Annotated in this window: 48 protein-coding genes and 2 pseudogenes (1 of these 50 running past the window's edge); 28 read left to right on the top strand and 22 right to left on the bottom strand. The window is 60.7% G+C overall.

Translation table 11 applies throughout. The annotated features are described in order from the left end of the window. Positions 1-143: 143 nt before the first annotated feature. Entirely contained in the window at positions 144-1,037 is an 894-nt protein-coding gene (locus BK667_RS29260; RefSeq protein WP_123513886.1) for a PA4780 family RIO1-like protein kinase, read from the bottom strand. A gap of 601 nt (positions 1,038-1,638) precedes the next feature. Here BK667_RS29260 and BK667_RS34100 point away from each other — a divergent pair. Then, positions 1,639-2,571 (top strand): annotated as a pseudogene (locus BK667_RS34100) (cache domain-containing protein); the annotation flags it as partial. A 129-nt stretch (positions 2,572-2,700) separates the two neighbouring features. Then, positions 2,701-3,429, top strand: coding sequence for a methyl-accepting chemotaxis protein (locus BK667_RS34105; RefSeq protein WP_375539191.1), 729 nt, complete (start codon positions 2,701-2,703; stop codon positions 3,427-3,429). Between the two features lie 191 nt (positions 3,430-3,620). Here the strand turns inward: BK667_RS34105 and BK667_RS29270 are convergent, their stop codons facing one another. Together BK667_RS29270 and BK667_RS29275 are read right to left on the bottom strand one after the other, a co-directional pair. Then, entirely contained in the window at positions 3,621-4,412 is a 792-nt protein-coding gene (locus tag BK667_RS29270) for an AraC family transcriptional regulator (protein ID WP_123599654.1), read from the bottom strand. Positions 4,413-4,592: 180 nt separating this feature from the next. Next, positions 4,593-5,870, bottom strand: coding sequence for an acetyl-CoA C-acetyltransferase (locus tag BK667_RS29275; RefSeq protein WP_123513882.1), 1,278 nt, complete (start codon positions 5,868-5,870; stop codon positions 4,593-4,595). A 266-nt stretch (positions 5,871-6,136) separates the two neighbouring features. On the opposite strand from BK667_RS29275, the gene BK667_RS29280 reads away from it, so the two are divergent. From BK667_RS29280 to BK667_RS33350, 3 genes and pseudogenes are all read left to right on the top strand, one after another. Continuing rightward, positions 6,137-7,489 (top strand): 3-oxoacyl-ACP reductase, encoded by a 1,353-nt coding sequence (locus BK667_RS29280; RefSeq protein WP_123599655.1) that lies wholly within the window; start codon positions 6,137-6,139, stop codon positions 7,487-7,489. A gap of 2 nt (positions 7,490-7,491) precedes the next feature. Then, on the top strand, positions 7,492-8,346 hold the full coding sequence (locus tag BK667_RS29285; RefSeq protein ID WP_123599656.1) for a MaoC family dehydratase: 855 nt from the start codon (positions 7,492-7,494) through the stop codon (positions 8,344-8,346). A gap of 491 nt (positions 8,347-8,837) precedes the next feature. Next, positions 8,838-8,999: pseudogene (locus BK667_RS33350) on the top strand (hypothetical protein); the annotation flags it as partial. A 129-nt stretch (positions 9,000-9,128) separates the two neighbouring features. Here BK667_RS33350 and BK667_RS29290 read toward each other — a convergent pair. The 4 genes from BK667_RS29290 to BK667_RS29305 all read right to left on the bottom strand — a co-directional run bounded on the left by BK667_RS29290 (position 9,129) and on the right by BK667_RS29305 (position 12,735). Beyond that, positions 9,129-11,528 (bottom strand): autotransporter family protein, encoded by a 2,400-nt coding sequence (locus tag BK667_RS29290; RefSeq protein WP_123599657.1) that lies wholly within the window; start codon positions 11,526-11,528, stop codon positions 9,129-9,131. Between the two features lie 169 nt (positions 11,529-11,697). Continuing rightward, entirely contained in the window at positions 11,698-12,111 is a 414-nt protein-coding gene (locus BK667_RS29295; protein WP_123599658.1) for a response regulator, read from the bottom strand. A gap of 71 nt (positions 12,112-12,182) precedes the next feature. Next, positions 12,183-12,395 carry a Flp family type IVb pilin gene (locus BK667_RS29300; protein ID WP_123599659.1) on the bottom strand — a complete coding sequence of 71 codons (213 nt, stop codon included), beginning with the start codon at positions 12,393-12,395 and terminating at the stop codon, positions 12,183-12,185. A gap of 130 nt (positions 12,396-12,525) precedes the next feature. Then, on the bottom strand, positions 12,526-12,735 hold the full coding sequence (locus tag BK667_RS29305) for a Flp family type IVb pilin (protein ID WP_123513870.1): 210 nt from the start codon (positions 12,733-12,735) through the stop codon (positions 12,526-12,528). Between the two features lie 332 nt (positions 12,736-13,067). Here BK667_RS29305 and cpaB point away from each other — a divergent pair, with 332 nt between their 5' ends. The 8 genes from cpaB to BK667_RS29345 are packed head-to-tail and all read left to right on the top strand — an operon-like array spanning position 13,068 to position 20,516. Next, positions 13,068-14,009: a Flp pilus assembly protein CpaB gene (cpaB, locus tag BK667_RS29310; RefSeq protein ID WP_123599660.1), complete on the top strand. Its 942-nt coding sequence runs from the start codon at positions 13,068-13,070 to the stop codon at positions 14,007-14,009. Positions 14,010-14,029: 20 nt separating this feature from the next. Next, positions 14,030-15,253 (top strand): type II and III secretion system protein family protein, encoded by a 1,224-nt coding sequence (locus tag BK667_RS29315; RefSeq protein WP_123599661.1) that lies wholly within the window; start codon positions 14,030-14,032, stop codon positions 15,251-15,253. Next, a complete protein-coding gene (locus BK667_RS29320) occupies positions 15,250-16,440 on the top strand; it encodes a CpaE/TadZ family protein (protein ID WP_123599662.1) in 1,191 nt (396 codons plus the stop codon). Before BK667_RS29315 ends, BK667_RS29320 begins: the two co-directional genes overlap by 4 nt. After that, positions 16,437-17,705 (top strand): TadA family conjugal transfer-associated ATPase, encoded by a 1,269-nt coding sequence (locus tag BK667_RS29325; protein ID WP_123599663.1) that lies wholly within the window; start codon positions 16,437-16,439, stop codon positions 17,703-17,705. The genes BK667_RS29320 and BK667_RS29325 overlap by 4 nt, the downstream gene beginning before the upstream one ends. An 18-nt stretch (positions 17,706-17,723) precedes the next feature. After that, complete coding sequence (locus BK667_RS29330; protein ID WP_123599664.1) at positions 17,724-18,608, top strand: type II secretion system F family protein; 885 nt, start codon at positions 17,724-17,726, stop codon at positions 18,606-18,608. Between the two features lies 1 nt (position 18,609). After that, positions 18,610-19,494, top strand: a complete 885-nt coding sequence (locus tag BK667_RS29335; protein WP_123599665.1) for a type II secretion system F family protein — start codon at positions 18,610-18,612, stop codon at positions 19,492-19,494. Positions 19,495-19,520: 26 nt separating this feature from the next. Then, the gene (locus BK667_RS29340; RefSeq protein ID WP_123599666.1) at positions 19,521-20,243 is read left to right on the top strand and encodes a tetratricopeptide repeat protein; all 723 of its coding nucleotides are present in this window, start codon (positions 19,521-19,523) and stop codon (positions 20,241-20,243) included. 9 nt (positions 20,244-20,252) lie between these two features. Then, positions 20,253-20,516, top strand: a complete 264-nt coding sequence (locus tag BK667_RS29345) for a DUF3613 domain-containing protein (protein WP_123599667.1) — start codon at positions 20,253-20,255, stop codon at positions 20,514-20,516. Positions 20,517-21,454: 938 nt separating this feature from the next. On the opposite strand, the gene BK667_RS29355 is transcribed toward BK667_RS29345, so the two are convergent. Both BK667_RS29355 and BK667_RS29360 read right to left on the bottom strand, forming a co-directional pair. Continuing rightward, on the bottom strand, positions 21,455-22,246 hold the full coding sequence (locus tag BK667_RS29355) for a response regulator transcription factor (protein ID WP_123599669.1): 792 nt from the start codon (positions 22,244-22,246) through the stop codon (positions 21,455-21,457). 126 nt (positions 22,247-22,372) lie between these two features. After that, positions 22,373-22,843, bottom strand: a complete 471-nt coding sequence (locus BK667_RS29360; protein ID WP_123599670.1) for an A24 family peptidase — start codon at positions 22,841-22,843, stop codon at positions 22,373-22,375. 75 nt (positions 22,844-22,918) lie between these two features. Here BK667_RS29360 and BK667_RS29365 point away from each other — a divergent pair, with 75 nt between their 5' ends. Beyond that, a complete protein-coding gene (locus tag BK667_RS29365) occupies positions 22,919-23,365 on the top strand; it encodes a TadE/TadG family type IV pilus assembly protein (RefSeq protein WP_123515342.1) in 447 nt (148 codons plus the stop codon). Further along, positions 23,362-26,115, top strand: a complete 2,754-nt coding sequence (locus BK667_RS29370) for a PAS domain-containing sensor histidine kinase (RefSeq protein WP_123599671.1) — start codon at positions 23,362-23,364, stop codon at positions 26,113-26,115. Before BK667_RS29365 ends, BK667_RS29370 begins: the two co-directional genes overlap by 4 nt. Here the strand turns inward: BK667_RS29370 and BK667_RS29375 are convergent. The 5 genes from BK667_RS29375 to BK667_RS29395 all read right to left on the bottom strand — a co-directional run bounded on the left by BK667_RS29375 (position 26,112) and on the right by BK667_RS29395 (position 31,331). Then, positions 26,112-27,944: a pilus assembly protein TadG-related protein gene (locus BK667_RS29375; RefSeq protein ID WP_123599672.1), complete on the bottom strand. Its 1,833-nt coding sequence runs from the start codon at positions 27,942-27,944 to the stop codon at positions 26,112-26,114. The genes BK667_RS29370 and BK667_RS29375 overlap by 4 nt on opposite strands. 1,095 nt (positions 27,945-29,039) lie before the next feature. Further along, positions 29,040-29,594, bottom strand: coding sequence for a DUF4136 domain-containing protein (locus tag BK667_RS29380; RefSeq protein ID WP_123510765.1), 555 nt, complete (start codon positions 29,592-29,594; stop codon positions 29,040-29,042). Between the two features lie 55 nt (positions 29,595-29,649). Next, positions 29,650-30,267, bottom strand: a complete 618-nt coding sequence (locus BK667_RS29385; RefSeq protein WP_123599673.1) for a DUF4136 domain-containing protein — start codon at positions 30,265-30,267, stop codon at positions 29,650-29,652. A 12-nt stretch (positions 30,268-30,279) separates the two neighbouring features. Beyond that, positions 30,280-31,029 (bottom strand): methyltransferase, encoded by a 750-nt coding sequence (locus tag BK667_RS29390; RefSeq protein ID WP_123599674.1) that lies wholly within the window; start codon positions 31,027-31,029, stop codon positions 30,280-30,282. Beyond that, a complete protein-coding gene (locus BK667_RS29395; protein WP_007951009.1) occupies positions 31,029-31,331 on the bottom strand; it encodes a MazG-like family protein in 303 nt (100 codons plus the stop codon). Before BK667_RS29395 ends, BK667_RS29390 begins: the two co-directional genes overlap by 1 nt. 259 nt (positions 31,332-31,590) lie before the next feature. Between BK667_RS29395 and BK667_RS29400 the strand changes: the two genes are divergently transcribed. Further along, the gene (locus BK667_RS29400) at positions 31,591-31,884 is read left to right on the top strand and encodes a hypothetical protein (protein ID WP_123510771.1); all 294 of its coding nucleotides are present in this window, start codon (positions 31,591-31,593) and stop codon (positions 31,882-31,884) included. 161 nt (positions 31,885-32,045) lie between these two features. Further along, positions 32,046-33,395, top strand: coding sequence for an MATE family efflux transporter (locus tag BK667_RS29405; protein ID WP_123599675.1), 1,350 nt, complete (start codon positions 32,046-32,048; stop codon positions 33,393-33,395). On the opposite strand, the gene BK667_RS29410 is transcribed toward BK667_RS29405, so the two are convergent. From BK667_RS29410 to BK667_RS29440, 7 genes are all read right to left on the bottom strand, one after another. Beyond that, entirely contained in the window at positions 33,389-34,264 is an 876-nt protein-coding gene (locus BK667_RS29410; RefSeq protein WP_123599676.1) for an alpha/beta hydrolase, read from the bottom strand. The two genes, BK667_RS29405 and BK667_RS29410, sit on opposite strands and share 7 nt — an antisense overlap. Positions 34,265-34,282: 18 nt before the next feature. Beyond that, positions 34,283-35,080, bottom strand: coding sequence for a DUF4123 domain-containing protein (locus tag BK667_RS29415; RefSeq protein ID WP_123599677.1), 798 nt, complete (start codon positions 35,078-35,080; stop codon positions 34,283-34,285). Continuing rightward, complete coding sequence (locus tag BK667_RS29420) at positions 35,077-36,375, bottom strand: contractile injection system protein, VgrG/Pvc8 family (RefSeq protein ID WP_123510779.1); 1,299 nt, start codon at positions 36,373-36,375, stop codon at positions 35,077-35,079. The genes BK667_RS29415 and BK667_RS29420 overlap by 4 nt, the downstream gene beginning before the upstream one ends. A 233-nt stretch (positions 36,376-36,608) precedes the next feature. After that, positions 36,609-38,522: an arginine decarboxylase gene (gene speA / locus BK667_RS29425; protein WP_123510781.1), complete on the bottom strand. Its 1,914-nt coding sequence runs from the start codon at positions 38,520-38,522 to the stop codon at positions 36,609-36,611. 214 nt (positions 38,523-38,736) lie between these two features. After that, entirely contained in the window at positions 38,737-39,108 is a 372-nt protein-coding gene (locus tag BK667_RS29430; RefSeq protein ID WP_123599678.1) for a translation initiation factor Sui1, read from the bottom strand. A 279-nt stretch (positions 39,109-39,387) separates the two neighbouring features. Next, the gene (locus BK667_RS29435) at positions 39,388-39,945 is read right to left on the bottom strand and encodes an NUDIX hydrolase (RefSeq protein ID WP_123402341.1); all 558 of its coding nucleotides are present in this window, start codon (positions 39,943-39,945) and stop codon (positions 39,388-39,390) included. A 3-nt stretch (positions 39,946-39,948) separates the two neighbouring features. Next, a complete protein-coding gene (locus tag BK667_RS29440; RefSeq protein ID WP_123599679.1) occupies positions 39,949-41,016 on the bottom strand; it encodes a DUF2333 family protein in 1,068 nt (355 codons plus the stop codon). 290 nt (positions 41,017-41,306) lie between these two features. Here BK667_RS29440 and gcbA point away from each other — a divergent pair, with 290 nt between their 5' ends. The 7 genes from gcbA to BK667_RS29475 all read left to right on the top strand — a co-directional run bounded on the left by gcbA (position 41,307) and on the right by BK667_RS29475 (position 50,178). Further along, on the top strand, positions 41,307-42,977 hold the full coding sequence (gene gcbA / locus BK667_RS29445) for a diguanylate cyclase GcbA (RefSeq protein ID WP_123599680.1): 1,671 nt from the start codon (positions 41,307-41,309) through the stop codon (positions 42,975-42,977). A gap of 955 nt (positions 42,978-43,932) precedes the next feature. After that, positions 43,933-44,976 (top strand): methyl-accepting chemotaxis protein, encoded by a 1,044-nt coding sequence (locus BK667_RS34110; RefSeq protein ID WP_375538751.1) that lies wholly within the window; start codon positions 43,933-43,935, stop codon positions 44,974-44,976. Positions 44,977-45,167: 191 nt separating this feature from the next. Continuing rightward, entirely contained in the window at positions 45,168-46,931 is a 1,764-nt protein-coding gene (locus tag BK667_RS29455) for a protein-disulfide reductase DsbD (protein ID WP_123599681.1), read from the top strand. A 131-nt stretch (positions 46,932-47,062) separates the two neighbouring features. Continuing rightward, complete coding sequence (gene aroQ, locus BK667_RS29460) at positions 47,063-47,515, top strand: type II 3-dehydroquinate dehydratase (protein ID WP_123599682.1); 453 nt, start codon at positions 47,063-47,065, stop codon at positions 47,513-47,515. Positions 47,516-47,563: 48 nt separating this feature from the next. Continuing rightward, on the top strand, positions 47,564-48,025 hold the full coding sequence (gene accB / locus BK667_RS29465) for an acetyl-CoA carboxylase biotin carboxyl carrier protein (protein ID WP_123599683.1): 462 nt from the start codon (positions 47,564-47,566) through the stop codon (positions 48,023-48,025). A gap of 17 nt (positions 48,026-48,042) precedes the next feature. Next, positions 48,043-49,398 carry an acetyl-CoA carboxylase biotin carboxylase subunit gene (gene accC / locus BK667_RS29470; protein WP_123599684.1) on the top strand — a complete coding sequence of 452 codons (1,356 nt, stop codon included), beginning with the start codon at positions 48,043-48,045 and terminating at the stop codon, positions 49,396-49,398. Between the two features lie 216 nt (positions 49,399-49,614). Then, on the top strand, positions 49,615-50,178 hold the full coding sequence (locus BK667_RS29475) for a Fic family protein (protein ID WP_259698263.1): 564 nt from the start codon (positions 49,615-49,617) through the stop codon (positions 50,176-50,178). 78 nt (positions 50,179-50,256) lie between these two features. On the opposite strand, the gene BK667_RS29480 is transcribed toward BK667_RS29475, so the two are convergent. Beyond that, complete coding sequence (locus tag BK667_RS29480) at positions 50,257-53,880, bottom strand: hypothetical protein (RefSeq protein ID WP_123599685.1); 3,624 nt, start codon at positions 53,878-53,880, stop codon at positions 50,257-50,259. Between the two features lie 272 nt (positions 53,881-54,152). Between BK667_RS29480 and prmA the strand changes: the two genes are divergently transcribed. The 4 genes from prmA to fis form a co-directional block, all read left to right on the top strand. After that, positions 54,153-55,031 carry a 50S ribosomal protein L11 methyltransferase gene (gene prmA / locus BK667_RS29485; RefSeq protein ID WP_123599686.1) on the top strand — a complete coding sequence of 293 codons (879 nt, stop codon included), beginning with the start codon at positions 54,153-54,155 and terminating at the stop codon, positions 55,029-55,031. Positions 55,032-55,061: 30 nt separating this feature from the next. After that, entirely contained in the window at positions 55,062-56,276 is a 1,215-nt protein-coding gene (locus BK667_RS29490; protein ID WP_123599687.1) for a DUF3426 domain-containing protein, read from the top strand. 185 nt (positions 56,277-56,461) lie between these two features. Continuing rightward, the gene (gene dusB / locus BK667_RS29495) at positions 56,462-57,472 is read left to right on the top strand and encodes a tRNA dihydrouridine synthase DusB (RefSeq protein ID WP_123510800.1); all 1,011 of its coding nucleotides are present in this window, start codon (positions 56,462-56,464) and stop codon (positions 57,470-57,472) included. Continuing rightward, positions 57,469-57,671, top strand: partial view of a DNA-binding transcriptional regulator Fis gene (gene fis, locus BK667_RS29500; protein WP_007907419.1) — the 5' portion only. Its footprint extends 118 nt past the window's final position; only the first 203 of its 321 coding nucleotides appear in the window; the start codon lies at positions 57,469-57,471; its stop codon lies beyond the right edge, outside the window. The genes dusB and fis overlap by 4 nt, the downstream gene beginning before the upstream one ends.

Genomic DNA, 57,671 nt, shown 5'->3' on the forward strand with positions numbered 1-57,671 from the left:
TTGAAAAGCATGAAGATCAGCTCCCTTTCCCCCTCTCCCCTCTGGGGAGAGGGTTGGGGTGAGGGGTCGATCCATCTGACACCACAACGACCAATCAAACACCCACAAAAAACCCGGCCTGCGCCGGGTTTTTTGTTAACCGATCACTGCATCCACGGTGGAGGCGGTTCTTCGGTTTTGCCCGGTGGCGCATCATCAGCCGCGCGCACCGCTTGCTTGCGCTCTTCATCCAGGCGTGCCGCCTCGATTTCGCGGATAACGCCGCCAACGTCTGCCAACTCTTCCGGCTCATCAAACTCGCCGGTCAACACGCTGGCCGGGTGCAAGGTGCCGGCTTCGTACAGGGCCCACATTTCCTTGGCGTACTTGGTCTTCTTCAACTCCGGCGCAAACCGCCCGAAGTAGGAGGCCATGTTGCCCACGTCCCGCTCCAGCATGGTGAACGCGTGGTTGTTGCCCGCCGCATCCACTGCTTGAGGCAGGTCGATGATCACCGGGCCGGTCGGGGTCAACAGTACGTTGAACTCCGACAGGTCACCGTGCACCAGACCGGTACACAACATCAGCACGATCTGGGAAATCAGGAACGCGTGGTATTCACGGGCCTGGTCCGGTTCCAGCACCACGTCGTTCAGACGCGGCGCAGCATCGCCGTATTCATCGGCCACCAACTCCATCAGCAGTACGCCTTCGAGGAAGTCATACGGCTTGGGCACCCGCACACCGGCGCCGGCCAGACGAAACAGGGCCGCCACTTCGGCGTTCTGCCAGGCGTCCTCGGTTTCTTTCTTGCCGAACTTGGAGCCCTTGGCCATCGCCCGAGCCTGTCGGCTGTTGCGTACCTTGCGGCCTTCCTGATACTCGGCCGCCTGGCGGAAACTGCGTTTATTCGCCTCCTTGTAGACCTTCGCGCAACGTAGCTCGTTACCGCAGCGCACCACATAAACAGCTGCTTCTTTACCACTCATGAGTGGGCGCAGCACCTCGTCGACCAGACCGTCCTCGATCAGGGGTTCAATGCGTTTTGGAGTCTTCATCAGCTTTTATTGTGGGTCCTTTATTACCAAACACGCGAAAGTCATTCGTTATACGGCAATCCTCGCGCCTCGGGGAGGGGTTGCCGACCTATGAACATGGCGGATGCACACAATGTGCCGAAATTAACCGGTAAATCCCGCGCCGTTCATCGACCGGTGGAGATCATAGCTGAGCCGCCGACACTTGTTGGCGACGGGATGACAGGGCATTTACGACAGAAGCTGACATCCGGATTCCTCCTATTTGTAGGTTTTTTCTCAACGGGCCTCAATTTCCCATTTTTTCAGCCGAAGTCCTGAGAGAGAAAAGGATTTGTCTGACAATCGTTGCGACTAAAACGACGATGCCGCTTCAAGGAATCGAGGTAATCAATACCGTTTTCGGCTGCCAATAATCCGCGAGTCATCTGCACTGCGTGGGCCTACAAGAAAATCTGGAGCGCGGATGAACATCAAACAGAAGTTGACGTGGGCGTTTGCAATCATCGCCTGCTTGCCGGTGGTGCTGGTCGCCACCCTTGTAGTGCTGAACTTGCGCAGCGATGCCAAGGACGATTTCGTCGACGGCAGTGGTCGCGAGATTCGTCAGGTCGCCAATGCCATGCAGCTATTCTTCGACGGCATCAGCCAGAACGTCGATTACCTGGCGTCCCAGCCGCTGATCAAGAATACCGACGACAGCCTCAAGACCTACATGGCCGCCAACGCCGAGAGCATTCCTCAGGGCGAGATGGACAAAAAGGTCTTCACGCTCCTCCAGGACCTGGGCAACACCCATCCGTCCTACGCCTACGCGATCGTCGGCACCGCAGCCGGCGGTTATGTGTCCTGGCCGGATGACGCGAAACTGAACAACTATGACCCGCGCCAGCGCCCCTGGTACAAAGCCGCACAGGCCAAGCCGGGCAAGCCGTTTCGCACCGAGGCTTATTACTGGGCTCAGGATGACGCGTCCTACGTCAGCACCGTGCGCACCATCGATAACAAGTTGGGCACCAACGGTGGCGTGGTCAGCATCGACGTGACGCTCAAGCAGCTCACCGAAATCGTCAAACAGATCAAGCTCGGCGAAACCGGTTACCTGATGCTGCTGGAAAACAGCGGCACGGTGCTGGTCGATCCGAAGCAACCAGAGCACAACTTCAAGGCCCTGGGCAGCCTCGGCGAAGGCTACGCACAACTGGCCAAGGCTGGCAAAGGCCTGGTGGAAGTCGAGCTGAACGGCGAGCGCTACATGGCCAACGTCTGGCCATCGGAGCAACTGGGCTGGACCTTCATCGGCCTGATCAAGCAAACCGATGTAATGAGCTCGGCCACCCAACTGACCTGGCTGATCGCGGGTATTGCCGCCGTACTGGCCGTGTTCTTCGCCATCGTCGGGGCCAGTTTCGCCCGCGTCATCGTGCGCCCGATCAGCAGCGTGGCCAGCGGCCTGGAAGGCATCGCCCAGGGCGAAGGTGACCTGACCAAGAATCTGGAAATCCGTGGCAGCGACGAAACCGCGCAACTGGCCAGTTGGTTCAACCAGTTCCTGGCGGCGATCCGCAACCTGATCCAGAGCATCGGCGGCGCCGCGAATAAAATCCTCGCCACCTCCCAGAGTTCGACTCGGGTCTCCAGCGACATGGCCGAAGCCGCCGGGCGTCAGCGTGAAGCGGTGGACATGGTGTCCACGGCGTTCCACGAAATGGTCGCCACCGCCAACGAAGTCGCCCGCTCGTGCAGCCAGGCCGCCGAGTCAGCCGACAGTGGTCAGCGCCAGGCGCGCGAAGGTCAGCAGCAGATCGATGCCGCTGTATCCAGCGTCGATCGCTTGAGCCAGGAAATCGAATCCTCAGCGCAGTCGATGCAGCAACTGGAACGCGACAGCAACGACATTCAATCGATTCTCGGGACCATTCGCTCGATTGCCGAGCAGACCAACCTGTTGGCGCTGAACGCCGCGATTGAAGCCGCACGGGCCGGCGAACAGGGTCGTGGGTTTGCGGTGGTGGCGGATGAAGTGCGCGCCCTGGCGAAACGCACAGCCGATTCCACGGCGGAAATCGACGGCTTGCTCGGCACTCTCGCCAAGCGCACCAGCCAGGTGACCCAGCAAATGCACGCGAGCCTGGAAGTGTCGCAGCAGTCGGTCACCCGCATCGGCGAAGCGCGCAACAGCTTCGGGCAGATCCGTGAGTCGGTGGATGTGATTCGCGATATGAACACGCAGATCGCGACGGCGGCGGAAGAACAGCATTCGGTGGCAGAGGAGATCAATCGGCACATCAGCCAGATTCATGGTGATGCGCAGTTGGTGGCGGAGCTGGCGAACTCGGCGCGACTGGATTCCCAGAGTTTGGCCGGGTTGTCGAATGAGTTGGATGGGTTGGTTCGTCGGTTCAGGACTTGAAAATGAGGGTGGTCTTATAGGCCACCCCTCACCCTAACCCTCTCCCCAAGGGGTAGAGGGGACTGACCGAGGTGTTCTTGGAGCTACATCGACCTGAAATATCGAGTCGAACTCAGGTTTTGAAAAATCCCCGATCTGCTCCCTTTCCCCCTCTCCCCTGTGGGGAGAGGGCTGGGGTGAGGGGCTGGCTCTCACTGCCGAAATAATTCCCCCGGGGTAAACCCGAACAACCCCTTGAACGCCGCAATAAACGCTGACGTCGAGTCATACCCGCAAGCCAGCGCCGCATTGGTCACGCTGTCGCCCTCCTCCAGCAAACTCAGCGACGACAGCAGCCGCGCACGCTGACGCCAGCCTCGAAAGCTCAAACCCGTCTCGCGCTGAAACAGGCGCATCAGGGTTTTCTCCGAAGTGCCCAACCGCGCCGCCCACTCCTGCAACGTCGCGTTCTGTTCCGGGTTTTCGATCAGCTCGTTGCACAACCCCAGCAAACGTTCATGCCGGGGCAACGGTAGCGAGAACTCCACCTCCGGCAAACTCGCCAACTGATCCAGCAACACATTCACCAGCCGCGCTTCCTGGCTTTCGCCCTGTGGATACTCCACCGGCAGCAGGCAAAAACTCTTGATCAGCTCCCGGGCCAGCGGCGTCACCTCCAGCACTCGGCAACGTCCGTCTGCCCATTGGCAATCCTCGCGGCGCACATAGAGGCTGCGCATTTCGGCGCGCATCGACGTGACGACTTGATGTTCGAGATCGGCCGGAATCCAGATGCCCCACTGCGGCGGCGCAAAGAAACTGCCCTCGGCGGTATGCACCCCGAGCACGCCGCTGATGGCGTAGGAGAATTGCACCCAGTCGTGGCGATGGGGCGGTGTCCAGGAACCGGCGTTGAGGCTTTCGGCGCGGGCGAACAGTGGGCGCGGTAAGGCGGTTAGCGCCGGGATTGAGCGTTCGAGGGAAAGTTGTCCGTTGGACGTCATTGTTGAGCCTTGTGTCGCAGGACGGCGGATAGCACCGACCTTAGAACAAGTCATCAAGTCTTACAAATATCCCCTGTGGGAGCGGGCTTGCTCGCGAAAGCGGTGTGTCATTCAACAGTGATGTCGACTGATCCACCGCTTTCGCGAGCAAGCTCGCTCCCACAGGGTCTGCGGTTGGTCTTAGCGTTCGATGATGGCCGTTACGCCTTGGCCGCCAGCCGCGCAGATAGAGATCAACCCCCGCCCCTTGCCCGCCGCATCCAGCAACTTCGCCAGGTTGGCGACGATGCGCCCGCCGGTGGCGGCAAACGGATGCCCGGCGGCCAATGAGCTGCCCTTGACGTTGAGGCGGCTGCGATCAATCGAACCCAGCGGCGCGTCGAGGCCGAGGCGGGTTTTGCAGTATTCGGGGTCTTCCCAGGCTTTCAATGTGCACAGCACCTGGGCGGCGAAGGCTTCGTGGATTTCGTAGTAGTCGAAGTCCTGCAAGGTCAAGCCGTTGCGCGCCAGCAAACGCGGCACGGCATACACCGGCGCCATCAGCAGGCCCTCGGCACCGTTGACGAAATCCACCGCCGCCGCTTCGCCATCACGTAAATACGCGAGGATCGGCAAGCCGCGTTCCTTGGCCCATTCCTCACTGCCCAGCAACACCAGCGACGCGCCATCGGTCAACGGCGTGGAGTTGCCTGCGGTCATGGTGCCTTTGGCGCTTTTCTCGAACGCCGGTTTGAGCGAGGCGAGTTTTTCCAGGGTCAGGTCCGGGCGCAGGTTGTTGTCCCGGGTCAGGCCGAGGAACGGTGTCATCAAGTCGTTGTGCCAGCCTTCGGTGTAGGAAGCGGCCAGTTTCTGGTGGCTTTCGAGGGCCAATTGATCCTGCTCGGCGCGGGGGATGTTCCAGGTCTGGGCCATCAGCTCGCAGTGTTGCCCCATGGACAGGCCAGTGCGCGGCTCACCGTTGCGCGGGAATTCAGGGACCAGATGACCAGGGCGCAGTTGCAGGAAAGTTTTCAGCTTGTCGGCGGTGGTCTTGGCGCGGTTGGCTTGCAGGAGGATTCTGCGCAGGCCTTCGTTGATGCCGATCGGCGCGTCGGACGTGGTGTCGACGCCGCCGGCAATGCCGCAATCGATCTGGCCCAACGCAATTTTATTCGCCACCAGCAGCGCGGCTTCCAGGCCGGTGCCGCAGGCTTGCTGGATGTCGTAGGCCGGGGTGGTCGGCGACAGCCGCGAGCCGAGCACGCATTCGCGGGTCAGGTTGAAATCCCGGGAATGCTTGAGCACCGCCCCCGCCGCCACCTCGCCCATGCGCAGACCGTGCAGGTTGAAACGTTCGATCAAGCCTTCGAGCGCTGCGGTGAGCATCGCCTGGTTACTGGCGGTGGCGTACGGCCCGTTGGAACGGGCGAAAGGAATACGGTTACCGCCAATGATCGCGACGCGGCGCAGCTGAGTCATGAAAAGCTCCTTCCGAAATTTAAAAATGTGTACACGGCCCACTGTGGGAGCGAGCCTGCTCGCGAAGAGGCCGGCACATCCAACATTTCTGCTGACTGACACACCGTCTTCGCGAGCAGGCTCGCTCCCACAGGGTTCGGTGTTTTCCTGAAAGTCCTGCTACACATCAATCACCTGTGTTCAAGCGTAGGCCTAATCTCGTGGATCGAACGACTGATCGCCATTCGTGGTCCACACTTTGAACCCCAGCTGCCGGAGTGCGTTCCATGTCAGACCGTTATATCGACTTCGCGAATTCGTCCATCGGCCACCGTCTGGTCGGGGCCTTGGGCCTGCCGTCGCCGGTGCGTCTGGAACGCTGGCAAGCCGGGCGCCTGCGGCCTGTCGAGGGGGCGCTGCTGATTGGCGGCGGGCCACTGGCGGAAAATATCGGCGTGTTCGCTAACCGCCTGACCGATGCGATTTACAGCTACGGCGCCGAACCGTCCCTGGCCACTGCGTGGATTCCCGGCCACGGCCCGAAACTCAAAGCCGTGGTGTTTGATGCCAGTCATTTGGTGCAAACCGATCAGCTCAAGCAACTGCGCGAGTTTTTTCAGCCACTGATGAAAAACCTCGATCACAGCGCCCACGTGGTGATCCTGGGACGGGCACCGGAAGGCCTCAGCGATCCGATTGCCTCCAGTGTCCAGCGTGCCCTCGAAGGTTTCAGCCGTTCCCTCGCCAAAGAACTGCGCAGCGGCGGCACTTTGCAATTGATTTATGTCGGCGACGGAGCCGAGGATCAACTGGAAGGGCCGCTGCGATTTTTCCTCTCGCCCAAAAGTGCTTTCGTGTCCGGGCAAGTGATTCGATTAGTCGCGTGCGATACGCCGGTGCAGGACTGGACGCGTCCGTTATCCGGGCGCAAAGCGCTGGTCACCGGCGCGGCTCGCGGCATCGGCGCCTCGATTGCCGAAACCCTGGCCCGGGACGGCGCCGAAGTGATCCTGCTCGATGTGCCACCGGCCAAGGCTGACCTCGAAGCCCTCGCCGCACGCCTCGGCGGACAGAGCATCACCCTGGACATTTGCGCCGAAGACGCCGCCGCGCAGTTGATCGAACACCTGCCCGACGGCATCGACATCGTGGTCCACAACGCCGGCATCACCCGGGACAAAACCCTGGCCAACATGACTCCGGAATTCTGGGACGCGGTGCTGGCCGTCAATCTCAACGCGCCGCAAGTGCTGACCAAAGCCCTGCTCGACGCCGGCACCCTGCGCGATAACGGGCGGGTGATTCTGTTGGCGTCCATCAGCGGCATCGCGGGCAATCGCGGGCAAACCAACTACGCTGCGAGCAAGGCCGGGCTGATCGGGCTGGCCCAGGCCTGGGCGCCGCTGCTGCATGAGCGCGGCATCAGCATCAATGCGGTGGCGCCGGGGTTTATCGAAACCCAGATGACTGCGCACATTCCATTCGGCCTGCGTGAAGCCGGACGGCGCATGAGTTCCCTGGGCCAGGGCGGCTTGCCCCAGGACGTCGCCGAAGCGGTCGCCTGGCTGGCGCAACCGGGCACCGGTGCGTTTACCGGGCAAGCATTGCGGGTGTGTGGGCAAAGTGTCTTGGGGGCATAGCGATGATCACTGACTGGCACACACTCAACCGCGAACCGAGCCTGCCCGAGTTGTACGTGCGGGCAGCCCTGCGCCGCAAAATCACTGGCACCGCCCTGCCTGATACGGGTTTGCGTTGTTGGCTCGATGTCGATCCGAAACGCCTGGCGGCTTATCGCACGGTCTGCGGTTTTGCTGACAATGGCCTGTTGCCGCCGACTTATCCCCATGTGCTGGCATTTGCCTTGCAGATGCAATTGCTGACGTCCAAGGAGTTTCCATTTCCGTTGCTGGGCCTGATTCACCTGAGCAATCGCATTCGCGTGCTGCGGCCCATGGGCGGAGTGCATCGCGCGCGGGTCAGCGTGCAAGTGCAGAACCTGCAACCCCACGCCAAAGGGGCGACGTTCGATCTGGTCACGACCCTGGATGATCAGTTGGGCACGCTGTGGGAAGCTGAGAGCCAGATGCTGTGTCGCGGGGTGAAACTCGATGGCGAGCCGGTCGAGGATGAGTTGGCACCGACGCTGGCACTGACGCAAGTGGCGCGCTGGAAAGCCCCGGCGGACATTGGTCGGCAATACGCCAAGGTGTCCGGGGATTACAACCCGATTCACCTGAGTGCGGCCAGCGCCAAGCTGTTCGGTTTTCCTACAGCGATTGCCCACGGGTTATGGAACAAGGCCCGGACGTTGGCAGCGCTGGCGGATCATCTGCCGACGGCGAACATTGAAATTGCGGTGCAGTTTCGCAAGCCGGTGCGTTTGCCCAGTGAACTGACGTTGCTCGCCAGTGCGGCGGCGTCCAGTGGGGATTTGCAGTTGGTCGGTGCCGGGGAGCTGGAGCATATGGTCGGGCATTGGCGGCCTGTTGCCTGAGCTGATGATTTTTCCCACCTGTGGCGAGGGGGCTTGCCCCCGTAGGGTTGCGAAGCGACCCTTTTGATCGTTCTCGCGCTCTGCGTGGGAATGCAGCCCGGGACGCTCCGCGTCCCCTCAGAGCCGAACGCGGAGCGTCCGTTGAGGCATTCCCACGCAGAGCGTGGGAACGATCAGGTACCAGGGAACCCCGGTTAATTGTGTATATAACTTAAGTGTTCTCCTGCGCCATTACGCGTCTGCGTCAAAACCCTCCCCATTGATTTACAACGAATTACCCCACGCGCCGCACCCAAGGTATTAGCCCTTAGGCAGCATTCCTGCGCCCTATATGAAGGGGTAATACCAACTTGAGAATGGTACGAAAACGCCCCTGAGTTTGAGATGCGCACAACGGACGAAGGTATTGCCGGCGACAGATCGGCAGGCCATCGAAGACAACGGTCGTTGTAACAGGTGCAAGGAATCACTCTCATGAACACTCAAGTGTGGTGCAAGGCAACAACCTGTCCTCGGCGGCGGTAGGGTTGAGGTTTGGCGATGCGAAGTACTACAACGTCGCGCTGGAAGCGGTCAAGCCGATGTCGGATGAGGCGCTGGATACGTTCAATCGACGGCCGCGGTATAGCGTGAGTTTCAGTTATCAGTTGTAGGACGCCTTCGCGAGCAGGCTCGCTCCCACAGAGGTTCTGCAGTGTTCACAGAATGTGTGTTCACTGAAGACCAAAGGTGGGAGCGAGCCTGCTCGCGAAGGCGATGGGTCAGGTAAATACCCGACTGGATCAGAACGCGTAACGCACCTTCGCCGTAAAGGTATCGGCATTGAAGTCAGTGCTGGTCACGTAGTTGTAGGACCCACCGACACTCCAGGCACCCACGACATAGTTGGCGCCCAGGCCCACTTCATAGCTGTCCCGCACCGGCGTCGTGCCGCGAGTGGTGAACGAGTCGCCGCCCAGCACAAAGGCCGAGGTGGTTGCGGTCTTGTCGCCGATAAAGTCGTGCCACGCCATGACCTTGGCTTCAGGTTCGAAGCTGCCGGTGCCGACATCGAATGCCGCAGCCAGTCGTGCACCGACACCCATTTCGCCCACTTCATAGCGCTGACTGTCGACGTTCAGCGATGCCGAACTGCCCTTCTCGCGGTAAGCGTCCATTTTCACGCTGGCATAACGCGCGCCGATCTGTGGCTCAAGCACGACGCTGCGGTCCAGGCGAAAGCTGTAGCCGGCCAGGGCATTCACGCCGTAGATATCGCTGTCGAAATTGCCTTTGGCCTGGGTGCCGGCGATGTAGCGTTTGGATTCGTTGTCGTTCCAGCCGTACATCAGCGACGTATCCACGAACCAATTGTCGTGGGTCCAGTTGCCATACAGCGTCAGCGCATGGCCGGTTACCTGGGTTTTGTTGCCAGTGTCGGCTTTCACGTCTGTGTCGAGGTAGCTGTAGGCCACGCCCACGGCGGTGTTGGCATTCAACTGGCCATCGGCACCCACGGCAATCCCGTGGCTGTCGGCGTCATAACCCGCCACACCTCGGCGGGCATCCTGATTGGCATCGCTGGTCAACGCTTGCAGCCACACACCTTTTTCCGGCGCGGTGCGATCCGTGCGGGCACGGCTCGAACGCTCGTTGATCGCATTCGCCACCAGGGTCTGGCTGTTGGTGGTGGCGTGCAGCACACCACGGCTGACATCCGGGCCGAGTTTCTCGGCCAGTTTCGCCAGCTCGGCATTGGTGGTGGCATTGGCGAACGCCTGGAACACCGGGTCGCGTTCATCGACCTTGTCCATCAACCCGGTGGAAACCTCGGCCACCGCGTCGGCTGCGTTTTTGCTACCGCCAGCGTCGAGGGTATTTTGCGCAACCACTTCGTCCGGTTTGGTGCTGACCAACGCCTTCACGTCGTTGCCTTCGACGCCGTAGCTTTTCACTTGCAGCAACGCCGAGGTGGATTCCACCGCCAGGTTCTCGCCACCGAGCAGTTGCCCGGAGCGGATCAGCGTATAGCGCGTGCCACCCGACGCAGTCTGGAAATCACTGGAGCGCGCCTGCAACTGCAGGTGGGCGCCGGGAGCGATGTCCGAAGTGCCGGTGACGGTGAGCACCGGCCGATTGACGTCGGTGTCGTTGCCCAGGGACATCACCAGCACTGAGTCGGCCTCTTCCATGTCGAAGTCGCCGTTGATCGTGGTGTGCGGTTTCACCAGGGTCAATTGACCGGCTTCAATCGTGACGTAGCCGGCCTTGATGGTCGAACCGTCAAAATTCGCTTCGCCACGGATCAGCACCCCGGACAGGCCCAGCACGTCACCTTTGATGTCGCCATTGCTCCAGTACAAATAGCTGGCGCCATCATCGACCTGAATCGCTGCCTTGCCGCCTTCGATCAGCCCGGAAAATTGGTTGATGCTCAAGGATTTGCCGACAGCTTGATTGCTCACGTGGATACCGATGCTTTCACCCGAGAGCGTGCCCGAGTTGGCAATGCTGCTGGTGTTCACACCGGCCGGCACGTTGAAGGTCGCACCCTTGAGGGTCAGTGCCTCGGCATTTGCCCCGGTGGCCGTTATCGACTTGGAGTTGTAGACCGGCAGGGTCTGGGTCGTGTTCTCAAGGTAAATACCGTGGGCATTCGTACCGCTGACGCTGATCGTGCCGTCGTTGATAACGCCCTTGCCGAGCCGGCTTCCAATCAGGGAAACACCGGTGGCGTTATTGCCGGTGACGGTGATATCGCTGGAGTTGATGAAGTTACCGACAATCTGATTGCCATTATCGGCCATGCCAATCGAGTCACCGATATCAGCCAGCCCATTGACCGTGATCGACCCCTGGTTCACCAGGTTATTGCCGATTCTCGGCCAAGGCGATGTCCCGCGACTCGTGAGAATACCCACGCCATGGGTCGCGCCATCGATGGTGATCGTGGCTTTGTTGGTCACATCGTAATTAGTCGTGAGGGTGGTGAATTGCGCCGCGCTGGTCAGCGCCGACGGCGAGGTTTGCACCACGTTCGCGCTGCCGGTGAGGTTTACGAAATCATAGTATTGGTTGTAGTTGACCAGCGGCCCGGTGCCCACGTCGTAGTTGAACGTGGCGGCCTGGACGCCAGGCCCGTGAATGGTGGCAGCGGCAACAGAGAGCGCCAGCAACGAGCGGCGCAGGCATGAGGTGTTCAATCGAGAATCCCTTCCGAAACTTCAAATGGCAGTTCCAGCAGGGTTACGATTTTGGTCAGTCATCCCTGCCGTCCCGTCAGCAGGGTGCTGATTCAGGCGCGGCAAATGTACACGAGCCATCATTTCGACACCATACAAATGTCAAAGCGATGGCGTCAAAATTAATTGATCAAAGATTAGCCAGGTTGGCTGAAGATTGCGGAAATAGATTGTTCAACGTTTCGAGCAACCGCACGTGGTAGATGGGCTTGCGAAACAGGTCGAGCACCTGCAAGCGCAGCATGTCGCTGACGTCTTCCATGTCGGCATGCCCGGACGTCACGATCACCGGCAGATGCTGGCGCGAGGTGTGTTCACGCAGGCGCTTGATCAGCGAAATGCCGCTCTCCTCCGGCATGCGCAGGTCAGTGATCACCAGGGCGATATCCGGGTTGCGCGTCAGATGATGCAGGGCGAGCTTGACCGAGGTGGCCGTAAAGCAACTGAAGCCTTCGCCCTCCAGCAGTTCCGCCAGTTCCAGCAACGCGTCTTCTTCGTCGTCAACCAGAAGCAACTGTTGGCGCGGTGGCGAAGAAGCGTTCATGGGCAGTACCTGAGAACTGAATGTAGAAGCGAGTGTAGCGTGTCATTGACTTGCTGCGAGGTTCACAGTGATCAAGGCGTTTGCACTGGCGCGGTCTGGGCCGTTCCGCCCAACGCCACCAGCACACTGTTGAAAATCCCCAGGACCTTGGTCCCGACCGGGGTGATGAACACCACGACCACCACGGCCACCATCGCCACCACAATCGCGTATTCGATGGCCGATGCCGCTTCAGTGTTGTTCAAAAACAGACGCGCCCGCAGCATCAGGTATTCAAAGAGCATGGAAGTTCTCCTTCGTGCCAAAGGCACTCAGTCAACAACAATCCAAAACCCGCACTAACGACCGGACGTGCCGCCCAGGGCCAAAACCCCGGAGGCACACGCACCGGCATTGCCGGGGGAATAACCTTGACTAAGGCACCACCGGTTTGACCACAGCCGTCCCACCGAGCGACGTCAGGACCAGGTTGAAGATGTTCAGAACCTTGGTACTGATCGGCGTCACAAACACCACGACCACCACCGCCACCATGGCAACCACTATCGCGTACTCGATCGCCGATGCACCTTCAGTGCTTTTGAAGAACAACCGGGCTCTGAGCAACAGATATTCGAGAATCATACGTCTACTCCTTCGCGCCTCTGGCGCCGACGAAACGGTACTGCGACAGGGTTTCACTGTGCCATCAGAGCATTGTCAACAAACCTGCTGCCAACAACTGTAATAACGGATTAATCACAAAGTAGTAGTCGACATCCGTGGTCGAAAACCAGCGGTTAATTGACCAATTCTCAATGCCTTGTACAGATATTTTCGGTGCCCGTAATGGCGTTTTGCTTTAGATCGACTAGCGTGGAACTAGCGAAATAGTTGCATGTTCATAGCTGCCTGATTGCGAAAACGCCCTGTCAGCAATTGCGGGTTGTTAGTGCAGCAGGAAAGGGAGAGCCGTCATGAACAGTCGCATCACCATGGGCCTTGCCGGCTTGCTTTTGCTCGGGGCGATTTTTGTCGGTTATTGGGGCCTGGTGCTCAGCCGCCAGCCTGTTCCTGCCGTAGCGCCAGTCGCCACGCCGACCGCCGCCGTAACCGTGGAAAAAACCGTTGCCGCAGCCGAAGACCAGACTCGTCAACCGGTGGTTGTCCTGATCCATGACGTCCCGCCATTCACCCCGCTGACCGCCGCCGACCTGGCCGTGGAAAAACTTCGCAGCGCCCCCGCCGGCAGCCTGAACAACCTCGACCAGGCCATCGGCCGCACGCCTTGGCGCCGCCTCAGCGCTGGCACCTGGCTCAGCGATGACAGCTTTGAGGCGGGCGGCACACTGGCCCGGATGATTCGCAGCAACGAACGCGCCCTCACCGTGGCGGTGGACGAAGTGATCGGTGCCGCCGGGCAACTGGTCCCGGGCGACTACGTCGATGTGCTGCTGTTTCTGCGCCAGGACACCAGCAACTTGCAGCAGTCGGCACAGATCGTCGTGCCCGCCATGCGCGTACTCGGTGTCGGTGAGCAATTCGGCCTGACCAACGACGGCCAACCGGCCACGCCAGCCCTGAGCGCCGATGACAGACTCAAACAGGATCAACGCCGGATCGCCGCGCGCACCGTGGTGCTGGCGGTGCCCGAACAACTGCTGAGTCGGCTGATGCTGGCGACCCAGGTCGGCACCTTGCGCCTGGCGGTGCGCAGCAGTGAAGAACAACGCCTGGCCAAATACTGGGCCGGTGAAAACCAGGCGCCGGGCAAGCTGGACAGCGCCAATAGCCAGCTCTTCCAGTTCACCCAACTGGCCCTCGGCGCCGCCCCGAAAGGACCTCCCAGCGGCGGTGCAGCACCACGACGTGCCATCGAAGTGATTCGCGGCAATCAGCTCACGCAACAAACCCCATGACTGATCAAGGATGCAGCTGCATGCAGAGTCGCCCCATGCCGATATTCAACTCCGTGTTCTGGGCCTTGATGCTGGTGACCCTGCCTCTGGAAAGCGCCTTCGCGGTGACCGGCAATTGCGCCGCTCTGGGGCGTTTGCCGCCGGTGATCGAAATCGGCGAAGGCTTGCAACAGGACCTGCAATCGCCGGTCGCGATCACCCGTCTGGCCATCGGCGACCCGAAAATTGCCGACGTGCATCCCAATGGCAGCAGTTCGTTCCTGTTGACCGGCATGGCGCCCGGCGCCACCAGCCTGATGATTTGGACCGCCTGCGCCAGCGAGCCACGCCAGAGCATGGTGTTCGTTCAGGGCCGCGCCACGGCAGCCCTGACCGGCGACACGCTGCTGCCGTCCGATGACCCGTCGCTGCCGTCACAGGTGCAAACCGATATCCGCTTCGTCGAAGTCAGCCGCACCAAACTCAAGGAAGCCACCGCCTCATTGATCGGTACTCGCGGTAATTTTCTGTTCGGCGCACCCGGCACGTTACCGCCCATCGACGGTGTGCCGACGCCCAGGCTGCCGGTGGATAACAGCCTGTTCAACTTCTCGTGGATCGGCGGCAAAACCATGATGATCATCAACGCGCTGGAAGGCAGCGGCTTCGCCTACACCCTGGCGCGGCCCAGCCTGGTGGCACTCAGCGGGCAGAGTGCGAGTTTCCTCGCCGGCGGCGAAATCCCGATCCCGGTGCCGAGTGCCGGCAGTGACAACGTGTCCATCGAGTACAAGGAATTCGGCATCCGCCTGACCCTCACGCCGACCATCATCGGCCGCAATCGCATCGCTCTGAAGGTCGCGCCGGAAGTCAGCGAACTGGATTTCAGCAACGCCGTGAACATCGCCGGCACCACCGTGCCGGCCCTGACGATCCGCCGCACCGACACCAGTATTTCCCTGGCCGACGGTGAAAGCTTCGTCATCAGCGGCTTGATCAGCACCACCAACAGTTCTCAGGTGAACAAGTTTCCGGGGCTGGGCGACATCCCGGTTCTGGGTGCATTTTTCCGCAGTTCACAGATCAATCGTGAAGAACGAGAGTTGCTGATGATCGTCACCCCGCACTTGGTTCAACCCTTGGCCGCCGACGCGCAACTGCCGTCGTTGCCGGGGGAAAAACTGCGCAATTACGACCCGAATTTCTATCGCATGTTTTTCCTGGAAAACGGCAACTTCGACAAACGCAGCGGACTGTCGCAATGAGCCAGAGCCTGAGTCAGACCTTCCTCGCCATCACCCGCAACAGCACCGACCTTGAGTGGCTGCAAGGCGCCCTCGCGCCCCTCGGGCAAGTGGTCAGCGCCGGCGGTGGCAGCCTCGACGAGTTGCTGGCGCTGGTGGACGTGACCTTCGCCAGCCTGGTGTTTGTCGGCCTCGACCGCGAACACGTGGTGGCCCAGAGCGCGCTGATCGAAGGTGCCCTGGAAGCCAAACCAATGCTCGCGATCGTCGCCCTCGGCGACGGCATGGACAACCAATTGGTGCTCAACGCCATGCGCGCCGGTGCGCGGGATTTCGTCGCCTATGGTTCCCGTTCCAGCGAAGTCGCCGGGTTGGTGCGGCGCCTCAGTAAACGCCTGCCACCGGTAGCGCCAAACACACAACTGGGCGGCCTCACCGTGTTGTATGGTACCCAGAGCAATGGCGACGGCGCACTGCTGGCCAATCACTTGGCGCTGGTGGTGCAAAAGAGTGGGCAACACACCTTACTGCTGGACCTCGGTCTGCCCCGTGGCGACAGCCTCGCGTTGCTGGGGCTGGAAAGTTCGTTTCACTTCGGTGACGCGTTGCGCCATTTGCGCCGCCTCGATGCGACGCTGATCGACAGCGCTTTCACCAGCGCCGAAGCGGGGCTGCGGATCCTCGCCTACGCCAGCAACGACGCGCCGCTGGAAAGCACCAGCGCCGCCGAGCTGTACATGCTGCTCAGCGCGTTGCGCCAACACTTCCAGCACATCGTGGTGAACCTCACCGGCCAGCCCGACAGCGAAGCCTTGCGCACCTTTGTCAGCCACTGCGACAAGTTGCTGTGGTACAGCGACCAGAACGTCCTCGATTGCCGGCGCAACCTGGCGGTGCTCAACCTGTGGCGGGAAAAAGGCATGAAGCTTGATCACGGGCGCCTGTTGGTCGACCGCTATTTGGGCCATATCGCCCCGGACTCGGAAACCCTCGGCAAGACCTTCAACCTGGAAGTCATCGCGGTGTTGGCCTACAGCCCGGAAGTGCGCCTCAACGCGAAAAACCAGGGCATCACCCTGTTCGAACTGGCCCCTCGGGAAAAACTCACCCAAAGCCTGCGCACCCTCGGCGAACGCCTGGCCAAGCGCTCCGAAGGCCTGGCCAAACCCAAGGCCGGTTGGTTCGACCGTTTGAGGGGCGCGCAATGAGCAGCGAAAAACTCTTCGGCGCACCCCAGCGCAGCACCGCCGGCAACACCGACCATGAAGGCCTGAAACTGGTGCTGCACCGCTACATCATCGACGCCATCGAAGAGTCCGGGAAAAACCTGCTGGAAGGTTCGCGCCAGTTGCTGGCGCAGTTCGTCACCGACAAAGCCGCCGAATACATCGCCCGCCTGCACCTGGCGATTTCCCGTTATGAAATGGAGCGGCTGGCCGAAGAAATCGTCGACGAACTCACCGGTTTTGGTCCGCTGGAAGTCTTGCTGCGCGATCCGGCGGTCACGGAAATTCTGGTCAACGGCCCGCATCGGGTGTTCATCGAACGCGATGGCGTGCTGCACCTGAGCGACCTGCGTTTTATCGACGCGCACCATGTGGAGCGCGTGATGCAACGGATCCTCGCGCCACTGGGACGGCGGCTCGATGAGTCCTCGCCGATGGTCGATGCGCGGATGCCCGATGGCAGTCGGGTCAACGCGATCATTCCGCCGATTGCATTGGACGGCCCGTGTTTGTCGATTCGTAAATTTCGCAAGGACATGCTCAAAAGCAGCGACCTGATGGCGATGCAAACTATCGATCAGGCGATTTTCGAGTTCCTGCAAAACGCCGTCGGCAAGCGCTGCAACATCCTGATCAGCGGCGGCACCGGCACCGGCAAAACCACGCTGCTGAATATTCTCAGCCAGTTGATCAATCCTCATGAACGGCTGGTGACCATCGAAGACGTGGCCGAATTGCAACTCGGCCACCCCCACGTGGTGCGCCTGGAAACCCGCCCGCCAAATGCCGAGGGCCACGGTGAAGTGAAGGCCAGCGACCTGATCCGCAACGCCCTGCGGATGCGCCCGGACCGGATCATTCTCGGCGAGATTCGCGGCGTCGAAGTGCTCGATGTACTCACCGCGATGAACACCGGCCACGACGGTTCGATGAGCACCGTGCACGCCAACAATGCCCAGGACGCCTTGCTGCGCCTGGAAACCCTGGTCGGCCTCACCGGGCGCACGGTCGCGGAGCGCACCTTGCGCCAAATGATCTGCGCGGCACTCGACGTGATCATCCAACTGACGCGCATGCCCGATGGCCGGCGCTGTGTCAGCGAGGTGGTGGAAGTGGTCGGTGTACGCGAGGACATCTACGTCACCAACACCCTGTTCCGACTCGACCGGCGCACCGGTTTCGGTTTCCTGCGCGAAGCGGTCAACCCGGCGGGTGACAAGCTGCGGCATGAGTCGAGCCTGGGCTGATTCCATGGAGCATTCGGCATGATCGTACCGATCATTCTCAGCGTGATTTGCGTGATCCTGCTCGGGCTCTCGGTGTGGCTGTTCCTGCACGGCATCCGCAAGACCGGCAACGAACGGGTGCTCAATCGGCTGGCTCAGGGTCAACCGCAATTGGCGGTTCAGAAAACCACGTGGGTCGGTCTGGAGCGCATGTTTTTACGGGCCGGACTGGGTCGTCCCACTGAACGTCTCGGGCTGTGGCTGACGCTGTGGGGCGTGGCGATGCTGCTCGGTTATGCAGTCGCCGACTGGGTCGGTTTGCTGACCCTTTTGCTCGCGCCGCCACTGTTGCTGCGGCTGTACATTTCATGGCGGTATCGCCGCCGTCTCAATCGCATGGTCGAACAATTGCCACAGTTACTGGACCACACCGTGCGCAGTCTCAAATCCGGTCGCACCCTGGCCGACGCGGTCATGGGCGGGATCGAAGCCAGTGATGATCCGCTGAAACACGCCATGGGCCGGGTGCAGCGCAACGTGCAACTGGGGGTGAATTTGCCGGACGCTGTCAGCGATTTCGCCGAGCTCTATGAACAGGACGAACTGCGCATGTTTGCCCTCGGCCTGAAGGTCAATCATCGCTACGGCGGCAACGCCAGCGAGTTGCTGGAAAACCTGATCAAACTGATCCGCGAACGGGACCAGGGCTCCCGGCAACTGCGGGCGATGACCGGCGAAACCCGGATGACGGCGTGGGTGCTGGGCTCGTTGCCGATGATTCTGGTGAGTTACTTCATGCTGACCAATCCCGGCTACATGCTCGGTATGTGGCACGACTCGGGCGGCCAGACCATGTTGATTATCGCGGTGGTCTTGCAGGTGATTGGCTGCCTGGCGCTGTGGCGCATGTTGCGGAGTGTCTGACATGGTCCTGCTGGCGAGTCTGATGTTGTTTCTCGGCGCCTTGCTGCTGGTGTCCAACCACTTGCTGCAAGCGCGTCGCCGGGTGCGCCAGGTGACCCAGCGTTTGCAGGGGCAACTGGTACGGGAAAACCGTTTCGGCAGTTGGCTGCGGGTGCTCGGCAACAGCAGGTTTGGCCAGCGTTCGGTCAGCATCGACAGCGAAACCCAGACCCTGCTCAGCCGCTTGGGCTGGCGTCGCGCCAACGAGCGCGCGGTGTTCGCGGCCTGCCAGGTGGGTACGCCGTTGTTGATGCTGGGGTTGGGTTTGTTCTTGAAAGAAGTGTTTTTCCCCCTCGTGGCCAACGGCTGGCTGCTGCCGATGTTCGGTACCGGCCTCGGTTACTTGCTGCCCAAACGCTTGCTGGCCTACGCCGCTGCGCGTCGGCAGAAAACCATCGCTGTGGAAATCTCGACCTTCATCCCGCTGCTGCGCATCCTTTTCGAATCGGGCATGGCGGTCGAACAAGCGTTGCGGGTGCTGAGCACCGAAGGGCAAAAACTGTTGCCTGAATTGACCAGCGAATTGCGCCTGATCCTGACCCGCGTCGATTCCGGTCTGGAGCTTAGCCAGGAGTTGCACAAAGCCGCGGTGATGCTGGCGGTGGACGAGTTCAGCGACACCTGCGTGATCCTCGAGCAACTGATTCATCAGGGCGGCGGCGCGATGAAATCGCTGCTGGTGCTCAAACAACTGCTCGATGATCGGCGCCTGACGCGGCTGCAAGAGTACATCTCGAAAATGTCGGCCAAGATGTCCGTGGTGATGATGTTGTTCCTGTTTCCAGCCCTGTTGATCGTCCTGGCCGGCCCCGGGTTTACCGCGATTACCCGGGCGTTTGCCAATTGAGTAGCACATCTTTTTGAGGGAATCTGATGAAAGCATTGATTGCTGTAGTGAGCCTGCTGATGCTCGCCGGTTGCGCCACCGACGGGCAGGCGCCGTGGTCGGCGATGATGTCGCCGGCCAGTTGCAGCAAATTGAGTTCTGATCAGGAACTGGCCCTCAACCTGGCCGACGATCTGGCCAGCGACGGCAAACTGCACGCCAGCCTGGCCAACTTGCAGAGCCTGCCCGACAACCTCAGCGAAGTGCGTTTGCGCAAGGCCAAGGTCTATCGCCTGCTGGGCCGCAGCGAGGCTGAACCGTTGTATCGCAGCCTGTTGGGGACGTGCCTGTCGGCCGACGCCGAACAGGGCCTGGGTCAGTTGTTCGCCGCAAAGGGTGATTACGGGCAGGCCCAGGCCCATTTGCAACGGGCCGCTCGTTTGGCCCCGACCGACGAGAAAATCCGCAATGATTTGGGCGTGGTTTATCTCAACCAGTTGCGGCTCGACGAGGCGCGTTTCGAATTCCTGACCGCCATTGAACTCAAGCAGCACGACAATCTGGCGGCGGCGAATCTGGTGACGTTGTTGCTGTATCAGGACAACTGGCAGCAAGCGGCAGAAGTGGTCAGCCGCTCGCACCTGACGCCGGAACAGTTCACCGACGCCCAGGCTCGCGCGGAAAAACTCAAGCAACCGGGCAAGGGTAAAGCGGCTGTCGGTGATCAAGTGGCGACGGTGACGGATAGCCAACCGACGTCGGTTAAATAGGAGCTGGCCATGATCAAATTATGCGGCCTGAGTCTGTTGATACTGCCCCTGAGCGCGATGGCGATCGACGCCGGACCGTCATCGGCGCAACAGCAGGAAACCGAAAATTGGCTGGTGCTGCAAAGCCGTAACACCATGGCGTCCAAGACACCGCAAACCGCGAGCGCGGCGGAACGGGAAGAGGCGATGCAGCGCTGGTTGAAGAAATATCGGTATGAGATTCCGGATTTGTACGACCCGGATGCGGGCGGGAAGATTGAAATCAGCAAGTAGTGTGTCGTTCACAGATGTTGTGTTCAATGAAGATCCATTGTGGGAGCGGGCTTGCTCGCGATAGCGGTGTGTCTGGCGACTGAGATGTTGAATGTCAGTCAGCCTTCGCGAGCAAGCTCGCTCCCACAGGGGTTCAGCGTCGACCACAGATGTTGTGTTCACTAAACATCAACTGTGGGAGCGAGCCTGCTCGCGAAGGCGGTGTGCCTGGCGACATTGATGTTGAATGTGCAGCCGCTTTCGCGAGCAAGCCCGCACACAGGGGTTCATTGTCGTTCACGGATTTTGTGTTCACTGAAGATCCAATGTGGGAGCGAGCTTGCTCGCGATAGCGGTGAGTCAGGCGGCTGAGATGTTGAATGTCAGTCAGCTTTCGCGAGCAAGCTCGCTCCCACAGGGGTTCAGCGTCGACCACAGATGTTGTGTTCACTAAACATCAACTGTGGGAGCGAGCTTGCTCGCGAAAGCGGTGTGTCAGACACACTGATGTTGAATGTGCCGACGCTTTCGCGAGCAAGCCCGCTCCCACAGGGGGTCAGTGTCGCTCACAGATGTTGTGTTCACTGAAGTTCCAATGTGGGAGCGAGCTTGCTCGCGATAGCGGTGAGTCAGGCGACTGAGATGTTGAATGTCAGTCAGTCTTCGCGAGCAAGCCCGCTCCCACAGGGGTTCAGCGTTGTTCATAAATATTGTGTTCGGTGAAGATCCATTGTGGGAGCGGGCTTGCTCGCGAAAGCGGTGTGTCAGACACACTGATGTTGAATGTGCCGACGCTTTCGCGAGCAGGCTCGCTCCCACAGGGGTTCAGCGTCGACCACAGATGTTGTGTTCACTAAACATCAACTGTGGGAGCGAGCCTGCTCGCGAAGGCGGCTGCACATCCAACATTAATTTGACTGGCACACCGCTTTCGCGAGCAGGCTCGCTCCCACAAGGAGTCAGTGGGCTGTTACGCGCTGGCGCATCCCGGAGTTGCTCGGCGACAACGCCAGCGCCAGTTGCGTGCGGTTATGCATATGGGTCAGCCGCAACACCTGGGACACATACAGCTTCACCGTGTTCTCGGTAATCCCCAGCTCACAGGCGATCTGGTAATTGGTCTGCCCCTTGCCGACCAACCGCGCCACCTCCAGTTGCCGGGGTGACAGCTGATTGAAAATCGACGGGATTTCCACCCGATCAGCCTCACTGACAACACCTGGCCCAGTGCCCGTCAACGCAGACGAACGCGGACTGCGACGCACCTTGTCCAGGTCCTGATAAAGATCATCAATCGACTCGGACAGGTATTGCAGCTTCTGATTCAAATGCCCCAGTTGCACATCCTTATGCCGCTCCTGCAACGCCACTTCCTGACGCTGCAAACCCTCGAGCAACTCATCCAGATCAATCGGCTTCTGGTAGTAATCGGCAATCCCGGCGCGCAAGGCCTTGATCACCTCCTGCTTGTCGGCACGTCCTGTGAGCAGGATCGCTTCGAATACCCGATGTCGACCGCACAGCCGTTGCAGCTCTTGTACAAGCTGGATGCCGTCCATGTCCGGCATGTGCAAATCACACAGCACCAACCCGATGTCCGGATCCTGGGTGAAACGCTCGACCGCCTGTTTGCTGGATTCGCAAGGTACACAGCGATAACCGCTGCTCTCGAGGAATTCACACAGTTCTTCGACAATCAGTGGCTGATCGTCGACAACAAGGACTTTTACCGCAGACGTAAGCTTGTTCACGTGCTACTCCATGCAGGCCGAAAGCTGACCATTCCTGTACTAATAGCCGCCAGTTGTATAACTACTCTAACTTTGAAAGTAGACGCACTTTCCGACTATGTACATAGAACTAGTGGCCCCTTGCGACTAATGGGTCCAAACGAGCGTACACACCACGCCTACCAACACGAACGGCGCATATGGCTGTTTTTCTGACAATTTTGGATTTATATGTCGAACACCATGCTCAAGCCTTTGATTCATATAGAGCCAGACTTTTGGCGCAAGTAACAACCACAACATACTCGCCACGCCGGCACCGATAAACGCGCCAAGCAGGTGCATACCGTCGGTCGCCAGGCCCAAAGCTGTCATTAATTTCACATCGCCGGCGCCCATTCGCTTCATCGCATAGCCCGGCAAAGTGAATGCCAGCGCCAGTAAAAACGCCCACCCGCCCTGCTGCGCTGGCGCCCCGAGCCAGGTGTTGCCGCTCCACAACAGATAAACCAGTGCCGCGGCGCCAACGCCAAGGGTCAGGGCGTTGGCGATGTGGCGGTGACGCGCATCCTGAACCGCGCAAAGGGTTAGCCAGACAATCAAGACAAGGCTCTGCATCCGGTAAAAACCGTCCGTTTTGGCTGAATGATTCTATGCTGATATTACGCAGTGACTGTCAGAGTAGACGTACTCATGAAAGCAGGCCTCCCCAGCAAGCAAGAAGGCGCTGTGGCGATTGAATTCGCCTTGGTGTTCGTGATCTTTTTCGCGGTGTTTTACGGCCTGGTCAGCTACAGCTTGCCGTTCGTGCTGATGCAGTCGTTCAACCAGGCCACCGCAGAAGCCGTGCGCCGCAGTGTGGCGGTCGATCCCAATACGCCCGGCTACGCGACCGTGGTGCAAAACACCGCGAACGCCACGTTGCAACAGCAATTATTGTGGGTTCCGAGCGCGCTGAACCTGGTGATCGGCGTCGATACCAGCGCGGTCTACGACACCAGCAAAGGCACCCTTACCGTCAGCGTGAATTACCCCACCAGCAAGTTGAATCAGGTCATGCCGTTTCTGGTGTTGCCAGGCGTGGGCACGGTGCCGAACCTGCCGACCAACCTCAGCGCGACCTCGAGTCTGCAATTTTGACCTCCGCAGACAAGCTTTTCGCTCGCTTGCTCAAGCGCCCCGCCCTCCCCGCCATCGAGGCGTCCGCTCCGTTGCTCGCGCAACCGCTGGGCCTGCATCTACAGCTGGACAACGACGGTCATGTGCTGCAAATGGCCGGGCCGCTGCGGCACTCGCTGGCCCAGCAACCGCCCCACGACCAACCGTTGCCGCTGCAGTGTTACGTCCTGGCCCACAGCACACTGACCATCGAAGGTCAGCCCGGCGACTGGCAGGGGCAAAGTCTGGATCTGGATTTCCTCGGGCTGGCCGACCAGACCTTGCACCTGCGCGGCTGGGTGCAGCCGTGGGCCGGGGGCTGGTTATTGCAGTTGATGGACATCGGCGACCTGTTGCTCGAACGCCATCAAGCCCACAGCCGGGAAGAATGCCAGGCCGTGGCCGGGCAGATCAGCGAGCATTTGCGCGCATGCAGCCTGTCGCGGTTGCCGGTGATTGTCAGCGAACAATTGCAAACCATCGCCCAGCGCTGGCACATGCCGTGTGTAGCGCTGGCCTTGCTCGACGAACAGGAAGAAGGCTGGCAAATCCATCGCCAGTTCAACGCCCATGACGCGCCGCAGCTGTGGCAAAACAATCAACGCCTGGGCACGGTGCTCGACAGCTTGAACGGCTCCGCGCCCCAGCGTCTGGCCATCAGTCACGGCCTCGACGAACACCTGCGCGTGCAAGATTTGTTCGGCAATGCCGAGGGTTTTGCCGTGCCCTACAGCGACGACCACGGCGTCGCCGCGTGGCTGCTGTGCGGGTTTTACCCGGTGCACGAGCATGCGCCGGACCTGGGGGATCGCGACTGGTTGCTGCTGGTCAGCGCGCTGGCCGGGCCGTTGCTGGGTCGCTTGCGCGAGCAACACCACCACTTGCAACTGGAGCGCCTGGAATCCTTGCAAGTCTTGCTCGGGACAGGCTGGTGGGAGGCTTTTGGCGCCAGCGATGAAATCCTCTTGGCACCGTCCCTCGCAGCCACCTTGCACCTGGACAGCGCCCGTCTGACCCTCGATGACTGGCTGTTGCAAATCCATCCCGCCGATCGCGAGGAGATGCGCAGTCGGCTGCACGCCTTGCAACAACACGACGAGCCGTTGACCCTGTGCGTGCGCCTGCACCGCTGCGACACGGAGCACCATCCGCTGTGGTACAGGCTGCAAGGCCAGGCCATCGGCACCGGCGACAGTCGGCGGCTGGTGGGTTTCATGCTCGACATCAGCGACATCAAAAATCAGCAGCAACACACCGCCGCCGCCCATGCGCGACTGGACAACCTGATCGCCAGTTCACCGGCGGTGATCTACGTCCAGCGCTACGTTGAAGGCGCGCTGCACCCGACATTTTTCAGCGCCAGCCTTCAGCCGCTGTTGGGCTGGAGCCTGGAAAATTGCGACGCCGCCGCGTTGATCGAGCGCGTCCATCCCGAGGACCGCGACCGCTATTTCGAGCGCACCCGCCACTTGCTGCGCGAAGGCTCGGTGCGCGCCCGCTATCGTCTGCGCGACAGTCACGGCGATTACCACTGGCTGCTCGACGAAGCCAAGCTGCTGCGCGATGACCTCGGTTTGCCAGTGGAAGCCGTTGGCTTGTGGCTCGATGTCACCGAAGCGACCCTGGCCGCCGAGCAAGTGAAACAGAGCGAAGAGCGTTATCGGATACTGGTGGAGGATTCCCCGGCGATGATCTGTCGTTATCGCCCGGACTTGACCCTGAGTTTCGGCAACCGGCCGCTGGCGATGTACCTGGAATGTGAGCCCGAACAACTGCCGGGGATGAACCTGGGCAACTGGATGTCGGACGAACAGCGCGAAGCGTTTCTCCAGCGGCTCAGCCTGCTGACCCCGGAGCACCCGGTCAGCACTGCCGAGATCAACCTGCAACTGCCCGGGCGCGAACACGCCTGGTGGGTTTGGTCGGATCGCGGGGTGTTCGATGATCAGGGCCGCTTGCTGGAAATCCAGGCCGTGGGCCGCGACAACACCGACGTCCGCCGCTCCCAACAGCAACTGACCCAGAGCGCGAAAATGGCCACCCTCGGCGAAATGGCCACCGGGCTCGCCCATGAAATCAATCAGCCGCTGAACGTGATGCGCATGGCCATCGTCAACGTGCTCAAGCGCTTGAGCAGCGGCGAGGTGCAAATCGATTACCTCACCGACAAACTCAACCGCATCGACGCGCAGGTGCAGCGGGCAGCGCGGGTGGTGGATCACATGCGTGTGTTCGGCCGCCGTTCAGAGATCGAGCAACATCCGTTCAATCCGGTCGACGCCATCGAAGGCACGTTAGCGCTGCTGGCCGAAGGTATGCGCGGCAAAGGTGTGGAACTGCGGGTCAGCGAAACAGGGTTTACTGTGCAGGTGCGCGGTTATATCGATCAGTTGGAGCAGGTGCTGATTAATTTGATGGTCAACGCGCGGGATGCATTGTTGAGCAAGCAGGCGAGTGATCGTGAGTTCAAACCGTGGATTTCGGTGTATGCCGAGCGCGATGCGCAGTCGGTGCGGCTATGGGTCGAGGACAATGGCGGCGGCATCGATCCACGCTTGCTGGAGCGTATTTTCGAGCCGTTTTTCACCACTAAACCAGTGGGCGTCGGCACCGGGCTGGGGTTGTCGGTGAGTTATGGGATCGTCGAAAACATGGGCGGACGACTGAGTGTGAGTAACTCGGTTGAAGGGGCGCGGTTTTGTATTGAGCTGCCGGTAATCCAGGACGACTAGATCACCAGATAAGCCTTGCCGGGCTGGCCACAACTGAGGTTGGCACCCACCTGGATTTTCCCGACGTCGATCCCCAGTACGTTGAGGACGTTGTTGAGCAGGTTGTCCAGCAGTGGACTCAGGATCGATTTCAGAATCGTTGTCAGCAGCGATATCACTCCGTTGAGCAGCGTATTCAGGGTATTGAAGACAACCGCCAATAAGAGGCCTGGACTGAACGTCGGTGTGTGGAGGATCAATTGCACACCATTGACGGCTTGCGTCATGCCGGCGATCGCGTTGGAAGCGGTCAGGGTGTAAGGCGGATCAGAAGGGGCCAAACCGACTTTCGGCGGGTTGATAAATGTGGTGCTGGCGCTGGTCTGCAAGGCAGGACTGTCGATCCGCAGCTCCGCACCACCGCCCGAGAAGGGAACGCCGGCATAGCGGATATCGAGCAAGGTCAACGGGGTGACGCTCATGGGCGATGTCGATGAAGCCCAGTCCGAGTTGATCCGCCCAACGCGTAACTCAGCCACGGTGGTGGTGGTGTTGGCGGTCAGGCTTTTATTGGTGTCGCTGACGCAGGTGTAATCGGTGACGTAACTGCTGCCGCCACCCGCTTCAAGGCTGATGTCCAGATTGGGATTGGGCAGTACGTACAAGTCCAGGCCCAGCAGTCCGGTGACCACCGACAAGGTGCTCGTCACGACCCCGACCAGGTTGGTGACCAGGGATAAATCCAGGGACACCAGCACCCGGACCTGGGCGGTGCGCACGTAGATTCGATTGGCGCCCAATGGCGCCAGTTTTGCCAGTGCGGGATTGCCCACCACCGAAAACTGCGCGGGCTCGATGACCTTGATCTTCGCCGTAGCGCCGAGGCCCAGCCCCAGTAAATTCACGGGGATGGTGCCTGCGATGGCACTCTTGCTATTGCCGAGTTCGAGAAAGGCCTGGACCAGCTGAAGCGCATTCACACTGGCGTTCAGGGCGGAAGAAGTGGTGCCCGTCTGCAGGTTCAAGATGTCGCCCAGGTGCACTTTGGTCGGGCTGACGACCGCGCTGACCAATGAATTCAAACCGAGTTGTACATCCGCCGTCGCGCCATTGAGCCGAGCCACAGTGGCGGCGGCCTGCAGCAATTGGCCCACGGTCGCATCGGCGGCAAGCAGTTGCGTGTAGTTGCCTGCCGTGACATGCAGATCAACGGCTAATTGATCCATGAAGTTGAGCAGGTTGATGTTGGCGGCGAGCAAGCCGTTCCAACTGGCGACGGTCAAGGTGATCGGTACTGCGCCCATGGCGGAGCTGATTCCGTTTAACAAGTTGACGTCGACCAAGGTGCTGCGAATCGTCAATTGGGCCACCGGCGGCACCGGGAGCGCCGCCACGGCGGTGGCGTTGAGTTGAGTGGTCAGGCTGGCCTGCGTGCCGCTGACCAAAGCCTGCACACCGCCGGCAAAACTGGTGGTGACGGTTCGGCTGGCAACGACTTTGATTGCCGACGCCTGGGTGGCATCCGCGGTGAAGGCGCGCAGCCCGGAGGCCGGTGTCAGCAGCGTGCCGCAGGTGGTGGCGAGGGTGTTGCTGGCGTCGACGGTGAAGCCGTTGCGGGTCGCACTTTGATTGGCATAACTGGCGGCGGTGAGCCCCGGCAAACAGGTGCCGCCACGACTGACGGCTTCCAGCGCGGCGGTATCGGCCACCCGCTGCAGTTTGCGCTGCTCCATGTAGAGCCGACCGGTGTCGACCACCAATAGCATCAACAACAACGCCAACCCGAGGGTCACCGCCGCCATCAAACCGATAGCCCCCCGTTGCCGGACCGGCCCGCGAAACTGCGACATCGCGCACTCCTTTGCCGGCGCACACCTTGTGCTGCCTCCTTGGGTGAAATGCAGTGTAGACAAGGGTTCACGAGGTTGCCGGCCACACAGAAACAAGGTGGGAGCGAGCCTGCTCGCGAACGCGGTGGGTCAGTCAAATCTCTTTTGAATGTGCTGCCGTCTTCGCGAGCAGGCTCGCTCCCACAGTGGATCTTCATGGACGCGGAATCAGCGCAAGGCGCAGATCCCTTGTGGGAGCGAGCTTGCTCGCGATGGCGGTGCGTCAGTCAAATCTCTTTTGAATGTGCCGCCGTCTTCGCGAGCAGGCTCGCTCCCACAGTGGATCTTCATGGACGCGGAATCAGCGTACGGCGCAGATTCCTTGTGGGAGCGAGCTTGCTCGCGATGGCGGTCTGTCAGTCAAATCTCTTTTGAATGTGCCGCCGTCTTCGCGGGCAAGCTCGCTCCCACAGTGGATCTTCATGGACGCGGAATCAGCGTAAGGCGCAGATCCCTTGTGGGAGCGGGCTTGCTCGCGATGGCGGTGCGCCAGTCAAATCTCTTTTGAATGTGCCGCCGTCTTCGCGAGCAAGCCCGCTCCCACCGTGGATTTTCATGGACGCGGAATCAGCGTAAGGCGCAGATCCCTTGTGGGAGCGAGCTTGCTCGCGATGGCGGTGGGTCAGTCAAATCTCTTTTGAATGTGCCGCCGTCTTCGCGAGCAAGCTCGCTCCCACAGTGGATCTTCATGGACGCGGAATCGGCGTAAGGCGCAGATCCCTTGTGGGAGCGAGCTTGCTCGCGATGGCGGTGGGTCAGTCAGATCTCTTTTGAATGTGCCGTCGTCTTCGCGAGCAGGCTCGCTCCCACAGTGGATATTCTTGGACGCGGAATCAGCGTACGGCGTAGATTCCTTGTGGGAGCGAGCTTGCTCGCGATGGCGGTGGGTCAGTCAAATCTCTTTTGAATGTACTGCCGTCTTCGCGAGCAGGCTCGCTCCCACAGTGGATCGTCATGGACATGGGACCAGCGTACGGCGCAGATCCCTTGTGGGAGCGGGCTTGCTCGCGAAAGCGGTTTGTCAGTCACCACAGCTCCCACAGTGGATGGTGGTGTTTAGCGGGGTGGGTAGTTGGCCAGGATCCGGCTTACCGTTTCGCGCACGGCATTGCTGCGATCTGTCGGGTTGGGGGTGCTGCTGAGCATTTGTTCGTCGCTGCCGCGCCACACCAGTTTGCCGTCCTTGCCGTCGAGCAGGTCGATCTGGATGGTCGCGACTTTGTAGCTGACGTTGCGGGTTTCGTTGTACATCGGGCCGCCCCAATAGCCATTCCATGGGCCACCCCAACCGCCGCCGTAGTTGGTGGTCACTTGTTGCTGGCGGTCTTCGACGATCAGGTAGGTCTGCACACTCACATCACCCTTCTGGCCCGCGGCAGCCGGGCGCAAGCCGCGTTGATCCAGCTGATCGGCCACGGCCTGGCGAATCCGCTGTTCGGTCAGGTCGCTTTTGATCCGTGGATCATCGGGGCGGTATTGCAGGGCAGGTTCTTTCCAGCTCCAGCTGCGATAGGCGGCGAAATCGCGGCTGGCATCGAAGTCATGATTGACCTGGTGGGCGCAGGCACTGAGCAGCACGGCCACAGCCAGTAATGCGAGAGGGCGGAACATGATGGTTCTCCGTTGGAAGACATCAACCCTGGGAATGCTTCTTATCTACAAGAAGCTAACTAGGAGGATACGCCGACATTGCCTTTTCCACAGCCTCCTGTATCGCATCCGCGCGCTGACTTTGATTGCCTTGGCTGGCGGTCTCGGCGCTGGCGCTCCAGACCGGTTGCCCCGTGCCGGCGTCGAACAAATCGACACGCACCACCACAACCTGTTCCTGATAGGTGCGGACGATCGGCACGCTCTCGTACATGCCGTAACCGCCGCCATATCGGCGATAGCCGCCGCCATAACCACCGCCGTAGTAGCCGTAATCGTCTTGAACCTGACGCAAGCGGGTTTCCAGATGCAGGTTGGCGCTGACCAACAGGTCCGCCGGGCGATTGTCGTGCAGCGGACGCAGGCCGCGCTGATCGAGGGCGTTGCTGACCGCTTCAGCCACTTGCGCCGAATCCGCCCAGGCCGAGCCCGGTGGCAGTTGCCCGTTGAGCCAGGCCCAGCTGCGATAACGCCCATAATCCCGGGGCGGTGCCGGGTAAGCGCTACGGTCAAAGGTATTCGCGGCGTGTGGCGGCGCCGGCGGCAAGGGGTTGGACGTCGCCACATAAGGGTTGCTGCCCTGGCAGGCCGCCAACCCCAGACACATCAGCAGTAACCCTGAACGCGCTTTCATTTCGCTCTCCGATCAGATCGGCCGGCAGATCCAGTGCAAATAGCGCCCAAGCCCGGCAAAGCTTGGGTGACGACGGTGGGCCAGCTCCATTTCCAGCAAGTCCACCAGTTCAGCGCGGGCCTGGAATTCCACCGGCATGTAGTCGTGAAAAACCCGCACCCCACTCTGGGTTTCGACCTGCCACATACCCTCAAGTTGCGCCGCCAGTTCCCGTGGATCAAGGGGCTGTTGCGGGGTCAGGCTCTGCTTCTCGCCGGCCATGTCGTTCTTGCGCATTTTGCGGAAATGGCCCTTGAGCAGGTTGCGGTAGATCAGTGCGTCGCGGTTGTAGAAGGCCAGGGACAGCCAGCCTTCCTGGGTGGTGAGTTGATGCAGCACCGGCAGGATCGCGTGAGGCTCGGCCAGCCATTCCAGTACGGCGTGGCAGAGCACCAGGTCGTAAGGTTCGGTGAGCTGGCCGAGCAAATCCTGCCACGGTGCCTGAATGAAGGTCGCGCTCTGCCCGGCGTCAGCGAAGCGTTGGCGGGCGCCTTCAAGCATCGGCGCGGCAGGCTCGGCGAGGGTGACGTCATGCCCACGCTGGGCCAGCCACAACGACATGTGGCCAAGCCCGGCGCCGATGTCCAGGACGCGCAGCGGTCGGTCGGGCAAGGTTTCGGCCAGGTCAGCCTGCAGCACCGCCAGGCGGATCGCGCCTTTGGCCCCACCGTAGATTTTTTCGGCGAAGCGGGTCGCCAACTGATCGAAATGACGGTCGCTCATCAGCTGAACCGCCGTTCGCTGTCCGCGAGTTTGCTGCGCACCACTTCGTTCATGTCCAACCCCAACTCGCTGCACAGCAGTAATAGATAGAGCACGATGTCGCCGACTTCCTGCCCGGCGTGGGCCAGTTTGTCCGCCGGCAACTGCCGCGACTGGTCTTCGGTCAGCCATTGGAAGATTTCCACCAGCTCGGACATTTCCACGCTCGCGGCCATCGCCAGGTTTTTCGGGCTGTGAAATTGCCGCCAGTCATTGCGGTCGCGAATGGCGTGCAGGCGTTCGGTCAGTTCAACAAGGTTCATCGGGCTCTCCTGAAGGCGTATAGCTTCGGGGGGATAGCGGGTGAAGGCAAGTGGCGCTGATCGTTCCTACGCTCTGCGTGGGAATGCAGCCCGGGACGCTCCGCGTCCCAAGAGCGAACGCAGAGCGTCCAGTGAGGCATTCCCACGCGGGAGCGTGGGAACGATCCAAACCCTCTATGCTAGTAGGGAACTCGGCACCACGATCCGCGGCCCAAGTCTGGCGCGGCAACCTTGCCACCACTTTCATCAGGACGCCCACATGCAGGTAGAAAGTTTTTTTGAATGGCTCGGCCAGGCACTCGGTTCGGTCATCCGTTTTATCGTCGACGGCCTCAGTGGCCTGTTCAATATCCTCAGCCACGCCGGCAGCAACTTTGTCGAAGGGCTGTCCCGGGCGTTGGGCATGGACACTTCGATCATCAGCATCATCGCGCTGATCCTCGGCCTGATGCTGTTGTGGTCGGCGATCCGGGCGTTCATGAATGCGTCGATCATCATGGGGATCATCTGGCTGTTGCTGGGACTTTGGTTGCTTAGCTGGATCATCCACTAGCACCACCCTGATCGTTCCCACGCTCTGCGTGGGAATGCAGCCCGGGACGCTCCGCGTCCCTGCCGAAGCGGACGCGGAGCGTCCATTGAGGCATTCCCACGCAGAGCGTGGGAACGATCACCCAAACTGTCGCTACAATGCCCGCTCCCCAAGGAGCCCGCATGTCCAACCTGATCGCCGACTGGCGCAACCGCCCGACCCACCGCAAGGTCTGGGCACTCGCCGCGCCCATGATCCTCTCGAACATTTCCGTACCGCTGGTGGCGCTGGTCGACAGCACCGTCATCGGTCACTTGCCCCATGCCCATCAATTGGGCGCCGTCGCGGTCGGTGCCAGCCTGTATACCTTTCTGGCCTGGGGCATGGGTTTTCTGCGCATGGGCACCACCGGGTTCGCCGCCCAAGCGGCCGGACGCGGGGACGGCGCGGCGCTGCGGCAGATTCTGTTGCAGGGCCTGTTACTGGCGATGGGCCTGGCCATCGTGCTCGGGGCGGCGGGGATTCCGTTGAGCGGCGTTGCGCTGCACTTCATGCAACCCTCAGCGGAACTGGATCAACTGACCCGCGAATTTTTCCACACCCGACTGTTCGGCCTGCCTGCCGCGCTGGCCAGTTATGCGCTGGTCGGCTGGTTCCTCGGCACCCAGAACGCCCGGGCGCCGCTGGCGATTTTGCTGGGCACCAACCTGGTGAACATCGCACTCAACCTGTGGTTCGTCCTTGGACTGGACTGGGGCGTAGTCGGCGCGGCCCGGGCGTCGGTGATCGCCGAATGGACCGGCGCCCTGATCGGCCTGTTCATGACCCGCAAGGCCTTGCGCGCCTATCCCGGTCACATCGCCTGGGCCGCGCTGGGGCTGTGGCAGAGCTGGCGCCCGCTGTTGGCGGTCAACCGCGACATCTTCATTCGCAGCCTGGCGCTGCAATCGGTGTTTTTCCTGATCACCGTGCAAGGCGCGCGACTGGGTGACGCCACGGTGGCCGCCAACGCGCTGCTGCTCAATGGCTTGCTGCTGACCGCCCACGCCCTCGATGGCCTGGCCCATGCCGTGGAAGCCCTGTGCGGTCACGCCATCGGCGCGCGGGATCGCGATTCCCTGCGTCGCTCATTGGTCGTGGCCGCCGGTTGGTCGTTGATCGCCAGCCTGGGTTTCGCCGCGCTGTTCCTGTTCGCCGGGCACTTGTTTATCGAGATGCAAACCAACATCCAGAGCGTACGTGACACCGCGTTCATCTACCTGCCCTACCTCGCCGCCCTGCCATTGCTTGCGGTCTGGAGTTACCTGCTGGACGGGCTGTTCATCGGCGCCACCCGCGCCCGGGAAATGCGCAACGGCATGCTGTTGACGGTGCTGCTGTTGCTACCCTTCGCCTGGGCGCTGCGCGACCTGGGCAATCATGGGCTGTGGATAACCTTCCTGCTGTTCATGGTGCTGCGTAGCCTGACCCTCGGTGCGATGGCCTGGTATTTGCGCAAGAACGATGGCTGGTTTACCGGTACCGCTCACTGAGTCGGCGTGGCCTTGACGAAGGATGTGACTTCGTCCAGCACCGGCGCCAAACCGCGCATGGGCCGGGACAGCGTCGCCACCAGCGTGGCGTGGCCGGTACGGGAATAATACCGATCCTGAACCAGCACCCCGACCGCGCGTAATTTGTTCGCCAGGCCTGCGGTGTTGCGGGTCGGATTGACCACGTCATCGTCCCTCGACGCGATCAACAAGGCCGGCGGTGCACCGTGACTGACGTGATTGATCGGCTGGGATTGTGGCGGTGAATCCGGCCAGAAAAACACCGGGCGCACCTCGGGATTCTGGATGGGCAGGAAGTCATACGGCCCGGCCAGGCCGATCCAACCGCTGAGATCCCCCGGCGACATGCCCACCGCCCCCAGCCACTGCGAGTCCAGCGCCAACATCGCCACGTTGTAGGCTCCGGAACTGTGGCCCATCAAATACAAGCGTTTCGGGTCACCGGAGAATTGGCGAATGTGTTCATGGGTCCAGGCCACGGCGTTGGCGCCGTCCTCCAGAAACAACGGATAGCGCACCTGCGGATACAGCCGATAGTCCGCCAGCACCGCGACGATCCCTCGGGACGCCAGCGCCTCGCCGACAAAGCTGTAGTCGCTGCGCGAGCCGCTGTTCCAGCTGCCGCCATAGAAAAACACCACCACCGGGGCATTTTCCACGGGATGTCGGGGCACATACACATCGAGTTGCTGCCGTGGATCACTGCCATAGGCAATGCCTTCGGTCTTGTCGAAGCTGCCGTCGGGCGTCAGGGCATTGAGCATTTTCAGCGGCGAGCACGCGCTGATCGCCATCAGCAAAACACCGCCAATCAAAACGCTGAGCCGCCTGCGGATTGCGCTCGCCATGTGGGTGAATCCTCTTGATCAGGGTTGATTGCCCTGCCACAGGTTGCGCAGGTGATCGAGTCGCTCCTGCTGGGTCACCCCCTGCAATGTCTGCGCAGGCAAAGCGCCGGGACACTGCAAGCGTAGCCACAACCAGCCATCCAGCACCGAGCGTTCGCTGAAACCCAGCGCCAGGCCTTCCTGCACATGGGACCACAAGCGGTTGTAATCCGTGCCAATGGATCGGCTCCAGCGCCAGGTGTGTTGTTCCAGCAGGCAGGTTTGCAGTTTTCCCCGCTGGCGAAGGCTGAGGGTTTCTTCGACCGCCAATGGGCTGACGACCAGCCCGGGATTGAGCAATTGCTGCCAACCCTGGCTGCCGATCGCCCGATCGGCCCAGGTGCCGCCGAACCAGCGCAACTGGCTGATCGGGCCAAGCCAGCGACTCAGTTCCTCAGCATCGCAGGCATCGAAGAAGTAGCTGGCGCAATGCGGGTTGTAATAGCTCAGCAAGGCCCGGTGATGCGGGCCAAACGTCACCGTGAGCATGCGCCGCAAGTGCGCCAGCAACTGCGCTGCCGACACCTCGCTGACCAACAGCAGACCTTGCCAGGCCTGCGGCTCGCTGTAGCAAAACTCGCTCAGCGCCGGACAGTCCTGTAACGCCGCCAAGACCGGGCCCTGCTCACGCAACCCATGCAACTCGGTGCCTTCGAACAGCCAGGACCAGCGAACATCACCGAATTGGCGCAGCAACGTGGCCGCCGACTGGGGCGCGCCGGGCACATCCAGTAACAGCCATTGCGAAGTCGGGTCAGGCGTCTGCACGCCGCTCATGCCGCACCGCTCTGACCAAACAACGTCGCCGCCCGACAGGTGCAGACCTGCTCCCGACAATGGCTGAAACTCCCGCCTCCGGGCAGCAGACACAGCAGCACCAACGGTTCACTCGATTGCAGCAAGGCCAGCAGACCGTCCGCTTCTTGAGGCTCAGGGGACGGCACTTCGATGACCTCGACGGCCGGCGGACGCTGAAGCAGTCCGGTGATCAGCGGTTGATCCGGGTCACCTCCGATGAAACTGACCACCACTTCGGCCCCCGCCCGCCATTGCGAGGCAGCCGCGCCTTGCAGCTCTGGGGCCAACGGCAGCCAACAGTGACCCGGTTTTGCCCCTTCGCCCTGATAGAGCCAGTCGAACTGCACGGCCACCGGCCGCGACGGATCGGGCTGTTCCTCTTCAACCTCCACGACCCAGGCCCTTTGCAGACTCAGCATCTGCGGTTTCGCCGGCCCTTGGCTCGCCACCCAAGGCGCCTCCCACGGAACCGCGCGGATCCTGTTGGAATAGGAAAACAGCGGTTCCTGACCACCCTGATGCTCAATCTTGATCAACCGCCACAGGTCATTCCACTCACTGACCGGATGCCCGGCCAGTGGCAACAGTTGACCACTGCGTAACGTCATCAGGTCCGTATGGCCCTCGGCAATCGGCACCGCTTTCTTGCCGACTTGCACCTCGAACCGACACATCGTTTCGTCCTGAAACACCAGGGTTTCGGCACGGCGCGACGCCCCGTGACCGTCACCGACGACCAGACAGTGCCCGCGACTGGAATGTTCGAAATGGTAGTGAAGACGCTCCTCGGCGCACAGCCGTTGGAAAAACTGAAGGTCCGATTCGCGGTATTGCGTGCAAAAATCCCGGGGCGGGTAACTTTCATTCAACTCCAGACGCCAATCCTTGCCGGCAATCCCGTGCTCCTTGAGCACCTGGCCAAGAATCTGCGGCACCGAACGCGCGCTGAAAATGCGCTGGCTGAAACGCTGGGCCAGGCACGCCAGTTTCGGCCGCAGGCGCACACGGCACAACCGGGACAAGACGCCATGCTCACGCTGGACGAGTTCATGTAATTGCCCGTGGATACCGTTCCCGGCGGCTTCGAACTGCAAGAACGCCGAACGATATAGCAGGCTGGCAAGGTCCAGGCTCGGGTCATCAATCAGCAGGTCCACCTCGAACGCAAATGGCTCGCTGATGGCTTCACTACCGGTAAAGGCCAGGACCTCAAAGGCGTCGGGCAGGCCCGCAATATCCAGCCGAAAGGACGGCTCGTTGACTGGATCGAACATCGGCGATTCTCTACAGGAGGGGCGGCCGGGGATTCTCGCTGAGAGACATGGCCGAGTAGAGAGCTGAAGTACAACTTAGGAAATGACCTACGCGAAAAGAAGACCACATCGCTTTAGTAGCCGTTTATGTGGGGCATTTCGCTTGGCAAGAAAGAAGCGTCCCACCAAGTCATCTGAAATTTCCGCAGCGCGAAGTAAATTTTCAGACAACCTGATGGGAGCAGTGCCTTACCTCAAGAAGACAGGTAAGACGAACGGGTCAGGCCCAGGCGCAGCGCGTCGAGGAACTGGGTCCGCTCGGCGGCGGTGATGCGCGCACTGGCGCATTTGTCGCGGTAATGAGTCATCAACTCCTCCGGCGACAAGTGCACGTAGCGCAGCATGTCTTCGATGGTGTCGTGGGTTTCGATACCGGCGTGGTACACGCTGCCGTCGGCGTTCTGATAGATGTTCACCGAGTCGGTGTCACCGAACAGGTTGTGCATGTCGCCGAGAATTTCCTGGTAAGCGCCGACCAGGAAGATCCCCAGCAGGTAGTCTTCACCTTCGTTCAGGCCGTGCACAGGCAGGCTGGTTTCGATGCTCTGCTCGTCGACGTATTGCTTGATCTTGCCGTCGGAGTCGCAGGTCAGATCTTGCAGCACTGCACGGCGCATCGGCTCTTCGTCGAGACGGTGCAGCGGCAGGATCGGCAATACCTGGCCGATGGCCCAGGTGTCCGGCAGGCTCTGGAACACCGAGAAGTTGCAGATGTACTTGTCAGCGAGCTTGTCGTTGAGTTCGTCGAGCACCTGACGGTGCGAACGCTGACGTGCCTTCAACGAGTTGTGCAGGCGACGGCAGACCGCGAAGTAGCACTGCTCGGCCAGGGCTTTCTCGGCCAGGGTCAGTTTGCCATCGGCGTACTGGGTGGCGATGTCGCTCATGTAGTGCGTGGCGCGCCAGTAGGTTTCGGTGACCATCTCGATGTCGGTCGGACCCAGCAGGTCAACCAGCCATTGCACGGTTTCCGGCAGCGCTTCCTTGTTTTCGATCTGCGGCACGTCGTCGTTGTGCTTCTCGACGTCGGTGACCTGCACCACGAGCATGGCGTGGTGGGCAGTCAGGGAACGGCCGCTCTCGGAGAAGATGTTCGGGTGCGGCAGGCTCTGAGCGTCGCAGAATTCCTTGAGCATCCCGACCACGACACCGGCGTAATCGTCCATGTCGTAGTTGATCGAGCTGGCGTTACGCGAGTGCGTACCGTCGTAGTCAACGCCCAAACCGCCGCCGACGTCGATGTGATCCACCGGCAGGCCAAGGTTGCGCAGCTCGCCGTAGTAGCGGATCGCTTCCTTGAAACCGTGCTGGTAGTCCGCCAGGTTGGCGATCTGCGAACCCATGTGGAAGTGCAGCAGGCGAATGCCTTGATCCAGGCCCGCCGCGCGGAAGCGCTCGACCACGGACAGCAATTGCGCCGCCGACAGACCGAACTTGGACTTCTCGCCACCGGTGTCCGCCCACTTGGACGAAGCCAGGGACGACAGACGCACGCGCAGGCCGACCTGTGGCTTGACCTTCAGCGAGGCCGCTTCTTCGATCACCAGCTCAACTTCGGATTCTTTCTCGATCACGATGAACACGTTGTGGCCGAGTTTCTGGCCCATCAGCGCCAAACGGATGAACTCGCGGTCCTTGTAACCGTTGCAGACGATGGTGCCGCCCTTCGGCGCCAGGGCCAGCACGGCCAGCAGCTCAGGCTTGGAGCCGGCTTCCAGGCCAATGGACACGTCCTGGGTGGCGATGATGTTTTCAATCACCGCTTCTTGCTGGTTGACCTTGATCGGGTACAGCGCGGTGTACTTGCTCTGGTATTCCAGACGTTCGATGTTGGCATCGAAGGCGCCGGTCAACTGACGCACGCGGTCTTGCAGGATATCCGGGAACCGCACCAGCAATGGCAAGGACAAACCGCTTTTGCGCAGTTGGTCGACTTGCTCGAACAGGTCGATAGGCGAACTGGTCGGACCGTTCGGACGAACTTCGACGCGACCGGCGTCATTGATCGCGAAATATCCGGCCCCCCAATGGCGGATCCCGTAAACACTGCGGCTGTCCGCAACTGTCCATTGGCTGCCATCGTCTTTGCGTGTGCGTCTTACGGACATTGAAGTCCCCTATAAAGAAGTCATAGAGCGTCGCCTGGGTTCAGGCCGGCGCAGTCTAAAGAATGAAAATGACGGTTCGTCAACGAGGGGATAGACCTCGCTGACCGCAGTGAGTTTAGAAACCAGTCAGAACAGGCTCTGTGAAAACCATGTGGGCGACGCCAGGCCTGCTGTCAGGACCGGGTCAAGCCGAGGGTGGTTTTCACAGAGGCTGCTAGCCGCCGGACTTCTTCGCCTTGAAACCCAGCTTGATCAACTCCGCCAAGAGTAGCTCGACATGATCACCCTGGATTTCGATGATGCCGTCTTTCAACGCCCCGCCGGTGCCGCAACGTTTCTTCAACGTGGTGGCCAGGGCCGTGAGCGCGTCGAGGGCCAACGGCACGCCGGTGATGGTGGTCACCGTCTTGCCGCCTCGGCCCTTGCTTTCGCGACGCACGCGAGCGATGCCGTCGCCGGCCGGGATCACGGTTTGTTTGCAGATACAGGCGTCCACCGGTTTGCTGCAATCCGGGCAATGACGACCTGCGTCGGTGGAAAATACCAGGCCACCAAGGGCGGCGAAGGATGCGGCTTTTTTGGCCACCGGCAATCCTCTTGGGAGGACAAAGACTGGTCGCGGCACTTGGGCAAGTGCCATCGACCGCGAAGCCCCACTCAGGCAGGGGCAGCGCTACTGAACCGGTAAAACCCTGTAGGAGCGAAGCTTGCTCGCGAAAGCGGTGTGTCAGGCACCCCATTCTGGATGTGCCGCCGTCTTCGCGAGCAAGCTTCGCTCCTACAAAGAGCAATGTCGGTTCAGCTTGAAAAGGTCGCGCAGTGTAACGGCAAAAAGCCGACTTGCTAAGAGCCAATCGGCGCCAATTTATGCCTTCTTTGCGACGTCGGTTTGCTGAGCCTTCAGATAACGCTTCAACGCCGCCAAAGAGTCCGGGCAATAAGGCTTTTGCTGGATTTCCAGCATGACCTGATCGATCGGGATAAAGCGCGCTTCGAGCACTTCTTCCGGTTGCAGGATCAACGGACCGTCCCACACCGCCGAAAACGCCGAACACCACAGTCGATTACCGGTGTCCTCAAAGAAAAAGTGATCATGGGCGGTCAGTTCCACGCCGCTCACGCCCAATTCTTCCTCCAGCTCACGGGCGGCCGACTCGGCGTAGCTCTCGTTCGCCTGGACCATGCCCCCCGCCGCCACGTCCCAGTAACCGGGATAGATGGCTTTGCTCAGGGTGCGACGATGCACGCAGAGCTCACCGGCCGAGTTGAACAGCATGATGTAGGTGCCGCGCCCGATCAGCCCGCGTTCGCGCAAGTCGCTGCGGACCAGGCCGCCGAGCAGGTTGTCCTGTTCGTCGACCCAGGCGATCTGTTCGGCATCCGAGGCCGCGCGATGGGCGGCCTCTCTGGCGTTATCAACCATGACTCAGCCCTGGTTAAGCAGTTGACGCAAATCGATCACGGCCGCGTTGGCCCGGGAAATGTAGTTGGCCATGACCAGCGAGTGGTTGGCCAGCACCCCGAAGCCGCTACCGTTGAGGATCATCGGGCTCCAGACCGGCTCTTGCGAAGCCTCCAGCTCACGGATGATCTGACGCACGCTGACCGTGGCGTTTTTCTTCGCCAGTACGTCGGCGAAATCGACTTCGATGGCGCGCAGCAGGTGGGACAAGGCCCAGGCCTGACCGCGAGCTTCGTAGAACACGTTGTCGATCTGCATCCACGGGGTTTCGACGATTTCTTCGTCAACCTGCGGCACTTGGCCCGGCACCACCACTTCGGTTTTCAGCGAAGTGTTGAGCTTGACCCGGCCAACGCTGGCCGACAGGCGTTGCGACAGCGAACCCAGACGGGTGCCAACATCGCCCAGCCAGTTGTTCAGGTTGTCGGCACGGGCATAGAACAAGGCGTTTTTCTGCGAAGGATCGGACAGACGCGCCTGGTAGCGGCTCAAGGAATTGATGCCTTCCTGATATTCCGACTCGCTGGACGGCAGCACCCAGCTCTTGTTATCGAAGTTGAAACGCGGCTCGGCCTTGGCCAGGTCGGAATCTTCCGCCGATTGCGACTGCGAGCGCGCAAAGTCTTTACGCAGGGCACGGGTCAGGTCGCGGACCTGGACCAACACGCCATATTCCCAGCTAGGCATGTTGTCCATCCACAGGCCTGGCGGGAAGCGGTCGTTGGAAATGTAGCCGCCCGGTTTGGTCAGCAACGTACCGGCAACGGTCTTGAGGGTTTCCACCGTGGTGTAGCCGACGACCATCTGCCGGCCATCTTTCTCGGCAGCCACCTGGGCATTTTGCTGGACCGGAAACAGCGCAGGTTCTTCGCTCCAGTACCAACCCAGGCCGATCGTCACCAACAGGTAAATGGTAATCAGAGTGGCCAGCGCCCGGCTGAACAACAGGCCGCTGACATAGCTGCGGGTGGCCGATTTCGGTTCAGCGGCACGTTCAGGTGCGCTGCCCGCGCGGTTCTTCCAGTCCAGCATGGCGATATCCTTTCAATCACTTGAGTTCATCGGTTCGACCACAACCCTACGCCATCGTGCCGCTTTTTACCGCGCCTAAATCCTGCGGGAAACAGCGAGCCATACAATCGCATCGATCGAGGCGCCACTATAAATGAAGCACAGCCCTGGAGCCTATGCGACCAGTCGGTCAGGAACTGAATGAGGTCGCTTTGCAGATTATTGACGTACGACACTCATGTGACTGAAAAGAGGTGCTAGCATAGAGCCACCAGTCGATCTCAGCATGCACCCTAACTAGTAGTCAGGATATGACCGAGCCAGAAGACCCCAGCCGTGAGCGCCTCAAGCACCACTTTGCCCAGCGGGTAATTCATCAGGCACGTCAGATTCTTGAGATATGGCAGCGCCTGCAACGCAGCGAGTGGTCCACCACCGATTTATCCGAGCTGAGCGAGGCCAACCTGCGCCTGCTGCGTTTTGCCGAGCGCTTCGAACAACCGGAACACTCGCAACTGGCGCGCCATATCGGCCAGTCCCTGGAAGCGGTGGACGCCAATCGCGGACGCCTGAGCAGCGGGCTGATCACTGACCTCAACCGTTTGATGCAACGCCTGTCCCGCACCGGCCTGCGTCACGGCGATCAACTGGACCAGACTTTTCTGCCGCCGCTGCGCAAGCCGATCTACGTGATGTTGCAGGATCACGATCGCGCCGAGCGGCTGGCCAAGCAACTGGAATTCTTCGGGCTCAGTGCGCAATCCCTGGACAGCGTCTCGGCGTTTCGCTCCTCCATGGTCGAGCGGTTGCCGGCGGCGATTGTCATGGATGTGGATTTCAGCGGTCCCGGCATCGGCCTGAAACTGGCCGCCGAAGCCCAAGTCGGTCTCGACGAGCCACTGCCGCTGTTGTTTTTCAGCCTGCTCGAAACCGACACCCCGACCCGCCTCGCTGCCGTGCGCGCCGGTGGCCAGGAATTTCTCACTGGCACCCTCGAAGCGTCGAGCCTGCTGGAGAAGATCGAAGTCCTGACCTGCGTCGCCCAGTACGAACCGTACAAAGTGCTGATCATCGACGACTCCCGCGCCCAGGCCTTGCACACCGAGCGCCTGCTCAACAGCGCCGGGATCGTCACGCGGACCTTGATCGAACCGATCCAGGCCATGGCCGAACTCGCGGACTTCCAGCCGGACCTGATCATCCTCGACATGTACATGCCGGCCTGCACCGGTACGGAACTGGCCAAGGTGATCCGCCACAACGACCGTTACGTCAGCGTGCCGATCATTTACCTGTCGGCCGAAGACGATCTGGACAAGCAGCTCGACGCCATGAGCGAGGGCGGCGATGACTTCCTGACCAAACCGATCAAGCCCCGGCACCTGATCACCACCGTGCGCAACCGCGCCGCCCGCGCCCGTAACCTCAAAGCACGGATGGTCCGCGACAGCCTCACCGGTTTGTACAACCACACCCACATTCTGCAATTGCTCGAAGACTGCTCGTTCCGCGCCCGCCGCGAGAACAAGCCGCTGAGCTTTGCGATGCTCGACATCGACCACTTCAAACGGGTCAACGACAGCCACGGCCACCCGATGGGCGACCGGGTGATCAAGAGTCTGGCGCTGTTTCTCAAACAGCGACTGCGCAAGACCGACTTCATTGGCCGTTACGGCGGTGAAGAGTTCGCGATTGTGATGCCGGATACCGATGTCGAATCGGCCCATAAGGTGCTCGACGAAATCCGTCAGCGCTTTGCCGAAATTCACTACCCGGCACAGCCACAGGACCTTTGGTGCACCTTCAGCGCCGGGGTGGTCGAGCTGCGCGAAGATTCCGACAGCCTGATGATGGCCAGCCAGGCGGACGAGGCGCTGTACCGCGCCAAGGACGCCGGACGCAACCGAGTGCAAGCCGCGCGGGCGTCAAAGCAAAGTGCCACTTTTTCATCGGAATCCACTGATTCGGTCATAACCCTGTAACACAAACGCAATAAATTCAGGCGCTTACCATTCTGCCGTTGGTAGACCCGCCATGCGCCTGAAGCTGCTGACCAACCTCAATACTCTCCTGCTGGTCGCCGTGTGCGTCGCCCTCGGCGCCACATTGTGGTGGTCGCAAAAGGCCCTGGAGCGTCCCTATCTGTTGATGGAGCGCTACCTCGGTTTATCCCAGCAGTTTCAAAATGAAGTGGCGCGCAACGTCGAGGATTACCTGTCCAGCGGCGATGCTTTGCGCCTGAGCAGCGCCAGCCAGGCCATCGATGGTTTGCAAAAAGAGCTCGCCGAACTGCCGCCAGCCCTGGCCGACACCTTGCGCCCGAGCCTGTCGAGCCTTGAAGAATTCAGCAAGACTGACCTGCTCGCCGCCGGCAAACTCGCCGGTGATCCGCAAGCGCTGTTGCTCCAGGCCGAACGGGAATTGGGCGCGAGTCTCGATCAACTGAGCCAATACGCCAGCACCAACGCGACGTATCTGACACCGTTGCTCGCCGCTTCCCAGCATTTGGGCAAACTGTCCCTGGCCCGGGACAAACTGGTCAGCAGCGGCCGCAGCGAGCTGGCCGCCGATGTCGAGCGTGAAGTCACCAGCATTCGCGCCCAAGCAACGCAACTGGATGCCTTGCCGCTGCTCGGCGTGACGACCAGCGCGGAATCGAGCACCGACGATTTCAACGCGATGATGGGCCTGGAAAACACCGAAAAAGCCGCGGCCGAAGATGCCGGCGTCGGCCTCAAGCGTGAGTTGAACAGTCTGCTCACCCGCTACCCGGCGGAGCTGGCGCGTACCCGAGATCAAATTCAAAAACGTGCTGATCTGAGTGCCGCGACGCACACGAAAATCACTGCGGTGCAGCAAGCCATCGCCGGCCTGGAACCGGTGGTGCGCGCCCAGCACGGGCAGATCCAGGGCGAAGTGCGTTTGATGCAAGGGCTGATGATCGGCCTGATCCTGCTGATCGCACTGCTGATCGACACCTTGCAACGCCGCTTGGCCCGGACTCTGACCAACCTGGCGCCCGCCCTCTCGACCTGGGCCGAAGGCGACTTCAGCCAAGACATTCAACTGGGCAAGACCAACCGCGAGCTGCATGACATCCAGGCCTCGCTCAATCGCTTGCGCGCTTACCTGGTGGATTTGGTCGGGACCATTCGCCTCAACGCCGAACAGGTTGCCGGCAGCAGCCGCACCCTGGCCGAGTTGAGCAACGACCTGCACAGCGGCGCCGAGCATCAGGCCGGCGATACCGCGCTGATCCGCGATTCCCTCGGTGAACTGGAGGCCACCATTCAACAAGTGGCCGGTGATGCGAGCCAGGCGGCTGATGCCAGTCGCAACGCCGGGCTGGCGGTGGAGCATGGGCAGAAAGTGATCGGCCTGAGCCTCACCGGGTTGCATGCGTTGGTGGGCGAGGTGCAAGGCAATGCGCAGATGATTGAACACCTGGCTGAAGAGTCGGCGACCATCGGCGGCGTGCTGACCGTGATCCGCTCGATTGCCGACCAGACCAACCTGCTGGCCCTGAACGCGGCCATTGAAGCGGCCCGCGCCGGGGAAATGGGTCGTGGTTTTGCGGTGGTCGCCGAAGAGGTTCGCTCGCTGGCGCAACGTACCGCCGGCGCCACCGCCGAGATCCAGACCTTGATCGCCGGCCTGCAAACCGCCGCCCGGCAATCGGTGGAAGGCATGCGCGCCCAGGTCGAACACGCCGAAGCCACGGCCAATCAGGCACAAGACGCTGACGGGGCGCTGGATAAAATCGTCGACGCGATCCAGACCATCGCCGACACGGCGGTGCGCATTGCCGATGTCACGGCGCAGCAGAGTGGCGCGGTCAGTGAGATCCGCGATCACAGCGAGCGGATTCACCAGTTGGGTGGGGATAACTTGCTAAGGATTGGTGAGGGGCGCGAGCAAGGGGAGAATCTGTTGGTGTTGGGCGGAAGGTTGCATACAGCCGTTCAAGCCTTCCGCGTCTGATAGCCCGCCCTGCATGATCGTTCCCACGCTCCGCGTGGGAATGCAGCCCGGGACGCTCCGCGTCCCTTCAGAGCCGAACGCGGAGCGTCCGTTGAGGCATTCCCACGCAGAGCGTGGGAACGATCAGTGGGGCGGGGCAATCCTTGCTGCCGTCCGCTATCATGCCCCCACTTCCGATACGCGAGATTGTCATGCGCCGCTTGCTCTGCCTGTTGCTGTTAGTCCTAGCCCTGCCGGTCTCCGCCACCGGATTGCTGGACAGTCGGCCCAGTCCGACACTGGGCTCGATCAACAACAGCGCCGACTTCCTGCCGGTGCGCGAAGCCTTTCAGTTGAGTCTGGTCGAAAGCACGCCGCAATCCATCAAGTTGCGTTTCGTCGCCACCGAGGGTTACTACCTCTACCGCCACCGATTCCAGTTCCGCGCCGACCCGGTCGATGTCGCCCTGGGTGCTGCGCAGTTGCCCAACGGTGAAAAGAAGCACGATGAGTACTTCGGCGATGTCGAGGTTTACCACGGGATTCTCGATGTAGAGCTGCCGCGCACCGATCAACGGGCATTCACCCTGGCCGTGACCTATCAGGGCTGCGCCGACAAAGGCCTGTGTTATCCGCCGGAAACCGAGCGGTTGAGCATTGATGGCAGCGGCGCGGTGATCGCCGACAAGGTCGCGACCACGAAGGCGAGTTGGAGCTGGCGCGAACTGGCGCTGTTCTTCCTCGCCGGCCTGGGCCTGACGTTTACCCCGTGTGTGCTGCCGATGCTGCCGATTCTCTCCGGCGTGGTGTTGCGCGGTCAGGTCGGCGGGTTGCGCGGTTTTAATCTGTCGTTGGCGTACGTACTGCCGATGGCGGCGTGTTTCGCCCTGCTCGGCGCGTTGATGGGGATGTTCGGCGCACAACTCAATCTTCAGGCACGCCTGCAATCGGCCTGGGTGCTGGTGCCGTTCGCGATGTTCTTCGCGGTATTTGCACTGGCGATGTTCGGCGTCTTCGAACTGAAACTGCCGCACTTCATCAGCAGCCGACTGGACCGGATTGCCGGACGCACCGAAGGTGGCTCGTTGTGGGGCGCGGCGGTGTTGGGCGTGGTTTCCAGCCTGTTGGTTTCACCTTGCGTCTCGGCGCCCCTGGCCGGTGCGTTGCTGTACATCAGCGCCAGCGGCGATGCCTTGGGCGGCGGTTTGAAACTGTTTGTGCTGGGCCTGGGCATGGGCGCGCCGCTGTTGCTGGTGGCCACTGGCGGCGCAGCCTGGCTGCCGAAAAGCGGACCGTGGCTGGTTTATGTGAAAAACGCCATTGGCGTGCTGCTGCTGGGGCTGGCGGTGGGATTGCTCAGTCGAGTGTTGCCGGGCCAGATCACCTTGCTGTTGATCGGCTTACTGGCCGGTGGCATCGGTTTGTTCATGGGCGCACTGGAGTTCGTCTACAAACCTCCTCGAAAACGCCTGGGGCAATTGCTGGGGATGTTTCTGGTGTTTTATGCCCTGGCCTGTTGGTACGGCGCATTCAGCGGCCAGACCGATCCATTCAATCCCATTGGCCAGTCACGCACTGTCGTAACCACCGAACAGACGCAACGCACCGGCACCTGGCAAACCGTCACCACCCCTGGCGACCTCGATCGCGTCCTCGCCGAAGCAAAAACATCGGGCACCCCGCTGCTGCTGGACTGGTACGCCGACTGGTGCATCAGCTGCAAAGTGATCGAACACCAAGTGCTAAACGACGCCAAAGTCGTGGAAGGGCTCAAGGGTTATCGTCTGATTCGCTTCGACGTCAGCGCCAGCAACGCCGAGCAACGCGCCTTGCTCGACCGCTACACATTATTCGGCCCTCCGGCGCTGATGCTTTTCGATGAAGACGGCATCGAGCACACCGATGTGCGGGTAATCGGCGAGATCAATGCAAAAGACTTCGCCGAACGTGTCGACAAAGCGAATGACCGGATTTAATCACTCGGTCATATATTTCGCGCAAACATCGGCCATCGTGCTGGCTATTGCATAGAACTGGACAGTCACAAACGCTTTGCGGCATAGTCGCCGGGTTCTGACAATTGCACACAGATAACAAGGAACAGCAGATGGCGACGCTACTGGTTCTGCACGGACCCAACCTGAACTTGCTCGGCACCCGTGAACCGGGCACCTACGGCGCTACGACATTGGCGCAGATCAACCAGGACCTGGAACGCCGTGCTCGCGAGGGCGGTCATCATTTGCTGCACCTGCAAAGCAACGCCGAGTACGAATTGATTGACCGCATCCACGCTGCCAGCAGCGAAGGTGTGGATTTCATTCTGATCAATCCAGCAGCTTTTACACACACAAGTGTCGCATTACGTGACGCGCTGCTGGCGGTGAGCATCCCATTCATCGAAGTGCATTTGTCTAACGTGCACAAACGCGAACCTTTCCGCCATCACTCTTACTTCTCCGATGTAGCGGTGGGAGTGATCTGCGGCCTTGGCGCCAGCGGTTATCGACTGGCCCTGGAGGCCGCACTAGAGCAGCTTGAAAGACAGGCAACGGCTTGAACAACAAGCGTTGAACGCCCCTGACCGACCCTTGGGAGTTGATGATTCATGGATATCCGTAAAGTTAAGAAACTGATCGAATTGCTGGAAGAGTCCGGCATCGACGAGCTCGAGATCAAGGAAGGCGAAGAGTCCGTACGCATCAGCCGTCACAGCAAAACCCCGGCTCAGCAGTACTACGCTCCTGCGCCAATGCACGCTCCGGCCCCGGCACCTGTTGCCGCTGCTCCGGTGGCTGCCGCCGCCCCTGCTGCTCCGGCCGCACCTATACTGAACGGCACCGTTGCCCGTTCGCCTATGGTCGGCACCTTCTATCGCAAATCTTCCCCGTCCTCGCCGTCCTTCGTTGAAGTGGGCCAGACCGTGAAGAAAGGCGACACCCTGTGCATCGTTGAAGCCATGAAGATGATGAACCACATCGAAGCTGAAACCAGCGGTGTGATCGAATCCATCCTCGTCGAAGACGGCCAGCCGGTTGAGTACGACCAACCGCTGTTCACCATCGTTTGAACCGCGGAGAGACTTTGATGACTGCGAAGTTGGAAAAAGTTCTGATCGCCAACCGCGGTGAGATCGCCCTGCGGATCCTGCGTGCCTGCAAAGAGATGGGCATCAAGACCGTCGCCGTTTATTCCACGGCTGACAAAGAGCTGATGCACCTGGGTCTGGCGGACGAATCCGTCTGCATCGGTCCGGCATCGGCTGCAAAGTCTTACCTGCACATTCCGGCGATCATCGCTGCCGCTGAAGTGACCGGCGCTACCGCCATTCACCCAGGCTACGGTTTCCTCGCGGAAAACGCCGATTTCGCCGAACAGGTCGAGAACTCCGGTTTCGCCTTCATTGGCCCAAAAGCTGACACCATTCGCCTGATGGGCGACAAGGTATCGGCCAAGCACGCCATGATCGCTGCCGGCGTCCCGACTGTTCCGGGTTCCGACGGTCCGCTGCCGGAAGACGAAGAAACGGCCTTGCGTATCGGCCTTGAAGTCGGCTACCCGGTGATCATCAAAGCCGCTGGCGGCGGCGGTGGTCGCGGCATGCGCGTTGTGCATAAAGAAGAAGACCTGATCTCCTCGGCCAAACTGACCCGCTCCGAAGCAGGCGCGGCGTTCGGCAACCCGATGGTCTATCTGGAAAAATTCCTGACCAACCCACGTCACGTGGAAGTCCAGGTTCTTTCCGATGGTCAGGGTCACGCGATCCATCTGGGCGACCGCGATTGCTCGCTGCAACGTCGTCACCAGAAGGTTCTCGAAGAAGCGCCGGCACCGGGCATCGACGAGAAAGCTCGCGCGGAAGTCCTCGCCCGCTGCGTCAAGGCGTGCATCGACATCAACTACCGTGGCGCAGGTACTTTCGAGTTCCTGTATGAAAACGGCGCGTTCTATTTCATCGAAATGAACACCCGCGTTCAAGTTGAGCACCCGGTATCGGAAATGGTCACCGGCATCGACATCGTCAAGGAGATGCTCAGCATCGCCGCTGGCAACAAGCTGTCGTACACCCAGGAAGACGTCGTCATCCGCGGTCACGCCCTTGAATGCCGGATCAACGCCGAAGACCCGAAAACCTTCATGCCAAGCCCAGGCACGGTCAAGCATTTCCACGCCCCAGGCGGCAACGGCGTTCGCGTCGATTCGCACCTGTACAGTGGCTATGCCGTTCCGCCGAACTACGATTCGTTGATCGGCAAGCTGATCACCTACGGCGCAACCCGTGACGAAGCCCTGGCGCGCATGCGCAATGCGCTGGACGAAATCGTTGTCGACGGGATCAAGACCAACATCCCGCTGCACCGCGACCTGGTCCGCGATGAAGGCTTCTGCAAAGGTGGAATCAACATCCACTACCTGGAACACAAGCTGGCTAACCAGCATTAAGATGTGATCCAGACCAACAAAGCCGCTTTCGAGCGGCTTTGTTGTTTCTGGAGGTTTCATCCAATTTAACTGTCAGGTATTCGTCTGTCGGGGCTGGCTATAATCGCCCCCTAATCAACGCAACGTTGACGAACCAGAGCCTGCCTATGCCTGAAAAACTGCCCATCAATCTCAACGACCTCCTACGCCAGCGGACCGTCGAGAGCGAGCGAACCGATCGAGGTCCGCATCAGCCACGAGGAACTGGTGATTTTGAGCTTCCCCGGACCCGATCGCTCAATCCGCCTGGAAGACTTACGAACCGGTCGCGCCGTGAGCCGCCGGTACCGCAACCGGCGAATTGGTGAGTTCCTGAAAGAGCTGGACCTGACCGAGGGCCGTTCGACCGGGATTCCGAAAATACTTAAGGTCATGGCCGCCAACGGTTCGCCCGCGCCGCTATTTGAATCCGACGACGACAGGATTTCATATGTCGTGCGTCTGCCCGCACACCCTCAATCACAGAGCACTGATACAACGAACATGGAAGTCACCATGGAAGTCGCCATGGAAGTCGCTGCGTTGCTGAAGGTGATCGACGGCGAAATGAGCAGACAAGAGCTTCAAGCTTTTATGAGCCTGAAAAACGCCGACCACTTCCGCAAGGCCTACATACTGCCGGCCATCGCTGCCGGGGTCATTGAAATGACGCTCCCAGAACAACCTAACAGCCGATTACAACGCTATCGCGTGACAAACAAAGGACTGCAATGGCTCAAAGCCAAAAATTCAGGGAGTTAACATCAAGATGTGATCCAGACCAACAAAGCCGCTTTCGAGCGGCTTTGTTGTTTCTGCTCCGGGCGTTATTCCTGCGGGTTACACCGCCATAGCCTCATGCACAGCCATACCCTTGAGGTAGTCGGCCCAGGGGTCTCGCCCCTCGATCGCATCCTCCAGACTTATCGCGTTACCTGCCGATGCACGCAGCCCAAGGCTCGCAGCAAACAGCGTGTTGCTGAGGACCTCCATGGCGAGTCTGCGGATCCGGAATGAGGTCATGGTCTGCGGCACGCTCAGGAGATTGGCATCCGTCGCTGCCTGGTCGAGTGCAGGGTTGATCTGGCCAAATTTTTCCAGGATGACTGTTGAGCTCGCGCCAGGCGTGGGCATTTCCCCCTGGTCATAAGCGACCCAGTCGAGCGGCAATAGTGTTGGCAGACTTTGCGTAGCCATGCCTCCGGTCACCGTTTCGCTGTTCACCGGTAGCAGCCGGGCATTCAAGTCCGTGCGCTCGACGACAGTTATTTGCCGTGGGAAAAACTCGTAGGCGCAATCGGCATAGGCCGGGTGCTGGCACAGCACCAGGATGCCGAAACGCCCTTTCGCGACGGTCCCTGCGACCGACTGTCCGACCAAAAACAGCGTCAACGTTCCATATTCCAGGCGTTTGCGATGACTCAGGGACATCAACGACAGGCTGTATTGGAGCGCCCGCACGTAGGTCGTCCACAACTCGCTGTCTCGAGCGATGAAACCCTGGCCATAACTCCGGTTGACGTCACCCAGCAAATGGAAACGCTGGGCCATGACCGAGAAATCGAGGGCCTCGAGCGTGGAGTGCCAGCGGTTCGAATCAGAGACCAATTGCCCGGCCAGGTGCAAGTCGACGCAAGAAGCCAGCTGGACGTTTTGTTCTGGCTCCGTCCCGCCCCCTCGCTCGCCGTTCGAAGTATCCGACTGTCGCGCCAGGACCTTCATTTCCAGCCGCTCATTCCCCGGGAACACCCGGAGCAGATCCGCCAGGGCCGATTCCCGGCGCGTGGCGTCAACCCGATGAAGCGCTTCAATCGACGATTGAAGCCCATCGAACTGCGTCAACAGGGCGGCTTTCGCCGTGGAGAACTCCGCCGGCGTAAACACCTCGCCGTTGCTGGGCAGCACACCGTTGGCCCTCGCCCAATCAATCACCGGGCCGGAAAACTCTCTCAAGCTCCAGTACCCTGGTTTGATCGCTCTCAGCCGCTCGCCGCTCATGATGTTTTCGAACGACAATCGGCGGGACGAGCCCGGGTATTTCCCTTCCAGATAGGCGACACAGTGCTTGAAGTGCACCCAGACCTGGCTGGTCATGTAGGCGATCTGCTCGGGGATATCGCGCACCAGGAACTCCGGGGCCACGCCACTGAGTAGTAGATGCGCCGCCAGCGGTGCGGTTTCGGTGCTCAACCGGTGATTAGCCACCAGCCTGGTCTCGATGATCGTCAGCAGATTGCCGTAGCTGTCTGCCCAGAATTGCTCGTCGGCCAGGTTGATCCCGGCGATTGTGTTCCTGTTCTGCCCCGCCTGCGGATCAAGGCTGAGGATCGCCGCCGCCAGCACCAGCGAGTGACGGCCGGCTCGGGTGATTGCATTCCGGGCCTGGTCCCCCTGCCAGGTCACGGCGAGGGTCAGCCTGTCAGCCAGTCGCTGCGCCCGTGGGCAAGCGAGCATCTGCGAGATCAAGAGATCGGCTCCGGCCCGCACGCTCTCGCGGGACTTACCACTGACTGGCTTCTGTGCCAGGTAGTCGAATAACGAGCCATTGATCCCGGCCATGAACTGCACAGCGGCATCGCGCACCTGCTGACGTTGCGCCGCCGAAAGCACCACCGTGACCTCGGCCCTCTTCAGCGCCGCCCAGTAATACAGCGACGTACCGATCCGGGGCATGAAATGCTCAGGCTCTTCGATGATCTGCAAGCGGCGCGATAACAACGGCGACGATACCGAGGCGAACGTCCCGCCCAGGGCATTCCAGTACTCCTGCGCCGATTGTGGCCGCAACGGTACGGCGCGCAGACGCTGGGCCATGATCCGGGCATCTTCAGCCGTGACGGGCGGCGCGAGGCTGTAAAACTTCAGCATCTGCTCCAGGGTGACATCGCCGTTGGAGCGAAGGGCGCCGCCCAATCGCGTAGCAATCAAGGCGAGGGACTGGAACTTGCCTGCAAGCACCGCGTTTGCCTTCACAGCGTTGTCCAGGTCTATCCAGGTCCCGTCCAGCTTGCGGGCACCGACATAGCCGGCACCGGTCACCAGCACATGACCGGCGGGATCGATCTGTCGGGTTGTCATCAGCTGTTTGAACTCATCGAGTTCCATGACCGCCAACAACTCGGTCTTGCCGACTTCGGTCAGCTCCGACAGCGGAGAATCAGGGTCGATGTAGGCATTGAGCCCTGCCGTGGAAACCGCCGCGGCATCCGCTTGGGCGCCGCTCAAGACTTGCAGCTTGTAGCCCATCAAATAGCGGTTATTGAGCAAGCCGATGTAACGTCGATGCCTGAGCAGTGCCGCAGCGGAATGGGCCGACGCATGGACGTAGGGTGTCAACGAATCCGGTGCCTGCCTGAGGGTGGCGGCCAGCACACGGACCTCGGTCGCATTCGCCGGTGTTTCTCGCTCATAGGCCTTCAGTACATTGGCCAGGCTGAAACAGCCATCAGAGTGAACGTCCGAACCGAGTTTTTCCGCCTGCGCTGCCAGCTCAAGTAAATCGCGGGCCACGTCGGGCGCCGCGAGCCTCTCGGCAGCCACGGCTTGCGGAACGGAAAAACGGTCAATCTCCATCAGGGTCCGGCCGACCCGGGAAAAATAGTACCCGGTGGGCGAGGTCATTCTGCCGACATTCAATTTGATACTCAGGCCTTGCAGCAAACGCAGCGCCGAATTCATCGTTTGCGCGAGCATCGAACCGGAGTCCAGCTTGATGCGCCGTCGATAGGTTTCGAGAAAGTCGTACTCCTCGGTGCTCTCGGACTGATCCTGCAGCGCCCTTTCCAACTCGCTGGCCAGTTTCGCGCAGTCCCTGACCTGTTCCGCCTGCTCCACCGAAACGGAGGTGGAAATATGGCCACTGCTGTCGATCACGGGAAATCCCGACAGCCGCCGCAACTCATCCACCAGCACATGGGCCTGGGGGCGATTGGCCGGCAGAGGATAACCGTGGAACGCCAGGGTCGCGCCCAGGGAAAACGCCTGGCTGGAGGCTGTGGACGGATCCCGAAGACCAAACGGATCGATGCCGGCGGGGTCGATGATTTGCGCAACGGCGTTGATGGGCCCGGCCACCTGCCACCAGCCGGAATCATCGTCCAACGCCATGACGCGCGGGGTCGTGACACCCGCTTCAACGGCGTTCACATACAAGGTGCCGCCCTGTACCCGCAGGCTCTTGAGGTCCAGATGATGCTGCGCTGCCCAGGTCACGAATTCCGTGTGCTGGATGGCCTTGAGGTAAACATCCAGCCATTGCCACAACATGCAGTGCGCCGGAAGCGCAAAGGTGTCGGGCATTTCATAGCGCAGGGTGTCCCTGCGAATGGCACCGGACAGGCTGTCGATCAGCGCGTCGATGAGCGCCCGATCCCCCGCGTCGCCCTTGACTTGAATGTCCGCCAGCCGAATCGAATCAAGGTCTTTGCCAGCCACCTGGCCCCGGATAAATAGATGTTCTTCCATGAATAACCTACTGCTGCTTGGCAGCCCCAGAAAGTGGGGAACCCCTGAGCCCAATAGTCCATTTGCGGGAAAATGTTACATAGAGGCCCTTTCCGCCAGAGCGGCGAGGTAATTCCCTGAAACAAGTAGGGCGCTGGACCTCAGCCTGTGGGAACAAGGCCTTGGGCCTTTGATCACAGCAATCCGGTCGTCTTCTGCCCCGCGCTCGCGTAAACTTGCGCGCTTCTCGCAGCCCGCTAGGCTGCAATCAATATTTTTCAAAGGTGCCCGCCATGCCTTGGCTGCAAGTCCGTCTCGCCATCAGCCCAGAACAAGCCGAAACCTACGAAGACGCTTTCCTTGAAGTGGGCGCCGTGTCGGTGACCTTCATGGACGCCGAAGACCAGCCGATCTTCGAACCGGAACTCAACACCACGCCGCTGTGGTCCCACACCCATCTGCTGGCCCTGTTCGAGGACGGCACCAAAGCCGCCAGCGTCCTGGCCCACATGGAATTGCTGACCGGCGGCCCGTTGCCTGAGCATCACAGCGAAATCATCGAAGACCAGGACTGGGAACGCAGCTGGATGGATGGCTTCCAGCCGATGCGTTTCGGTGAGCGCCTGTGGATCGTCCCGAGCTGGCACGCTGCTCCAGAGCCAGACGCCGTGAATTTGCTGCTGGACCCGGGCCTGGCGTTCGGCACCGGCACCCACCCGACCACCGCGCTGTGCCTGGAATGGCTCGACGGCCAGGACCTGAAGGACTGCAACGTGCTGGACTTTGGCTGCGGCTCGGGGATCCTAGCCATCGCCGCCCTGTTGTTGGGCGCCAAGGAAGCCGTCGGCACCGACATCGACGTGCAAGCCCTGGAAGCCTCCCGCGACAACGCCGGGCGCAACAACATTGCTGAAGCACTGTTCCCGCTGTACCTGCCGCAAGATCTGCCGCAGGTGCAGGCCGACGTGCTGGTCGCCAACATCCTCGCCGGGCCGCTGGTGTCCCTGGCGCCGCAATTGTCCAGCCTGGTCAAATCCGGTGGTCGCCTGGCGCTGTCGGGCATCCTGGCCGAGCAAGGTGAAGAAGTCGCCAAGGCCTATGCCCAGGACTTCGATCTGGACCCGATTGCCAATCGCGATGGCTGGGTGCGCATCACTGGCCGTCGGCGCTAGAATGAGCGCCTGCATAATCCGGATCGCCGCATGACCGACAGCTTCGTCACCCAGTGCCCGCATTGCCAAACCAGCTTCCGCGTCAGCCATGCTCAATTGAGCGTGGCCCGTGGAGTGGTTCGCTGTGGCTCCTGCTTGCAGGTGTTCAACGCCGCCAAGCAACTGCTTGAGCAACGGGCCGGCAAAGAAGCCGTCAAACCGGTTGCCCCGGCCATTGTCGAGCCACCGGTGCGGGCTATCAGCCAAAAGCAGTGGTCTGCCACCGAGATGGATCTGGACAGCCTCGACCTGGACCAGGAACTGGCCCGGCTCGAACAGCGGGAAATCCAGCCGACCACGGAGTTTGGCCGGCACCGCGAAAACGGCCTCAGTGCTCGCCGCGACTCTGTCGAGCACGACGATGAACCCTGGTCTGACAGCCTCTTCAGCGAATCGGCAGCTGATCGCGCCCAGGCCGTCGAAGCCGACCAACGGGAACCGCAGGCAGATCCTGGCAAGCACGCGCGCACAGAACCTTCGTTCTCGCTGGAACCGGTTGATCTGGACGACGAGCCCCAGGTGCCGCAACTGCGCCTGAATGATCCACTCGACATGCCCCTGCGCCATGATCGTCTGTCGGCAACCGATACAACTGACGACGACCTGCCCCCGATCGCCCCCTTGCGCAAGCGACACGAACGCAGCGAAGCGACCGAACGCGACGAAGCCTTGCACGACCTGACCGACGACCCGTTGCAACTCGATTGGCAGAAGCGCCGTTCGCCGTGGGGTCGACGGTTTTTCTGGATGGTGCTGATCCTGCTGGGGGTCGCCGGCCTCGTCGGCCAGTACGTGGCCTATCATTTCGATGAACTGGCCCGACAGGACCAATACCGTCCGTGGTTTCAGCAACTGTGCCCGCAAATCGGCTGCACGGTGCCGTCCAAGGTCGACATTGCCAAGGTCAAAAGCAGCAACCTGGTGGTTCGCAGCCACCCGGACTTCAGTGGCGCGCTGGTGGTGGATGCCATCATCTATAACCGCGCGGCCTTCTCCCAGCCTTTCCCGTTGCTGGAACTGCGCTTTGCCGATCTCAACGGCCATTTGATCGCCAGTCGTCGCTTCAAACCCGGCGAGTACCTTAACGGCGACCTCGAAGGGATGGCCGAGATGCCACCCCAAACGCCGATCCACATCGCGCTGGACATCCTTGATCCAGGCCCCAAAGCGGTGAACTACAGCCTGAGCTTCCATTCTCCCGAGTGAAACGCTTCAGTGTTCCGGGATTGACGGCGGTTTTCTGACTACACCCGTGCGAACCAAACCACTGGCGATAACAGAATAACTGTTCAGATTTTGTTCAATTCAGCCTTTATCCAGTCATCGAGAGCGGGTATCATGCCAACCCTTTTTCGAACTCTAATGATCCGGCCCCACAACAGGGAAGTCCTATGTCGGCGGTACGCATCGGTCCATATACATTGCACAACGGTTTGATCCTCGCCCCCATGGCGGGCGTCACCGACCAGCCCTTTCGTCAGCTGTGCAAGCGACTGGGCGCAGGGCTTGTAGTGTCGGAAATGGTCACCAGCGACATGAGCTTGTGGAACACCCGCAAATCGCGGATGCGCATGATCCACGAAGGTGATCCCGAGCCACGCTCGGTACAGATCGCCGGGGGTGATGCACAGATGCTGGCGGATGCGGCCCGGGCCAACGTGGAACTGGGCGCACAGATTATTGATATCAACATGGGCTGTCCGGCCAAGAAGGTCTGCAACAAGGCCGCCGGTTCCGCACTGTTGAAAGATGAAGCATTGGTGACCGAGATCCTGCAGGCCGTCGTGGCCGCGGTTGATGTGCCGGTCACCCTGAAGATCCGCACGGGTTGGGACCGGGACAACAAGAACGGTTTGACCGTGGCCAAGATCGCCGAGCAGGCAGGCATTACGGCGTTGGCGGTCCACGGCCGCACCCGTGCCGACCTGTACACCGGTGAAGCCGAATACGACACGATTGCCGCGATCAAGCAGGCCGTGTCGATTCCGGTCTTCGCCAATGGCGACATTGATTCACCCGAGAAGGCCCGGTACGTGCTCGACGCGACCGGTGCCGATGGCCTGTTGGTAGGCCGGGCCGCCCAGGGGCGGCCATGGATTTTTCGTGAGATCGACCATTTTCTGCGTACCGGCGAAAAACTGCCGGCACCGGAGTTGATCGAGGTGGAACGTATTCTGCTTGAGCATCTGGCCGCGCTGCACGCCTTCTATGGAGACGTGATGGGCGTACGCATCGCTCGCAAGCATGTGGGCTGGTATCTCGCAACCCTGCCGGGCGCCAGGGAGTTCCGCGCCCACTTCAATCGTTTGGATGGTACGGAAACACAATGCGCCAACGTTCGGGAGTTCTTCGCCGAGCGTTACAAGAGCCTGACAGGGGACGGAGAAGGGGTGGCCGCATGACGATGATGACCGAGACTTTAGTGAGTGGAACAACACCCGTGAGCGACAACGTGAATTTGAAACAGCACCTCAATACGCCGAGCGAAGAAGGTCAGACCCTTCGCGGGAGTGTCGAGAAGGCGCTGCACAATTATTTCGCCCACCTTGAAGGCGCTGCCGTCACGGATGTGTACAACCTGGTGCTCTCCGAAGTCGAGGC

The sequence above is a fragment of the Pseudomonas frederiksbergensis genome (assembly GCF_003732705.1).
Classification (GTDB): domain Bacteria; phylum Pseudomonadota; class Gammaproteobacteria; order Pseudomonadales; family Pseudomonadaceae; genus Aquipseudomonas; species Aquipseudomonas frederiksbergensis_F.

What these genes read in the sequence shown, in the direction of transcription:
- BK667_RS29260 (WP_123513886.1), bottom strand. Translation starts at nt 1,037, where the DNA reads ATGAAGACTCCAAAACGCATTGAACCCCTGATCGAGGACGGTCTGGTC.
- BK667_RS34105 (WP_375539191.1), top strand. Translation starts at nt 2,701, where the DNA reads ATGGTGTCCACGGCGTTCCACGAAATGGTCGCCACCGCCAACGAAGTC.
- BK667_RS29270 (WP_123599654.1), bottom strand. Translation starts at nt 4,412, where the DNA reads ATGACGTCCAACGGACAACTTTCCCTCGAACGCTCAATCCCGGCGCTA.
- BK667_RS29275 (WP_123513882.1), bottom strand. Translation starts at nt 5,870, where the DNA reads ATGACTCAGCTGCGCCGCGTCGCGATCATTGGCGGTAACCGTATTCCT.
- BK667_RS29280 (WP_123599655.1), top strand. Translation starts at nt 6,137, where the DNA reads ATGTCAGACCGTTATATCGACTTCGCGAATTCGTCCATCGGCCACCGT.
- BK667_RS29285 (WP_123599656.1), top strand. Translation starts at nt 7,492, where the DNA reads ATGATCACTGACTGGCACACACTCAACCGCGAACCGAGCCTGCCCGAG.
- BK667_RS29295 (WP_123599658.1), bottom strand. Translation starts at nt 12,111, where the DNA reads ATGAACGCTTCTTCGCCACCGCGCCAACAGTTGCTTCTGGTTGACGAC.
- BK667_RS29300 (WP_123599659.1), bottom strand. Translation starts at nt 12,395, where the DNA reads ATGCTCTTTGAATACCTGATGCTGCGGGCGCGTCTGTTTTTGAACAAC.
- BK667_RS29305 (WP_123513870.1), bottom strand. Translation starts at nt 12,735, where the DNA reads ATGATTCTCGAATATCTGTTGCTCAGAGCCCGGTTGTTCTTCAAAAGC.
- cpaB (WP_123599660.1), top strand. Translation starts at nt 13,068, where the DNA reads ATGAACAGTCGCATCACCATGGGCCTTGCCGGCTTGCTTTTGCTCGGG.
- BK667_RS29315 (WP_123599661.1), top strand. Translation starts at nt 14,030, where the DNA reads ATGCAGAGTCGCCCCATGCCGATATTCAACTCCGTGTTCTGGGCCTTG.
- BK667_RS29320 (WP_123599662.1), top strand. Translation starts at nt 15,250, where the DNA reads ATGAGCCAGAGCCTGAGTCAGACCTTCCTCGCCATCACCCGCAACAGC.
- BK667_RS29325 (WP_123599663.1), top strand. Translation starts at nt 16,437, where the DNA reads ATGAGCAGCGAAAAACTCTTCGGCGCACCCCAGCGCAGCACCGCCGGC.
- BK667_RS29330 (WP_123599664.1), top strand. Translation starts at nt 17,724, where the DNA reads ATGATCGTACCGATCATTCTCAGCGTGATTTGCGTGATCCTGCTCGGG.
- BK667_RS29335 (WP_123599665.1), top strand. Translation starts at nt 18,610, where the DNA reads ATGGTCCTGCTGGCGAGTCTGATGTTGTTTCTCGGCGCCTTGCTGCTG.
- BK667_RS29340 (WP_123599666.1), top strand. Translation starts at nt 19,521, where the DNA reads ATGAAAGCATTGATTGCTGTAGTGAGCCTGCTGATGCTCGCCGGTTGC.
- BK667_RS29345 (WP_123599667.1), top strand. Translation starts at nt 20,253, where the DNA reads ATGATCAAATTATGCGGCCTGAGTCTGTTGATACTGCCCCTGAGCGCG.
- BK667_RS29360 (WP_123599670.1), bottom strand. Translation starts at nt 22,843, where the DNA reads ATGCAGAGCCTTGTCTTGATTGTCTGGCTAACCCTTTGCGCGGTTCAG.
- BK667_RS29365 (WP_123515342.1), top strand. Translation starts at nt 22,919, where the DNA reads ATGAAAGCAGGCCTCCCCAGCAAGCAAGAAGGCGCTGTGGCGATTGAA.
- BK667_RS29375 (WP_123599672.1), bottom strand. Translation starts at nt 27,944, where the DNA reads ATGTCGCAGTTTCGCGGGCCGGTCCGGCAACGGGGGGCTATCGGTTTG.
- BK667_RS29380 (WP_123510765.1), bottom strand. Translation starts at nt 29,594, where the DNA reads ATGTTCCGCCCTCTCGCATTACTGGCTGTGGCCGTGCTGCTCAGTGCC.
- BK667_RS29385 (WP_123599673.1), bottom strand. Translation starts at nt 30,267, where the DNA reads ATGAAAGCGCGTTCAGGGTTACTGCTGATGTGTCTGGGGTTGGCGGCC.
- BK667_RS29390 (WP_123599674.1), bottom strand. Translation starts at nt 31,029, where the DNA reads ATGAGCGACCGTCATTTCGATCAGTTGGCGACCCGCTTCGCCGAAAAA.
- BK667_RS29395 (WP_007951009.1), bottom strand. Translation starts at nt 31,331, where the DNA reads ATGAACCTTGTTGAACTGACCGAACGCCTGCACGCCATTCGCGACCGC.
- BK667_RS29400 (WP_123510771.1), top strand. Translation starts at nt 31,591, where the DNA reads ATGCAGGTAGAAAGTTTTTTTGAATGGCTCGGCCAGGCACTCGGTTCG.
- BK667_RS29405 (WP_123599675.1), top strand. Translation starts at nt 32,046, where the DNA reads ATGTCCAACCTGATCGCCGACTGGCGCAACCGCCCGACCCACCGCAAG.
- BK667_RS29410 (WP_123599676.1), bottom strand. Translation starts at nt 34,264, where the DNA reads ATGGCGAGCGCAATCCGCAGGCGGCTCAGCGTTTTGATTGGCGGTGTT.
- BK667_RS29415 (WP_123599677.1), bottom strand. Translation starts at nt 35,080, where the DNA reads ATGAGCGGCGTGCAGACGCCTGACCCGACTTCGCAATGGCTGTTACTG.
- BK667_RS29420 (WP_123510779.1), bottom strand. Translation starts at nt 36,375, where the DNA reads ATGTTCGATCCAGTCAACGAGCCGTCCTTTCGGCTGGATATTGCGGGC.
- speA (WP_123510781.1), bottom strand. Translation starts at nt 38,522, where the DNA reads ATGTCCGTAAGACGCACACGCAAAGACGATGGCAGCCAATGGACAGTT.
- BK667_RS29435 (WP_123402341.1), bottom strand. Translation starts at nt 39,945, where the DNA reads ATGGTTGATAACGCCAGAGAGGCCGCCCATCGCGCGGCCTCGGATGCC.
- BK667_RS29440 (WP_123599679.1), bottom strand. Translation starts at nt 41,016, where the DNA reads ATGCTGGACTGGAAGAACCGCGCGGGCAGCGCACCTGAACGTGCCGCT.
- gcbA (WP_123599680.1), top strand. Translation starts at nt 41,307, where the DNA reads ATGACCGAGCCAGAAGACCCCAGCCGTGAGCGCCTCAAGCACCACTTT.
- BK667_RS34110 (WP_375538751.1), top strand. Translation starts at nt 43,933, where the DNA reads ATGATCGGCCTGATCCTGCTGATCGCACTGCTGATCGACACCTTGCAA.
- BK667_RS29455 (WP_123599681.1), top strand. Translation starts at nt 45,168, where the DNA reads ATGCGCCGCTTGCTCTGCCTGTTGCTGTTAGTCCTAGCCCTGCCGGTC.
- aroQ (WP_123599682.1), top strand. Translation starts at nt 47,063, where the DNA reads ATGGCGACGCTACTGGTTCTGCACGGACCCAACCTGAACTTGCTCGGC.
- accB (WP_123599683.1), top strand. Translation starts at nt 47,564, where the DNA reads ATGGATATCCGTAAAGTTAAGAAACTGATCGAATTGCTGGAAGAGTCC.
- accC (WP_123599684.1), top strand. Translation starts at nt 48,043, where the DNA reads ATGACTGCGAAGTTGGAAAAAGTTCTGATCGCCAACCGCGGTGAGATC.
- BK667_RS29480 (WP_123599685.1), bottom strand. Translation starts at nt 53,880, where the DNA reads ATGGAAGAACATCTATTTATCCGGGGCCAGGTGGCTGGCAAAGACCTT.
- prmA (WP_123599686.1), top strand. Translation starts at nt 54,153, where the DNA reads ATGCCTTGGCTGCAAGTCCGTCTCGCCATCAGCCCAGAACAAGCCGAA.
- BK667_RS29490 (WP_123599687.1), top strand. Translation starts at nt 55,062, where the DNA reads ATGACCGACAGCTTCGTCACCCAGTGCCCGCATTGCCAAACCAGCTTC.
- dusB (WP_123510800.1), top strand. Translation starts at nt 56,462, where the DNA reads ATGTCGGCGGTACGCATCGGTCCATATACATTGCACAACGGTTTGATC.